This window comes from Sphingomonas sp. OV641 (genome assembly GCF_900109205.1).
In the GTDB taxonomy this organism is placed as follows: Bacteria; Pseudomonadota; Alphaproteobacteria; order Sphingomonadales; family Sphingomonadaceae; genus Sphingomonas.
Map to the genome: position 1 here is coordinate 280,486 of NZ_FNZB01000003.1, position 57,671 is coordinate 338,156.

The following is a 57,671-nucleotide window of genomic DNA, read 5'->3' on the forward strand; positions in this document are numbered from 1 at the left end:
CGCATGTACCTGATCGGCGATGTTCCGCTGAAGGCGCGGCGCCTGGTGGACGTGACCTATGAATGCCTGATGCTGGGGATTGAACAGGCGAAGCCGGGCAACACGCTGGGCGATGTGGCGCATGTGATCCAGCGCTATGCAGAATCCCATCGCTATGGCGTGGTGCGCGACTTTTGCGGGCACGGGCTGGGGCGGTTGTTCCATGATGCGCCCGAAGTGGTGCACGTCGGCCGGCCGGGGACGGGCCCCGAGCTGAAGCCGGGCATGATCTTCACCATCGAGCCGATGATTAACATCGGGCGTCCGGACGTGAAGCTGCTGGACGATGGCTGGACGGCCGTGACGCGCGACCGATCCCTGTCGGCGCAGTTCGAACATTCGATCGGCATCACCGAGGAGGGCTGCGAAGTCTTCACCTTCTCGCCGGCCGGGCTGCACAAGCCGCCTTTCGCCTGACAGTCGTTCGCGCTGAGCAACGTCGCGGCACAGCCCGCGAGTGGCGACTGGCAGGGCAGGTCCCTCGACGTCGCTCGGCACGGACGGGATGAACCTGACACCTTCGTCAGGCTAACCGCTTCGGTTTAACCACTTCCCTTCCTCACCAACCTGCGTCAGTCTCCCGCCAAAGCTCGAACAGGGGCGGGGAGAGGAATATGCGGATCGGATGGGCGCTGCTGGCGGCGCTGGCGCTCACATCGTGCAAGGCGGCGACGGATGAGCCGGCCGCAGCGGATCGTTCCGCGACCACCGGCGTCGGCAAGGTCGATGCCGCGCTGCTGACCAGCGGCGGTGACGGGCGCGACTGGGCGATGACGGGCTTCAACTATGCCGAGCAGCGTTTCTCGCCACTGACGCAGATCAACGCCGGCAATGTCGGCGAGCTTGGCCTGGCCTGGTACGCCGACATGCCGGATGCCCGAGGACAGGAAGCGACGCCGGTCGTGATCGACGGCAAGATGTTCGTGACCGGGCCGTGGTCGAAGGTCTTCGCCTTTGATGCGGCGACGGGGCAGAAGCTTTGGGAGTTCGATCCCAAGGTCAGCCGCGAAAAGGGCGTTCAGGCGTGCTGCGACGTCGTCAATCGGGGCGTCGCCGCGTGGAAGGGGCGTCTGTATGTCGGCACGATCGACGGCCGGCTGATCGCGCTGGATGCGGCCACTGGCGCGCAGGACTGGTCGGTCCAGACCACCGACAATTCGAAGCCTTATACCATCACCGGCGCGCCGCGGGTGATGAAGGGCATGGTGGTGATCGGCAATGGCGGCGCCGAGTTCGGCGTGCGCGGCTATGTCACTGCTTATGATGCGGCGACCGGCGCGAAGAAGTGGCGCTTCTACACCGTTCCCAACCCGACCGGCGCGCCCGATGGCGAGGCGAGCGACGCGGCGATGGCGAAGGTGGCGCCGACCTGGTCGAAGAACGGCCAGTGGAAGCAATCGGGCGGTGGCGGCACGGTGTGGGACTCGATCGTTTATGACGCGGAGCTCGACCAACTTTATCTGGGTGTCGGCAACGGATCGCCCTGGAACCATGGCCTGCGCAGCGAAGGGCAGGGCGACAATCTGTTCCTTTCCTCCATCGTCGCGCTGAAGCCCGACACTGGCGAATATGTCTGGCATTACCAGGAGACACCGGGCGAGACCTGGGACTTCACCGCGACCCAGCCGATCAATCTCGCCACGCTCAACATCGGTGGCCAGCAGCGCCGCGTGTTGATGCAGGCACCCAAGAACGGCTTTTTCTATGTCATCGACCGGACGAACGGTAAGCTGATCAACGCCGGCCAGTTCATCCCCGGCGTCAATTGGGCGTCGGGCTATGACATGAAGACCGGACGCCCGATCGAGAATCCGGAAGCGCGCTATTACAAGACGGGCAAGCCGTTCCTTGCCGTGCCGAGCGCGATTGCGGCGCATAACTGGCAGCCGATGAGCTTCAATCCAAAGGCGGGGCTGGCCTATATTCCGGCGCAGATCGTCGGATCGGCCTATCTCAACCCATCCTCGCCGCTCGACGGGGCCAAGCCGCTCGGCTTCAACGTCGGGCAGGATCTGGGCAACGCCATGTATCCGCGCGACGCGTCGGCGGTGAAACAGGCGATTGCCGGCGCCACCGGGCGGCTGGTCGCCTGGGATCCGGTTGCTAACAAGGCACGCTGGACGGTGGATTATCCGACGCCGTGGAACGGCGGCACGATGACGACCGCCGGCAACCTCGTGTTCCAGGGCACGGCGCTGGGCGAGTTCCGTGCCTATGCGGCGGACACGGGAAAACAGCTCTTCACCTATCCGGTTGGCACCGGGATCATGGCCGGCGCGTCCACCTTCATGATCGGCAACGAGCAATATGTCGCGGTGCTGGCCGGGCGCGGCGGGGCGCTGCCGCTATCGATCGGTTATGCCATCGGCAAGGCGCGCGACGTACCCAATGTGCCACGCCTGCTCGTTTTCAAGCTGGGCGGCAAGACGCAACTGCCCGGTTCGCAGCCGCAGGATTCGACCCCGGTGAACCTGCCCGAGAACGAGGCCACGCCGCAGCAGGTAGCGCAGGGACAGGCCTTGTTCGGCCGCTACTGCCAGGTCTGCCACGGCGCCAGCGCGGGCGGTGGCGGCGTACTGCCCAACCTGCAGCGGTCGGCAACGCTAGGAGATCCAGACACGTGGAAGGCGATCCTGATTGACGGCATGTTGAAGGACAAGGGCATGGTCAGCTTCGCCAAGGTGATGACGCCGGAACAGGCGCAGCTCGTCCGGCTCTACGTCATCGACGAGGCGCATTGGGCGCAGAAGAACCTTGGTGGCGGAACAAAGGCCGTGGCACCGGTGCCGGGCGCGCAGAATTCGCCGGTGCCGACGGGCGTTCGCTGAGAAGGCGGGGTGCTGCATAACGCGGCACCCACCCGCTCACTGCCCGTTTTTCGAGCACCCGGCAAAGCCGTACCCGAGCCGAGTCGCCACCTTGCTCTCTTGGCCCCCGGCTGGCACGTTCGATGCAAGCACCGAAGGCGGGGCGAGGGTTCAAACCAGGGGTGGGCGTTTCCGCGTGAAGAAGATCGAAGCGATCATCAAACCGTTCAAGCTCGATGAGGTGAAGGAGGCGCTGCACGAAGTAGGGGTGTCCGGCATCACCGTGACCGAAGCCAAGGGCTTTGGGCGGCAGAAGGGCCACACCGAACTGTATCGCGGCGCTGAATATGTCGTGGACTTCCTTCCCAAGGTGAAGCTTGAGGTGGTGGTCGAGGATGGCCTGGTCGATCGGGTGGTGGAAGCGATCGCTCAGGCGGCGCAGACGGGCCGCATCGGCGACGGCAAGATCTTCGTCATCCCCGTGGAGACCGCACTGCGCATTCGCACAGGTGAGCGCAACGACGACGCAATCTGATCGTCGGATCTACCCTCCCGCGAGGGACCTCATGAAAGATATCACTTTGATGAGGTTCGGAAAGGGAGGGGCGGGGGAGGGCCGCAGGGCTGCGCTCCTCCGACGACATTCCCTCCCCTAACCCCTCCCGCGAGCGGGAGGGGCGTTAGAGATCGAAGAAGGAACGAACAGAAATGGCAACGACCGCCGCAGACGTCATCAAGCGCATCAAGGACGAAGAGATCGAGTGGGTCGACCTGCGCTTCACCGATCCCAAGGGCAAGTGGCAGCACCTGACCATGGTTGCCAGCGTGATGGGCGAAGACGAGTGGACCGACGGCCTGATGTTCGACGGCTCGTCGATCGAAGGCTGGAAGGCGATCAACGAATCCGACATGATCCTGAAGCCGGATCTGGACGCCGTTTACACCGATCCGTTCTCTGCCACGCCGATGCTGATCGTGTTCTGCGACATCCTCGAGCCGTCGACCGGCGAGGGCTATGCCCGTGACCCGCGCACCACCGCGAAGCGCGCCGAGGCTTATGTCGCCTCCACCGGCATCGGCGACACCGTCTATGTCGGCCCGGAAGCCGAATTCTTCATGTTCGACAACGTGCAGTTCGACACGAACTACGCCGAATCCTACTTCAAGATCGACGATATCGAGCTGCCGACCAACACCGGTCGGGAGTATGAGGGCGGCAACCTCGCCCACCGCCCGCGCGCCAAGGGCGGCTATTTCCCCGTCGCGCCGGTCGACAGCGCAGTCGACATCCGCGGCGAGATGGTCTCGACGATGATCGAGATGGGCCTGCCGTGCGACAAGCATCACCATGAGGTGGCCGCGGCGCAGCACGAGCTCGGCCTCACCTTCGGCACGCTGACCACCACCGCCGATCGCATGCAGATCTACAAGTATGTCGTGCATCAGGTCGCGCATGCCTATGGCAAGTCGGCGACCTTCATGCCCAAGCCGATCAAGGAAGATAACGGCTCGGGCATGCACACCCACTTCTCGATCTGGGATGGCAAGAACCCGCTGTTCGCCGGCAACGGCTATGCCGGGCTCAGCGACATGTGCCTGTATTTCATCGGCGGCATCATCAAGCACGCCAAGGCGATCAACGCCTTCACCAATCCGACCACCAACAGCTACAAGCGGCTGGTGCCGGGTTACGAAGCGCCGGTGCTGCTCGCCTATTCGAGCCGCAACCGTTCGGCATCGTGCCGCATCCCGTACGGCACGGGCGCCAAGTCGAAGCGCGTCGAGGTGCGGTTCCCGGATGCGATGGCGAACCCATATCTCGCTTATGCCGCGCTGCTGATGGCCGGCCTCGATGGCATCCAGAACAAGATCCATCCAGGCGAGGCGATGGACAAGAACCTGTACGATCTGCCCCCGGCCGAGCTCGCCGAAGTGCCGACCGTAGCCGGTTCGCTCCGCGAGGCGCTGGACAGCCTGCTGGCCGATCACGACTTCCTCTTGAAGGGTGACGTGTTCACCAAGGATCAGATCGAGGCTTATGTCGAACTGAAGTGGAGCGAGGTCGCCCGTTGGGAAATGACCCCGAGCCCGGTCGAATTCGACATGTACTACAGCGCCTGAGCGCGCCGCGCCGACACGTGCTGCGGCGGCCGACGGTCCGTTGCGCCGGCCCTGTCGGCCGGCCCCGGGACGGCGAGGGCCTCGTCTGAGCGCTTGGCTTGGCAGGCGGTCGAAGGGCGGTTTTGCTGCTGTGGAATGATGAGTGGGCGCCGGCGAAATCCCGGCGCCCTTTCTTTTGGCAACCCTGTGGTGACCGCAATGCGCTCGACGGGCGGCTCGCGACGGCTAGAGTGGCGGCATGTTCAATGACACGTCGACGCCGCTCTCACTTCTCGCCACACGCCGATCAGGAAAGCCCCGCGATCTTTCGGCACCCGGGCCGGACCACGCCCAACTTGCCGAAATGTGCGCGATCGCCTGCCGCACGCCCGATCACGGGAAGCTAGCGCCCTGGCGGTTCGTGATCGTCGAGCCGGAACAGCGTGCCGATTTCGCGGCACTTCTGCTCGAGGCCTACACCGCCGAACGCCCGGAGGCGAAGCGGCTGGAACTGGAGGCGATCGAACAGTTCGCCCATCAGGCACCCGCACTGGTGGTGGCGCTGTCGTCGCCGCGGACGGATAGCCAGATCCCGCTGTGGGAGCAGGAACTGTCGGCCGGGGCCGCCTGCATGAACCTGCTGCATGCGGCCCATGCGATGGGATTCGCCGGCGGTTGGCTGACGACCTGGGCCGCCTTTAACGATCAAGTTCGCGATGCGTTTGGCGCTGCGCCTGAGCGGATCGCCGGATTCATCTTCATCGGCACGCCATCGCGACCGCTGGAGGAGCGTCCGCGGCCGGATCTCGGAACGGCCATTCAAACCTGGCGGCGGTGACGGCTTAGCTGCGGCCAGCAAACATGAAGGCGGCGGCACCGATCAGGCAGGCGAATGCGCCAGCGTGTCGCCAGCTCAACTGTTCGCCAAGAACAAGGACGGCGAAGGCGCCGAACACCAGGAGCGTGATGACCTCCTGCGCCACCTTCAACTGCCCGCCCGTCCAGCCGCTGGCATAGCCGAGCCGATTGGCCGGCACGGCGAAGCAATATTCGACCAGCGCAATGCCCCAGCTCAGCAGAATGACATTGGGCAGCGGCTTCGCCATCCCGCCTTTCAGGTGCCAGTACCAAGCGATGGTCATGAAGACGTTGGAGACGAGGAGCAGGGCGATCGTCGGCATCCAGCCGGTGTAGGCGCTGCGAGCAATTGGTGACAGCCTGTTGATCCGGACGCGTCGCCGCTGCGGGCGGGTGCGGTCATCGTGATTTGTGTGCCGGCGATTGCCGGTGCCCGCGCGCTATCTGCTTACGATAAGGCGCGGCATTCGGTAGGCGCGAAGCGGGGCCGGGAGAAGGTGGCCCGATCGCCCTTGCCGCGAAGGTCATAGCCATGGCCGGCGTAGTGAATGCCCGAGCCGACCGGCTGCCCCTCAAGTTGAACACTGATCGACGGGAGCGAGATGACAGCGGTGTTCGTGCGATTGTCGAAGCGCGCCGCGAATTCGGTGCCGTTCTCACATCGATAGCGGACGAAGATCTGGTCGGCGGTATCTGATCGGGCGGGGCGGGGGCGAAGGCCGGATTCGTGGATTCGCCAGCTGCGCTGCCGCTCAGTCGCGCCGTCGATCGGTCCGGTACGATGCAACGTTACCGGTCCCGCCATCGTGAACGGGCTTCCATCGTGCAAGGTGCCGGCAGCCGTGACAGGGAAGGTAACGTAGCGCTGGCCGGCGCCCGCATCGACCCGGCCCGGTGAACCGATCTCCGCCTCGAAGCTACGGTATTTGGCGAAGCTTTGGGCAAAAGCCTCGCGCGACATGCCCGACGCAGCTCCGTCGCGATCCCATAAATCCCAAGCTTCCTTGTACCGGCGCTCGCCGATCAACCGGAAATAGCCACGCAGCGTTGTCGCTGCAGACTTCCGATCCTCGTCGTCAGGGAGTGCCGCGCCTCGACCGGCGGGGCCGGGGGGCGGCAGCGGATCCGTTCGGACCGCGCTTCCAGCGGGTGATTGCGGCCGGGCCGGCGAGGACTGAACCGGCGCTTGCGGTGCGGACGAGCTGGTGTCGCGATGATTGCCGATCGCGTCGCGCGCGGCCTGCGCCGCATCCGCTATGTCGACCTCATCGGAAGGCTGCCGGGGCGAGCAGGCCGGACATAGCAGAACCATGGCCGCCCCGAGATGCAGCGCCTGTGCCTGATTAGGAATTGAGCGCGATGTCATCAGGATCATCGAGGTCCTCGTCATCATCGACGGTCCCGTTGTCGAACTCGTCCTGGACTTCATCCTCGGCGATGTCGTCTTCGTCCTGATCGGCGTCATCGTCCTGTTCCGCGACTTCGTCGTCGCGCATCACAAGCTCGTCTTCCTCCACATCGTCGATGTCCTCGATGTCGAGATCCGGATCGAGATCGGTGATGATGGTGCCGTCGCCCGGACCATCCCTGGTCGCTTCCAGAATCTCCGCGCGCTGGCTTTCGTCGTAGCCGTCCTCATCATAGCCGTGGTCGTCTGCGCCGTGGCTGGTCACCTGATGGCCGCCCATGATCGTTCCTCCTGATCGTGCGCTTTCGAACGGATGCACACCGCGCCCGGTTCCGGCTGATGCGCCGAACAAATGGGCGGCAAGCGGCGGCAGGTGGGGAATTTCGGCCACACTGGCGGGGTTAGCGCCGCGCGCTTATGTAGCGACCATTCCGCTATTCCATGAAGGCGTTAGTGATGCTTGATACCCCGTTGGCGAAGGTGCCGACGCTGAGCCTGGCCGATCAGGCCCACGATCCCGACCGGTTCGCCGCAGATCTGGGCGGTTCGTTTCGCCGTTTCGGTTTTGCCATCGTCGCCGACCACGGCATCCCGCAGGAGCTGATCGCGCGCGCCTGGTCTCAGACCGAGGCATTGTTCGCGCTCCCCGATGAAGAAAAGCGTGGCTATTTCATCGAAGGAGCAGGCGGCGCGCGTGGGTACACGCCGTTCAAGACCGAGATTGCGAAGGACGCCAAGCACGTCGACCTAAAGGAATTCTGGCACGTCGGGCGCGAGCTGCCGAGCGGCCATCATTACGAAAGCGAGATGCCGGCGAACGTCTGGCCGGCGCGACCCGAGGGGTTCAAGGACACGTTCATTGAACTGTTCCGCGCCTTTGACACGGCCGGCGACAAGCTCCTTTCCGCCATCGCTCGCCACCTTGGCCTGACACCGAACTGGTTCGATCCCGCGGTGAAGGACGGCAATTCGGTTCTTCGTCTGCTTCACTACCCGCCTATTCCGGCCGATGCGGAGGGCGTGCGCGCCGGTGCGCACGAGGATATCAACCTGATCACCCTGCTGCTCGGTGCCGAGGAATCGGGCCTTGAACTGCTCGATCGCGATTCGGGTACGTGGCTGGCGATCAAGCCGCCGGAAGGCGCGATGGTGGTGAATGTCGGCGACATGCTGCAACGGCTGACCAACCATGTCCTGCCGTCGACCACGCATCGTGTGGTCAATCCGCCGCCCGAGCGGCGCGGGCATTCTCGCTATTCCATGCCCTTCTTCCTGCATCCGGCGCCCGATTTCATGATCGAGACGCTGCCGCAGACGATAACGTCGGAAAACCCGAACCGCTATCCAACGCCGATCACGGCAAACGGCTACCTTCACGAGCGGCTCGTGGAAATCGGCCTGATCAAGAAGTGATCTGGAGGCGGGGCAGCGATGCCCCGCCTTTTTTGTAGGAGCATCCGCAGAGTGGTTGCTCCTGCTCGCAGCCCCGCCGATTAGCGGCTGGCAAGGAAAGTCTTCAGGTCACCCTTGGTGGCGCCATTCGCCGCCGCCGTCAGTTGCGCATCGCTGCGCGGCGCCATCATGTCACCGGCATAGGCCATGTCGGTCACCTCTACCGTGGCGCCCATCTCCGTCGCGGCGAACAGCTTCTTGGCAAAGCTGGCAGGCACGCGAATGCACCCGTGCGAGGCGGGGAAACCCGGGTTCTTGCCGGCGTGAATGGCGATGCCATCCCAGGTCAGCCGCTGCATGTAGGGCATGGGGGCGTCGTCGTAGAGATTGGACCGGTGCATCTGCTTCTTCTGCAGGATGCTGAAGATACCGACGGGCGTTTCCTTGCCTTCCTTGCCGGTCGACACGGTGGAAACCGCCACCAGCATATCGCCGCGGTACACATAAGCCTTCTGATCCGGGATGCTGATCAGGATGCTGACCGGGCCGGCCGCTGCATCATGTTCCCAGAGATATTGGCCAGGCGTGAGGCTCGCCGCAGCCTCGACGAGCGCAACGCCGGATGCGTTGCCGATTACGGAAGGCGTTGACGTTTCCGCCAAAGCCGGCATAGATGTGAAGGCTGCCAATCCTAGGGCAGCCGGCAACATCGCGCGAATCATGCGCATGGTGCGACCCCTTTCGATGTGGGGGCCCGAGATCATCGGGCCGTCGCATCATAAACGCGTTTCCTGCTATTTGGTGCCATGCGATGAACCGCGTCATATGCGCGGTAGATTGGCTGTGTTCGTCGGCGGTTTGCGGGAAACAGCAGAGATTGTTCACCTTTTTCCTGCTATAAGCGTGCCATACCGGGAACGGGGATTTCAAAATCGATGGCGAAATTGGGTGAAACGGCGCCGACGCGTCGTGGCTTGCTGAAGACTGCTGGCGCGCTGGCCGGCGCGATGATCATTCCGGATGCCGTGTCCGCCGCGATGCGCACGGCCGATGCGCGTCCGCGTGCCCTGACCCCGTCCGACATGGCGCCGGTACGCCCTGCGCCACGCATCGTGCCGAGTTCACCGCGGGTGGTGCGCCCCGAACTGATGCGTCAGGCGCTTGCAGCGCTGGAGCGCCACGGCGACAGCATCAAGCTGCGCGACCGCATCGTCATCGCCGATTTCTCCGCGCCGTCATCGCAGCGTCGTTTCCACTTCATCGATCTCATCAGCGGCAAGAGCGTGTCGAAGCTCGTGGCGCATGGCAGCGGATCGGATCCGGGGCATACCGGCTATCTCCAGCGCTTTTCCAACCTCAACGGTTCGAACGCTTCGTGCGAAGGCGCCTTCCTCGCGGACAATTATTACGTCGGCAAGCATGGCAAGTCGCAGCGGCTGATCGGCCTGGACCACACGAACAACAATGCGCTGGCGCGCGCCATTGTGGTCCACGGGGCATGGTATTCGAACGAGGACATGCTGCGCACGCATGGCCGTCTGGGCCGCAGCCAGGGCTGCTTCGCGGTCGGTGAGCGCGAACTAGCGGAGGTGTTCGACCGTCTGGGGCAGGGCCGGATGATCTACGCGGCAAAGGTGTAAGCCGAACATGTGATCTGGGCGCGGCGGATCGGCCGCGCACTAGATGTGAGGCAAGAGTGAGGGTTGCCCGCGGTAGAACGCCGTTTCGGGTCGCCTTACTTCGTTCGACTTGAGCCCGTCGAACCCATGTTCTGGGTCACTGGCCTAAAACGTTCGATGGGAGCGTACGTCGCGGTTCCCACAGAACGGCAATCGCTTCATGGTTTGGCTTGGCGGCGATCATATTCTGCCAGTTCATAGGCGATCGAGGCTTCGACCAGATCATCCCACAATTGCGCGATGGCTTGTTCCGGCAGGCCCGCAGCGGCGGCATGGGCGCGAGCATTGGCGATGACCTGCGCCTTGCGTGCCTCGTCCCGGACCTGGCCGCGTTCCGGTTTGATGCGGGCGGCGGCATCCATATAATCGAAGCGGCGGCGCAGCAGGGCAACCAATTCGCGATCAAGCGCGTCGACGCCGGCGCGTACTTCGGCCATGGTGGTGCAGTCTGGTCCGGGAAGGATCGTCATGTGGGCGCCTTGACGGGGCGGGCCGCGGCTGTCCAGCCTTGAGAATGGCGGGGGCGGTGTCCCGTTCGCGGTGTATAAGGCTTTGGGTGGCGCTTGATAGCTCCGCTCCTTGACTCAGAACCGTCACACGGCTAGGCGCGCCCCTTCGCGATCGCCCCTGCATCCCGGTGAAGCAGGAGGCCTGTCCGCCATCAGGCGGCCGGTGCGATACCGGGACCAACGTTGTTAGCAAATCGAAGGAAAGACGATGTCGAAGCGCCATAGCGCCAAGCACAAGCTCGACCGCCGTTTGGGCGAAAACATCTGGGGTCGCCCGAAGAGCCCGGTCAACAAGCGTGAGTACGGCCCCGGCCAGCACGGCCAGCGCCGCAAGGGCAAGGTGTCGGACTTCGGCATCCAGCTGCGCGCCAAGCAGAAGCTGAAGGGCTATTACGGCAACGTCACCGAGAAGCAGTTCCGCCACTGCTATGACGAGGCGGCCCGGATGAAGGGCGATACCTCGCAGAACCTGATCGGCCTGCTCGAGCGTCGCCTCGACATGATCGTGTATCGCGCAAAGTTCGCGCCGACGATCTTCGCCGCGCGCCAGCTCGTCAGCCACGGCCACGTCTACGTCAACGGCGTGAAGTGCAACATCGCGTCGCGTCGTTGTGCGGTGAACGACGAGATCACGCTGGGCAAGAAGGCGCAGGAGATGGCGCTGGTGCTCGAAGCGCAGAACCTCGCCGAGCGCGACGTGCCGGACTATGTGGTTCAGGACGGCAACACCAAGGTGACCTTCATCCGCGTGCCCACGCTGGACGAAGTGCCTTATCCGGTGAAGATGGAACCGAACCTGGTGGTCGAGTTCTACAGCCGCTGACCTGATGCTCCGGCTTCGGCCGGGGCTTCACCGCCGCAGCGAGTTAACAAGAAAGGGCGGTCCGTTCGGGCCGCCCTTTCTTTTGGTCAGAGCCCCAGTGACTTGCGCAGGAAGGCGTCCGACTTTTCCAGCATGTCGGCCCGAACCGCACTGTCCTCCAGCGAGTGGGCGACACCCTTATATTCGTGCAGGGTGACGTTCTTGCCGGCAGCCCGCAGCGCGCGCTCCATCAGCCGCGCTTCCTCGACCTCAACATTAAGATCGAGATCGCCGTGGAACATCAGAACAGGCGCACGGATCGCGGACGCGTTCTGTGCAGGCGAGCCTTCCCGAATGTGAGGACCTTCGCCGACCATCTTTAGAACCTGCGGATAGTTCGACCGATCGAAGAATTCCTGCTTCCAGGCCGCGAGATCGGTGACTGGCGCGGCAGCGATCACGGCTTTGTACAGGTCCGGGTCGACGACGCCCGATTGCAGCGCCGCATAGCCGCCATAAGACCAGCCGACGATCGCCAGCTTGCCCGGGCGTGCGATGCCGGAGGACAGGAGCCAGCGTCCGGCGTCGTTCACGTCGCCGATCGCGGTCTTCCACGATTTGAAGCCATTGTCAGCGAACCAATCCGCGCCATACCCTGCCGATCCGCGGAAGTTGGGCTGCAACACGGCGAAGCCGCGTGCCGCAAAGAACTGCGCCCACCAATCGAAGCCCCATTCGTCGCGCGAGGAAGGCCCGCCGTGCGGCATGACGATCGCGGGAAGGTTCTTGCCGTCACTGTTGACCGGCAGGGTGAGATATCCGGGGATCTTCGTGCCATCGGCCGCCGGGAACATGACCGGCTTCATCGTCGCGAGCGGCACGTCTGCCAGATCGGCCCGGACGGGCAGCACTTCGGCGAGCTTTCGGCTTTGCTTGTCGAAGAGGTAGAAGGCGCCGGGCTGAGTGTCGCCACCGGCGAACATTAGCAGCTTGCTTTCGTCCGTGCTGGCGTCGACGAAGCTCACAAGCGGCTGGTTGGGCAGCGCCTTCGCCAAGGCCTTGGACAGCGCGGATAGCTCCGTATCGAAGAATGCCGGACGTCGGAAATCCGTGGCGACGCTCGCCCCTACCACGCGGCGGTGACGGCCGATCTGGATCAGATCATCGACGTCCACCTGCGAGTTGGCGAGCACGAGATCGCGCTTCAGCGTTCCATCCAGCGCCACTTTCCAGAGCGCCTGACGGCCGTTGTAATCATCGAACCCGTAGACGACGTTGAGCTTGGGATCGACAGCATAGGGGTTGAACCCCTGAAAGCGTCCGCCGAGGAGTGCGAGCTTGGAGAGCGGCTCCCAGGTCTTTGAGCCCGGTTTGCGGTAGAAATAGCTGATCTCACTGACGGAATAGCCGGTACCTGCGGTTGGCCGCACGCCCATGATGCGGACGGTGCCAAGGCCATCGCTGATATATTCCACCGCGTCGCGTTTAGCCCGTTCTACCGGGCGACGCTGAAGCGACTTCAGGTCCACCCGCTCGACGCCCAAGCCCTCGTCATTCTTTTGAACGACGCGGTCGATTGAGCTTTCCGGCACATATTGGCGAGCGACCAGGATGTTGCCCTTGCCGTCTCCGGTCAGATCGAGAACCCGTCCGCCATCGCCATGAAAATACAAGGAGCGTTCGTTCACGCGCGCCGTGATGAGCTTGAAGTCCTTTCCATCCGCATCGATCGCGAACAGCCGGGTATATCCTTCGATCAGGTTCGAATTGCGGGTCATCACGACGGCGCGGCAGACAAGCCGCTCCGTTGTCGCCCATTGGCAGCTCACCAGCCGTTCTGGATCGCCGCTGGTCTGCATGATCGAAACGGGCATACCGCCCTTCGCCGGATCGGCGATCATCAGCGCCGCGCCCCGAGTGCCCGCCGGCACGATCATCGCGACGCGGTTGCCGTCCGGCGAAAGGCTGATCTGGCTGATGCCTTCTCGCGCGCCGAACGCTTTCGCTACACTTGCGGCATTCTGCGCATAGGCCGACATGGGCGCCGCAGCCGCCAGCAACGCCGCAATCGCGACGCGCGAAATCACTCTCTTCTTCATCTTGTCGTTTCCCCCCGCCAACGACTTTGCCGGGCGGCGCGACGATTGCAAGAGCGCACAAGACGTTGCGGGCAGGGTGCCAGCCTGTATTGGACAGCCATCCTTCCCATGAGGTTCTGCGGATGCGTTCTATTCTCCTGTGCTCCCTTGCCGCTCTCATCACCGCCACGCCGGCCCTGGCGCAACAGGCGCCGCAGATCTCCGTCGAGACGCTGAAGTCCGTTACGAAGGAGCTGTCGTCCGACGCTTATGAGGGGCGCGCGCCGACCACCGCGGGTGAAACGAAGACGATCGACTATCTGGTCAAGAGGTTCGCGGCAGCGGGGCTGAAGCCCGGCAACAAGGGCCAGTGGACCCAGGATGTGCCGATGGTGGAGATCACCGCAACGAACGTCTCGTCCTTTACCGCCACGGGCGGAAAGGCGCCGGTGACGTTCAACTACCGGACGGATATCGTGGCGGGCACTTATCGCGTGGTGCCGAAGATCGCGCTGAACAACAGCGAGCTGGTGTTCGTGGGTTACGGCATCAACGCGCCCGAAAAGGGCTGGAACGATTATGCCGGCCTGGATGTGAAGGGGAAGACGGTCGTCATCCTCGTCAACGATCCGGACTGGCAGACCAAGGAAGCAGGCGCGCAGGCCGGTTTGTTCGAGGGTCGCGCGATGACCTATTATGGCCGCTGGACCTACAAGTTCGAAGAAGCCGCGCGGCAGGGCGCAGCCGGTGCCATCATCGTTCACCAGACGGAGCCGGCCGCTTATGGCTGGTCCGTGGTCCAGTCTTCGTGGACGGGCGCGCAATATGAGCTCGCCGCGCCGAACGACCATATGGACCAGAGCCAGGTGGTCGGCTGGATTCAGTTGCCCAAGGCGAAGGAGCTGTTTGCCGCAGCCGGCAAGGATTTCGATCAGCTCGCCGCGGCGGCCAAGCAGAAGGGCTTTCGCGCCGTGCCGCTCGGCCTGAAGCTGTCCGGCAGCTTCTCCAACGAGATCAAGCGCAGCATGTCGAAGAACGTCATTGGCGTGCTGCCCGGCACCACGGCGCCGGACGAGGTGGTGCTCTATTCTGCGCATTGGGACCACCTTGGCCGCTGTGACGCGGTTGAGGGTGACGACATCTGCAACGGCGCGCTGGATAATGCGACCGGCACGGCGGCGCTGGTCGCGCTGGCAGAAGCGTATCGCGCGGCCGGGCCGACCCGCCGGTCGGTCGCGTTCCTTGCCGTGACGGCGGAGGAGAGCGGGCTGTTGGGCTCCGAATATTACGCAGCCAACCCGGTCTTTCCGCTCGGCAAGACTGTTGGCGGCGTCAACATGGATGTGCTGAACGTCATGGGTGCGGTGAAGGATTTCGAGATCACCGGCGCGGGCAAATCGGAACTGGAGGAGATGGCGAAGCCGTTGCTCGCGGCGCAGGGGCGCCGGGTGTCGCCGGAAGCGACGCCGGAAAGCGGTGGCTACTACCGCTCCGACCATTTCTCCTTCGCCAAGCTGGGCGTGCCGATGCTGTCGGCGGGCAGCGGCGAGGATCTGGTTAATGGCGGAACGGCCGCCGGGCGCGCGGCGGCGCAGGATTACGTGCGCAACCGCTATCACGGGCCGAAGGACGAATATGATCCCAACTGGAACTGGGATGGCGCGTTGCAGGATCTGACAATCTACTATCAGCTGGGCCGGCAACTCGCAGACGGCGACGCGTGGCCGAACTGGTATCCGACGGCTGAGTTCAAGGCGATCCGAGACAAATCCCGGCAGGAGGCAAAATGAGCCGCGCACCCAAGCCCGAATGGGCATCGCACAAGGCCGTCTGGATCGGTTTTCCGAGCCATCCGGATCTTTGGCAGGAGGATCTGGATCAGGCTCGCAGCGAGGTGGTGGCCTTTGCCGCAGCCGTCCATGCGGACGGCAAAGGCGAGCAGGTGCTGCTGGTGGCGGCGGATGAAGAGGCCGCTGAGGAAGCTCGCCGGCTTGCGCCGTTCGCCGAGGTGGTGGTTGAGCTGTTCGGTGACATCTGGCTGCGCGACACGGCGCCGATCATCGACCCGGACGGCGTTGCGCATGATTTCGATTTCAACGGTTGGGGCGGGAAGTACGACCTGCCGGGCGATGACGATATCGGCCAGCGGCTAGCGGCGGATCGTGGCCACACGTTGAAAAGGCACGATTGGGTGCTGGAGGGCGGGGCGATCGACGGGGATGGCACCGGCCTTGTCGTGACCACCGAGCAGTGCCTGCTGAACCCCAACCGCAACCCTGACCTGTCGCGCGACGAAATCGAGGCGCGTTTGCAGGCCGATCTCGGCTTCGATCGGGTGCTGTGGCTGGGTGACGGCCTGCTCAACGATCATACCGACGGACATGTCGACAACCTCGCCCGCTTCGTAGGCGAGGGGCGGCTCGCGCTACCGACCGGCGGGGAGAATGATCCCAACTGGCAGGTCTACCAGCAGGCAGCGGAGCAGGCGCGTGCCTTTGGTGTGGAAGTGGTAACGGTGCCGTCGCCCGGCCGCGTGCTGCGTGACGGCGAGATCGTGCCGGCGAGCTATATGAACTTCTACATCGGCAATGCGGCCGTGGTCGTGCCGATCTATGGCTCCGAGCAGGACGAAGCGGCGGTTGAAGCCATTCAGGCGATCTTCCCGGACCGGGAGGTCGCTGGCCTGCGCGCCGATGCGATCCTGACAGGCGGCGGCAGTTTTCACTGTATCTCGCAGCAAATTCCGGCCTGACCTGGCCGTTCCGCGGATCACCCCTGGCCTGATCAGGGGTGATCCACGGAGAATTTCAGCCAAATACGCGCGCGAAGATCGTGTCGACGTGCTTGTAGTGATAGCCAAGGTCGAATTCGGCATCGATCGCCTCAGGCGATAGCGCTGCGGTGACATCGGCGTCAGCCTTCAGCAGTTCGTTCAACGACAATGCGCCGTCCGACTCCCAGACCTTCATCGCGTTGCGCTGAACCAGGCGATAGGCGTCCTCGCGGCTGACCCCGGCCTGGGTCAGCGCCAGCAGCACGCGCTGCGAATGGATCAGGCCGCCCATGCGATCCATGTTCTTCTGCATCCGCTCGGGATAGACGAGCAGCTTGTCGATCACGCCGGTGAGGCGCGCCAGGGCGAAATCGAGCGTGATGGTGGCGTCGGGCGCGATGTAGCGCTCGACCGACGAATGGCTGATGTCCCGCTCGTGCCAGAGCGCGACGTTTTCCAGCGCCGGCGTCACATAGCCGCGGACCATGCGCGCGAGGCCGGTCAGATTCTCCGTCAGCACGGGATTGCGCTTGTGCGGCATGGCGGACGAGCCCTTTTGCCCGGGCGAGAAATATTCCTCGGCCTCCAGCACTTCGGTACGCTGGAGATGGCGCACTTCCACCGCCAGTCGCTCGATCGAGCTCGCCACAACGCCCAGTGTCGCAAAGAACATCGCGTGGCGATCGCGCGGGATCACCTGCGTCGAGACGGGCTCGACCGCGAGGCCCAGCTTGGCCGCGACATGCTCCTCCACCCGCGGGTCGACGTTGGCGAACGTGCCGACCGCACCGGAAATGGCGCAGGTGGCGACTTCGGCGCGGGCGGCGACCAAGCGGGTGCGGCAACGGCTGAACTCGGCATAAGCCTCCGCCAGCTTCAGCCCGAAGGTCACCGGCTCGGCATGGATGCCGTGGCTGCGGCCGATCGTCGGCGTCAGCTTGTGCTCCTCGGCGCGGCGGCGCAGCACGGCGAGCAGCGCATCGAGATCAGCGATGAGGATATCGGACGCGCGCGCGAGCTGCACGGCAAGGCAGGTGTCGAGCACATCCGAACTGGTCATACCCTGGTGCATGAAGCGTGCCTGATCGCCGACCTGCTCGGCCACCCATGTGAGGAAGGCGATCACGTCATGCTTGGTGACGGCCTCAATCGCGTCGATCGCGGCGACGTCGATGGTGGGTTCGGTGCGCCACCAGGCCCAGAGCGCGTCCGCCGCTTCCTTCGGGACAACGCCAAGCTCGGCGAGCGCCTCGGTGGCGTGAGCCTCGATCTCGAACCAAATCTTGAAACGCGACTCGGGCGTCCAGATCGCCGTCATCTCTGGGCGGGAATAGCGCGGAACCATGTGAACATCCTTGGTCGTGCGGCGACAACGGCTCGCCGTGAGTCGCCGAGGGAAGCGGTTGCGCGCGGGTAGCAGGCATGCGTCAAGGCTTCAAATCGCAGGTTCGGAACCCGATATGATAATTGTCGGTTGATAGAGCGAAGAACATGTCGTGCGAATCGTGCCGGAAGGTATGAATTGGCGTGGCATCATAATAGATCTGTAAGGAGAGTGATGATGCTGAAGCAGCTTTTCATGGCCAGTGCCATGGTTGTTGCTGGCCCTGTGCTTGCGCAGGATGGTGGAACGACAAAGCCGACCGCGCCGTCCTCGGCGCCCGGTCCGGCGAGCGTGCCGCAAGAACCTGCGGCGGCTGAGCCAGCGCAGGCGGCTGCGACAACAACCGACCAAGTTTCCTCCATCGTCAACGCCGAGTTCGCGTCCTATGACAAGGATGGCAACGGCACGCTGGAAAAGGCGGAGTTTGCCGCCTGGATGGACGCGCTGAAGGCGAAGGCACCGGATGGCGGTGATAAGCCGGGCGATGCGAGCTGGAACGAGGCAGCGTTCGCGAAGGCGGATACGGACAAGTCCACCACGCTCACGCGGGCTGAACTTACCGGGTTTCTGGGCGCATCGGTGAAGTCTAGCGCAGGCTGATCCTTTTTCGATATGTCACTACGCAAGGGCCGCCGGACCGATCCGGCGGCCTTTTCCATCGAAACCAGTTCGGGGAATGTTTACGCGCGGGTTCTAGAGGGACGGCATGACCCCGGTTTTTCTCACGATCGACACCGAGATCGCGTGGCGACATCACGCCGCGGGGCTTGATCCGGCTGTCGTGGAAGCGCGCTCCATAGAGCCCGCCGGGGTTGGCCTCGCGTGGCAGCTCGACCTGCTTGCCCGCCATGGATTGAAGGCGACCTTCTTCGTCGATCCCATGCCAGCGCGCATCTACGGCCTGGATCCGTTCCGACGGATCGTGGAAGCTGTTTTGGCAGCGGGACAGGAGGTGCAGCTGCATTTGCATCCGAACTGGGCAAAGGCCCGGCTCGCCGATCGGCAGGCTCATGCCTCATTCGAACTGAGCGACTATTCCGCCGACGCCCAGCGCGAATTGTTGAGTGAAGCAGCCAGCCTGTTGATGGCGGCGGGTGCGCCGCGCCCCATCGCCTTTCGCAGCGGCAGCTACGCAGCCAATGACGATACCCTGGTGGCGCTTGGCTCGTTGGGCATCATCTACGACAGCAGCCACAATGGCGCGCATCATCCCTGGCCAAGCTCAATCGGCTTGCCGGCCGAGCTTATCTCTCCGGTTCGGCATTGCAGCGTTATCGAGGTGCCGGTCACGACGATCGAAGACACGCCGGGCGTGTGGCGGAACTTCCAGATCTGTGCCCTGTCGAACGCGGAAATGACGGCGGCGATCGACCATGCGATCGACGAAGGCCATGCTGCCACGACGATCGTCAGCCACAGTTTCGAGCTTGCTGACCGCGCCGGCGTGAAGGCGAACGATGTTCATGTGAGCCGCTTTCGCGCCATGTGCAGCCTGCTCGAAGCCCGGCGCCATGCGGCGCCCACAACGCATTTCACCGATCAGGTGCCGCTGGCGCTCAATGCCGCAGACAAGCCGCTGGCGGCCAGTCGCTGGCGGCGGGGGCGGCGGCAGGTGGAGCAGGCCTGGTCCAACCTGGTGAGCGAGCGGCGCGCATGAGCAATGCCGCCCTGCGGCTGCAGATCGGCGCGCGCACGATTGCCACCATTCCGCGTCGGCTGCGGCGGATCGGACTATCGCTCGATCAAGCGCTGGCCGGACTGCGGCCGGCGCTGCCGCCATTGGCAAGCGCCGAGCATGGTTATCTGCTCACCTCCCTGCCGGAAACGCTTTCTCCGGATTGGCAGGGGCTGACGTTCGAGCGGCAGCGCTATACGCGTTATTATGTCGATCTGGCGGCTGGGGAGGTGGCGTGGCGCGCTGGACTGTCCGGGCAGACCCGCTCGACCCTGAAGCGCAAGGCGAAGAAGCTGGCCGCGGCCAACGGCGGCACACTGGACATACGCCGCTTCCGCACGGTTGACGAATTATCGGCATTCCATCCAGTGGCAAGGGCATTGGCGGAAAAGACCTATCAGGAGCGGCTGATGGGGGCGGGGTTGCCGGGCGATGCGGCGTCGATCCAGCGGATGGAAGCGCTGGCCGCTGAGGACCGGATTCGCGCGTGGCTGCTCTTCGTCAACGATGTGGCTGCCGCTTACCTCTGGTGCAGCGCGGACGGAAAAACGCTGCGCTACGACTATGTCGGTCACGATCCGAGCTTCGCAGCGCTCTCTCCGGGAAGCGTATTGATGGAGGCGGCGCTGAGCGATCTCTTCCACGACCGTTTCGCCCGCTTCGATTTCACCGAGGGCGAAGGGCAGCACAAGCGGCTGATGGCAAGCGCGGGGATCGCCTGTCGCGATCTGCTGTTGCTGCGGCCCACGCTGGCGAACAGGGGGGCGCTGACCCTGGTGCGCGGGTTCGACGCCGGGATCATGGTTGCCAAAAGGGCCGCGGCGATGCCGGCGTTGCGGCGGATCGCCGATCAGGTGCGGCGGGCCTGACTGGCGCCGCAGGAATCCCCGGACGCGCGATGCGCCGCTCGGTACCGACAAGAAGGCGACAGGGGCGCTGCGAAGGAGCTAAGCAACGTCCATGCACCTTGCCGCCCCAGCGATCATCGTAGCCGTTCGCTCCCATGGCGAGCATGGCGCGGTGGTTCGTGCCTTAACCCCGAATGACGGGGTTCGGGCGGGATATGTGCGTGGTGGCCGATCGCGCGGGCTGCGCCCCGTGCTTCAGCCGGCAAACACGATACAGGGCGAGTGGCGCGCGCGGACCGACGATCAGCTGCCGGCGCTGACCGTGGAACTGGTCCACAGCCGGGCGCCACTGCACGCAGAGCCGCTGCCGGCAGCGGCGCTGGAATGGCTGGCGAGCCTGACCGCCGCCGCGCTGCCCGAGGCACAGCCCTATCCGCAACTATATGATGCCCTGGCCGGCATGCTGGACGCCGTCGAGGCAGCGCCCGCCGCGCGGGGCTGGGCGGGGGCGATGGCACGATACGAGCTGTTGTTGCTGGCTGAGCTCGGCTTCGGCCTCGACCTTCACCGCTGCGTGGTGACGGGATCGGCGGCGGATATCGCCTTTGTCAGCCCCAAGAGCGGTGCCGGGGTGAGCCGTGCCGCCGCTGTCGGTTATGAAGAACGGTTGTTTCCGTTGCCGGCATTTCTGCATTCAGGGGGCGAGCCGGACTGGCCGGACGTGTTTGCCGCCCTCGCGATCACCGGCCATTTCCTGACGCGCGATCTGCTGACGGAGCGACGCGCCGGCGCGTTGTCTGCACGTGACCGGCTGATCGACCGGTTGAAGAGAGCAGTTGCGTGACCAGTGCGGGGCCGGCAAGGCTCCGCCGCGAAGCTGCCACACCGGAACCGCGCCAGTGCGCGGCGACGGGGTGGTGATCGACAAGTTCAGCCTCGAACGGTGACCATGGCGCACACTTCCCTTATCGCAATACTGCCGGGTGACGGCATCGGCCCCGAAGTAACCAACCAAGCACGGCGCGTGCTGGAGGCGCTGGAGTTGAACGTCGCGTTCGAGGAAGCGCCGGTCGGCGGCGCTGCTTACCACCAGACGGGCAATCCGCTGCCCGCCGCGACGCTTGACCTTGCACGGCGCGCCGATGCGATCCTCTTCGGATCGGTCGGCGATCCGACCTGCGACGCGCTGGACCGGCACCTGCGCCCGGAACAGGCCATTCTGGGGCTGCGCAAGGAGCTGACCCTGTTCGCCAACCTGCGTCCCGCCAAGCTGTTCGCAGGGCTGGAGGACGCCTCCGCGCTTCGGCCGGAGGTGGCATGCACCATCGACCTGTTGATCGTGCGCGAACTGAACGGCGATGTGTATTTCGGCGAAAAGGGCATGCGGACGACCGACGCGGGGCTGCGCCAGGGCTATGACCTGATGAGCTATGACGAGGGCGAGGTCCGTCGCATCGCGATCGCCGGCTTCGAGGCCGCGCAGCGACGCCGGGGCAAATTGTGCTCGGTGGACAAGGCCAATGTCCTCGAAACCTCGCAGCTGTGGCGTGACGTGGTGATCGAGGTGTCGCAGCGTTATCCCGACGTGGTGCTGAGCCACATGTATGTCGACAACGCCGCCATGCAGCTGGTGCGCGATCCCGGCCAGTTCGACGTGATCGTCACCGGCAACCTGTTCGGCGACATCCTGTCGGATCAGGCCTCCATGTGCGTGGGGTCGATCGGCCTGCTGCCGTCGGCCTCGCTGGATGAGGCTGGCAAGGGGCTGTACGAGCCGATCCACGGCTCGGCACCGGACATTGCGGGGCAGGGCAAGGCGAACCCCTGTGCGGCGATCCTTTCCGCCGCGCTGATGCTTCGCCACTCGTTGGGCCAGGCCGAGGCGGCCGAACGGATCGAGCAGGCGGTGGCGCGCGCGCTGGCGGCTGGCCACCGGACCGCGGACCTCGGCGGGCAGTGCTCCACCGAGGCGATGGGAGACGCGGTGCTGGCGGCCTTGTGAGCACGCCTCTCGAGCTTGCCATCATTATTCCGACGTTCAACGAACATGCTCATGTGCCACTGCTGGTGGCGAAGCTCGAGCAGGCGCTGACCGGGACGAGATGGGAGGTCATCTTCGTCGACGATAACAGCCCGGACGGCACGGCCGATGCGGTGCGCGAGATCGCCCGTGTCGATTCCCGTGTCCGGGTGATCCAGCGGATCGGGCGGCGCGGGCTTGCCACCGCCTGTATCGAGGGGATGTGCGCCACCGCCGCGCCCGTTGCCGCAGTGATCGACGGTGATCTTCAGCATGACGAGACAATCCTGCCGGCGATGCTGGACGCGCTGCGCCGGGATGCCGCGCTCGATGTCGTGGTCGGCTCGCGGTTCGTGGCCGGTGGCGGCACGGGGGAATGGGACGGAGACCGCGTCGCGAAATCGGCGTTGGCGACGCGATTGTCGCAGAAGGTGCTGAACGTCGGCCTGACCGATCCGATGAGCGGGTTCTTCATGATTCGAACCAATCTGGTTCGGGCACTGGCGCCGCAGCTTTCCGGCATTGGGTTCAAGATCCTGCTCGACATCATGGCGGCCGCCGACCGTCCCTTGCGCTTTCTCGAACTGCCTTACGTGTTCCGCTGTCGGGAGCAGGGGGAGTCGAAGCTCGATCATGTGGTCGCGCTCGAATATCTGATCGCCATTTATGACCGGAAGTTCGGCAATGTCGTGCCGGTGCGCTTCGCGATGTTCTCCGCCATTGGCGTGATCGGCGTTCTGATCCACATGACCGTCTTGACGATGTTGCACATCGGCCTCGGAGCGGCGTTTCTCGGCGGGCAGATCGTGGGCACGCTTGCGGCGATGACCTTCAACTTCTTCCTGAACAATGCGCTGACCTATCGCGACCGGCGGCTGCGCGGGTGGCGCGCGCTGCTCGATGGATGGGTATCCTTTTGCCTGGTCTGTTCAGTGGGTGCGATCGCCAATGTCGGCGTGGCGGGATTCCTGTATGATTTCCACTTCGGCGCCTGGGCAGGATCAGCGCTGGCGGGCGTGCTGGTGGGGGCGGTGTGGAATTACGCTTTGTCCTCGCGCTTCACCTGGGGGCGCTATTGAAGCGGTTCACACCCAGGTGTCGAACCACATCCAGCGCCTGAACGCAGCGGCGTCCGCCAGCGCGCCGGCGGACAGGACCGGCAGGAAGTAGATGGCCAGCGCCAGGGCCAGCGCCACCACGAACAGGTCGATATCGCGAACTCGTGCGCGCCAGCGATCCAGCATCAGCGCGAGCGGGATGACGATGAAGATGCTGGACGGATAGTAATAATAATAGAAGCCAAGTGACTTGGGGATCACGGCCCATATGCCAAGGCTGCCGGTCCAGAGTGAGGCGGCCGCAAACAAGCGCGGCGATCCACCGCGGACCCAGCCGATCCAGCAGCCAACCACTGCCACCAGCCCGCCCCACATGATTGCCGGATTGCCCAAGAGCAGGATGCCGCGCAGCGCCCCATCGACCGGCTCATAGAGATACCAGATCGGCCGGATCAGCAGCGGCCATGTCCACCAGTTCGACTGATAGGCATGCACGGGGAGCACCTGCGTCTGCCGTTCGAACATCTCGAGTTGAAAGGGGATCAATCGCGCGAGCGTCAGCGGTTCTACGCTGTAGAAGAAGGCCGGTGCAAAGGTGGCGAAATAGGTCAGCATCGACACGGTCCCAAGCACCAGGAGCGCCGGCCAGAGCGGGAGGCCGGGGAAGCGGCGTGGATCCTCGCGCTTGAACAGGAGAAAGGCGACGGCGGCAAAGGCCACATAGGGCGCGGCCAGCCATTTGCAGCCGACGGCAAGGCCGAGCAGCGCCGATGCAAGCACCCAGCGCCACCAGCCTCCGACGCGCAGGGTCCACCCAACGAAGGCGATCGCGCCGGCCAGAAAGGCAAGCATGAACCCATCCAACATCGCGATGCGTGCCTGGACATAGAGCGTGAAGCCAAGCAGCGTGAGTGCCGCCGTGACCAGGCTGGGCCGCACTCGCCCGGTGATCAGCCAGGCGGTGGCGAACATGGACACGACCGTCACGCTGCCGGCAAGCGTGGACATGAAGCGCCATCCGACGGGTGTGTCCCCGAAGATGGAGATGCCCAGCGCGATCAGGATCTTGCCGAGCAAGGGATGTTCGATGTTGGCGGGGCCCGACAGGGCGATCAGGGCACGGGCCGCCGGCACATAATGGATTTCGTCAAAGACGAGAACATGCGGAACCGACAGCCGGACCAGGAACAATGCCTCGGCCAGAAGGAAGAGAAGCACGGCGAGCGGCAGCGGACGGCGCAGCATGGGAAGCGTGCTTAGCGGTGCGTGCCTGCCGGCGATAGCTGGCGCATCTGCGAAGTCACGCGCGCTTGCACGACCGGGCAGTTCCGCCGCTGTTGGGGATAGCAGCCTGGCCGTGGCGCGGAGTGAGGCAGCAGCGTCGCACGGGCAAAGTGTCGGCCGGCCGTTGCACGTTGCGGCGGACAGCCTTGAAAGCCGGCGACGATTGGCCGAAAGCGGGCGGCATGAAACGCCGTACCGGACAGGACCGCTCCATCACCGACACGTGGCGCCCCGCCACACGCATGATCCGCGGCGGGACCGCGCGCAGCGAATATGGGGAGACATCCGAAGCGATCTTCCTCACGTCCGGCTACAGCTATGACTGCGCGGGCGATGCCGCCGCCCGCTTCGCCGGCGAGCAGGAGGGAATGACCTATTCCCGGCTCCAGAACCCGACAGTGGAGATGCTGGAGCATCGCATCGCCATATTGGAGGGCGCCGAGGCGTGCCGCACCATGGCGAGCGGCATGGCTGCCATGACGGCGGTGCTGCTGAGCCAGCTCCAGGCAGGTGATCATGTGGTCGCCGGCCGCGCAGCCTTTGGGTCATGCCGCTGGCTGGTGGACACCCTGCTCCCCAAGTTCGGCATCACCAGCACCGTTGTCGACGCGCGCGATCCGCAGCAATTCGAAGATGCCATCCGACCGGAAACAAAGGTGTTCTTCTTCGAGACACCGGCCAACCCGACGATGGATGTGGTGGACCTGAAGGCCGTGTGCGGCATTGCGCGTGACCACGGCATCACCAGCGTGGTCGACAATGCCTTCGCCACCCCGGCGTTGCAGCGGCCGATGGAATTCGGTGCTGACGTCACCGCTTATTCCGCCACCAAGATGATGGATGGGCAAGGCCGCGTGCTGGCTGGCGCCGTGTGCGGCACCAAGGATTTCATCGACAATACGCTGCTGCCGTTCACGCGGAATACCGGGCCGACATTGTCGCCGTTCAATGCGTGGGTCGTATTGAAGGGGTTGGAAACGCTGGATCTTCGCATTCAGCGCCAGTCGGAAAATGCGCTAAAGGTCGCGACCTTCCTGGAAGGGAGGGTGCCGAAGGTGTTGTACCCGGGACTGCCCAGCCATCCACAGCACAATCTGGCCATGAGCCAGATGGACGCGGCCGGCCCGATCTTCGCCATGGTGCTGGATGGCGGGCGCAAGCAGGCGCACGGACTGCTCGATGCGCTGGAGCTGATCGATATTTCGAACAACATCGGCGACTCCCGATCTTTGATGACTCATCCTGCCTCCACCACCCACAATTCGGTTGCGCCGGACAAGCGCGAGGAAATGGGCGTGACCGAAGGCATGCTTCGCCTGAACGTCGGGCTTGAGGACCCGCAGGATCTGATTGAGGATCTTGACCGGGCATTGAGGCAGGTCGGTTTGTGAAGGCGTTCTTCCCCTCGTCAGAAACGACGCGGGGGGTCACCGTGCGCGTGTCCGTCAGCTACTTGCCCGAACAGTCCGAGCCGACGCGGGGGCGCTGGTTCTGGGCCTATCACATCCGGCTGGAGAATGACGGGGATCAGGCCGTTCAGTTGCTGACCCGGCACTGGATTATCACCGACGGCCGCGGCGCGCGCCATTCGGTGGAAGGCGAGGGCGTCGTGGGCGAGCAACCGTTGATCGCGCCCGGCGCCAGCTATGATTATGTGTCAGGCTGCCCGCTGGCGACGCCGTCGGGATCCATGCAGGGCAGCTATCGCATGATCGGCGAGGACGGATCTTTGTTCGACGTTGCCATTCCGAAGTTCACGCTGATCGCGCCCGCCGTTGCGGGGTAATTCGCCGCTGCCGCTTGCGGGCGGGATGCGGGGAAGGCATGTCGCGCGCATGGTGATAAGCCTTCGACCCGAGATTGTTTGCCTGACGCCGCACCAGGGCGTGGCGCGGTGAAGCGTACGCACCTTCCGCTGAACGGCCTGCGCGTGCTGGATGCCGCCGCGCGCCATCTGTCGTTCACCCGCGCGGCCGACGAACTGGCGGTGACGCCGGCGGCAGTGGGCCAGCAGATCCGCGCGCTGGAAGATACGCTGGGGGTGGTGTTGTTTCGGCGCACGACCAAGGGGCTGGAGCTGACCCCCGAAGGCGAGGCCGGTCTCTCAGCGCTGCGCCATGGCTTTCTCCAGTTCGAGGAAGCCGTGCGGGCGATGCAGGCTGGCCAGTCCTCCAAATCGCTGACCATCGCCGCGCCGCGCGATCTGACGGAGAAGTGGCTGCTTCCGCGTCTGGCCGAAATCGCCCGTGCGGATGGCGACCTGCGTTTCGTGCTGGTCGCTGCCGATGCACCGCCCGACTTTACGGAGGCCAACCTCGACCTGGCTGTGACCTGGGGCGACGGGCCCGGCGTTCACGAGGGCGAGGCGATCGAGAGCGAGGGCATGGTGACGATCGAGCGCGCTGGCGGCGGGGCGGAGGCGGTTATCGCCTGGCCCGGCAGCGGCAGCGAGGACGGCGGCGCGCTGATCCGGGTGGGCGATGCCGGGCTGGCGCTTGATGCCGCCGCGCAAGGCCTGGGCCGGGCGACCGTGCCCGAACTGCTCGCGGCACGCGACCTTGCCGAGGGCCGCGTGACGGCCGTGGGGGAGCCGCGGCCGTCTCGGCTCGGCTATTGGCTGGTCGCGCCGCTGCCGCAATGGCGCCAGCAGAAGGTGCAGGCGCTGGTCGAGGCACTCGCCGGTTGACCCGGGCGTGAGGGCCGAACCCTTTTCGAGCGATCGCCTGACCATGCGGATGCCGACGCTCGCCGATGCGCCGGCGCTGCACGAAGCATATTGCGATCCGGAGGTGATGCGCTTCTGGTCGAGCCCGCCGCACGGATCGATGCAGGAGACGATTGCCTATGTGACGCCCCACGCCAACGATCAATGGCGCCAGTGGGTGATCGTGGACAAGACGAACGGCAGGGCGATCGGCACGCTGGCCGCGGGCGAGCGGCGCCGCGGCGTGATGGAGATCGGCTATCTCCTTTCCGCTGCTGCTTCCGGGCGAGGTCTTGGTCGCGAGGCGGTCAGCGCGCTGATCGATCAGCTGTTTGCCGAGGGGGCCCGGCGGGTTTTCGCCGACACCGATCCCGAAAACGCACGGTCAATCGCGCTGCTGCTGCGCCTGGGCTTTCAGCGCGAGGCCCTGCTGCGCGCGGAATGGGAGACCCATCTGGGCGTGCGGGACAGCGTGATCTGGGGCTTGCTGCGGGACGAATGGCAGTCTTCTTCTTCGCGGCGGATAGCAACGCGGGGGTGATCCGGCCGGCGCGATCGGCGTAAGGAAGGCGCGTGACCGACGATCCGATACCTGCCCGCACCCGCCGACCCTGGACCCCGAGGCGCGTGCGCGCACTGCTTCGCTCGAGCGGACCGACATCAATCCTGTTCCGTCGGCGTATCGCGGTGATCACGGGCGCGGTGGTGATCGGCGTGGTGGCCGTTTTGTTCGCCAAGGCATCCGACGAAATGGGGCTGGTGTTCGAGCGCTTCGTGCGGCGCTGGCCCTGGGCACCGCTTGTCACGACGCCGCTGGGGTTCATGGCATTGGTGTGGATCACGCGCCGCTGGGCACCTCTGGCTCGAGGATCCGGCATTCCGCAGGTGATGGCGGCGCGCAACGATCCGGCAGGGGCCGCACGCGGGCTGATCGCTGTGCGCACGGTGCTCGCCAAGGCGCTGCTGACCATGGGCGCCGTGCTGTGCGGGGCCAGCGTGGGGCGTGAGGGGCCGACGGTGCAGCTTGCGGCGGCTGTGATGAACCTCAGCCATCGCCTGACGCGGGTGGCGTTGCGCAGCACGGTGGTGATCGCGGGCGGCGCGGCGGGTGTTGCGGCGGCGTTCAACACGCCGCTCGCGGGCGTGCTGTTCGCCATCGAGGAGCTGGCCGCCCGCTACGAGCAGCGCATGACGCTGATGGTGCTGTCCTCCATCGTGATCGCCGGCATGGTGGCACAGAGCCTCGCGGGCGATTACGTCTATTTCGGCGTGATCGGAGCGCATATGCCAATCGCAAGCGCGCTGGTGGTAGTGCCCATCGCGGGCGTGGGCGGCGGACTGGCGGGCGGATTGTTCGCGCGCGCGATGCTTGCCCTGGCGGACGGGCGCCACCGGGTGACCCGCTGGAGCAAGGCACGACCGGTGGTGTTCGCCGGGCTGTGCGGTCTGGTAGTCGCCGGGCTTGGTGTAGCGACCGGGCTGACCTGGGGCACCGGTTATGGCGCAGCGCGGGCGATGATCACCGGAGCCGATGCCCCTTTGTGGTTCGGCCCCGCGAAGTTCCTAGCGACACTAGCCACCGCAGTCGCAGGGCTGCCCGGTGGCATCTTCGCGCCGAGCCTCGCGGTCGGAGCGGGATTCGGAAATCTCCTGCATGCGCTGTTCCCAGGCGACTCGGTGCAGGCCGTAGTGATCCTGGGCATGGTGGCCTATTTCACCGGCGTGGTTCGCGCGCCGCTGACCGCCGTGATCATTCTGTCCGAAACGACAGCGAGCCGTGGCCTGATGCTGCCGATGTTCGCGGCGGCGTTCCTGGCTGACGGGGCGAGCCGGGCAGTGTGCCGCGAGAAGCTGTACCATGGCCTGTCGCGGACATTCGTCGCGAGCAAGCCCGAGCGTTCAGCGACGAGCGTGGAGCGGCAACCGGCAGAAACCTCAGGCCGCTAGCTGGTCCCGCGCGGGGCTTGCGATGGCAGATCGCGATTTTGCCCGGTCGCTCATCATCCCCGCCGCCCTTTCGGTGGCAAGGCGCGTTTCAGCGGAGAGCTTCTTCACCTCCTGCGCGACGACGGCGAAACCGCGACCTGCGTCTCCCGCGCGTGCCGCCTCGATCGCAGCATTGAGCGCCAGGAGGTTCGTCTGCGAGGCGATGTTGTTGATGGTGGAAACGATCGCCGCCATCTGCTCGAGCGTGACCTGTAGCTCGACGCCGCGCGCTTCGAGCTCGCAGCGGATGCGTTCGCAATCGGCCAGCCGCGACATCACTTCCTGTTCGAGGCTCATCTCCCGCGTGATGTCGCTCGCGATCTTGACGATCTTGCGCGGGCGACCGTCGGCGTCGAGGATCGGATTGTAAGTAGCCTGGATCCATACCTCGCGCCCGGCACGATCGCGGCGCCTATACCGGCCCGCGTCGAACTCACCGCGGCCGAGACGCTCCCAGAACTGACGATAGTCGGACGACTGCACCAGTTCGGCGTCGCAGAGCATATTGTGGTGTCGCCCGACGAGATCGGCCGCGCGATAGCCGAAGATGGCGAGGAAATTGTCGTTGGCGGTAAGGATGGTGCCGTTGAGCGCGAATTCGATCGTCGCCTGACTGCGGTCAATCGCGTCAATCTTGCCGTTGGTCTCTGCGGTGCGCAGCTTGGCCTCGGTCACATCCGCGGCGATTTTCAGCACACGCCGCGGACGGCCTTCACCATCGAAGACCGGATTGTAGGTGGCCTGAAGCCACACCTCGCGCTCGTTCTTGCCGCGGCGCTTGTATTCGCCGGTGTCGAACTCGCCCCGGCCCAGCTTGGCCCAGAATGCTTTGTAGGATGGGGAGGCGGAATAATCGTCGGCGCAGAATATGCGGTGATGCTGGCCAACGATCTCGTGCAGGGCGTAGCCGGTCGCCGACAGGAACAGATCATTGGCCCAGATGATCGTGCCGTCCAGTTCGAATTCAATCACCGCTTGCGACCGGCACACGGCTTGCCAGGCGGATTGGCTGTCATTGCTACTGATGATCTTCGACAGCTCAGACACCGTTACTTCCCCGATCCACCTGCAAATTATGTAGTGCAATGGTAAAGGACTGGTGTTCCGACGCGCCTGATCAAGATCAATGCTCGGCTACGTGCAACAGCAATGATGCAAGTTACGTAGAAATAGAACGCGATATGACTTCAGTGTTGCTGCCAACAAAAAGCCCCGCCGGATTGCGCCGGCGGGGCTGATTGCATCAGGCTGATCCGAAAGATCAGTCGTTCAAATACTCGCCAGCGGCCTCGTCGCTGCCGTCGCCCGAGGGAACGACGGTGGCGAGCGGGTCGCTGCCGGTGCCGACGTCCTCACGCGGGCTGCGAGCGTTCTCTGCCGCGCGCAGCTCGTCCGCGCTCGACGGAGCGACCAGCATCGCATCGGCCAGCTTCTTCTGCTGGGCACGAAGCGCCGCGTCGCGCGAGGAGGCTGCCACGCGCAGGCGGTTCATGCCGGCGCCGGTGCCCGCCGGGATGAGCCGGCCGACGATGACGTTCTCCTTGAGGCCCATCAGCGTGTCCTGCTTACCCTGAACCGCCGCCTCGGTGAGGACGCGGGTGGTCTCCTGGAACGACGCGGCCGAGATGAACGACCGGGTCTGCAGCGACGCCTTGGTGATGCCCAGCAGGATGGGCTTGCCCTGCGCCGGAGCCTCGTTCTTGCCGAGCTTGGCGTTGACCTCGTCCATCTCCGCACGGTCCACCTGCTCGCCAGGTAGCAGGGTGGTGTCGCCGGCCTCGGTGATCTCGACCTTCTGCAGCATCTGACGAACGATCGTCTCGATGTGCTTGTCGTTGATCTTCACGCCCTGCAGTCGATAGACCTCCTGGATTTCCGACACGAGATATTCCGCCAGCGGCTCGATGCCGAGCACCTCGAGAATGTCGTGCGGATCCGGGCTGCCGCCGATCAGGTTGTCGCCACGTTTGACGTAGTCGCCTTCCTGAACGTCGATCACCTTGGACTTCGGGATGAGGTATTCCACCACCTCGCCGCCGTCCTCGGGCTGGATGCCGATCTTGCGCTTCGCCTTATAGTCCTTGCCGAACACCACGCGGCCAGAGACCTTGGCGATGATCGCATTTTCCTTCGGCTTGCGGGCCTCGAACAGCTCGGCAACGCGCGGCAGACCACCGGTAATGTCGCGGGTCTTGGCGGACTCGCGAGCGACACGGGCGACCACGTCACCGGCATAGACAGTGGCATTGTCGTCGACCGAGAGCACCGCACCCGGCGCCAGCATGTAGCGGGCAGCCTCACCCGAGCCCTCGTCGAGCAGGGTGATGCGGGGACGCAGATCCTCCTTGGTGCGCGCCGCTGCACGATATTCGGTGACGACGCGCTGGGCGATGCCCGTCGCTTCGTCGACCTGCTCGGTCAGCGTCTTGCCCTCGATGAGGTCCTGATACTTCACGGTGCCGCCGGTTTCCGTGATCACCGGCATGGTGAACGGATCCCACTCAGCAATGCGATCGCCAGCGCTGATGATGTGCCCATCGTCGCACAGCACGTTCGCGCCGTACGGGATCTTGTGCACCGCCAGCTCGCGGCCGTCCATGTCGACGATCGCGACTTCGCCCGAGCGGCTGAGCACCACGCGGCGACCACGCTGGTCGACGATGATGCGCAGATCGCGATACTCGACGGTGCCGTCGACCGGCGCCTCAAGGTTCGACTGCTCGTTGAGCTGCGCCGCGCCGCCGATGTGGAAGGTACGCATCGTCAGCTGCGTGCCCGGCTCACCGATCGACTGTGCCGCGATGACACCGACGGCTTCGCCGATGTTCACCGGGGTACCGCGGGCGAGATCACGCCCGTAGCACTTGCCGCAGACGCCGATCTTGCTTTCGCAGACCAGCGGCGAGCGGATCTTGACCGCCTGAGTGCCAACCGCCTCGATCTTCGCCACCATCGGCTCATCGAGCAGGGTGCCGTGCGGGATCACGATCTCGCCCGACTTGCTGTCGATGATGTCCTCGGCCGTGGTGCGACCCAGAATACGCTCGCCAAGCGACGCGATAACCGAGCCGCCCTGAACGATCGCCTTCATCTCCAGCGCGCGCTCGGTGCCGCAATCGTCCTCGACGATGACGCAATCCTGCGACACGTCGACGAGACGGCGGGTGAGGTAACCCGAGTTCGCGGTCTTCAACGCCGTATCCGCAAGGCCCTTGCGGGCGCCGTGCGTGGAGTTGAAGTATTCAAGGACGGTCAGGCCTTCCTTGAAGTTCGAGATGATCGGCGTCTCGATGATCTCGCCCGACGGCTTGGCCATCAGGCCGCGCATACCGGCGAGCTGCTTGATCTGCGCCTGCGAACCACGCGCACCGGAGTGTGCCATCATGTAGATCGAGTTGATCGGCTTCTCACGGCCGGTCTCCTCGTCGATGCGAACGGCCTTGATCTCGTTCATCATCGAGTTCGCCACCTGATCACCGCAACGGCTCCAGGCGTCGATCACCTTGTTGTACTTCTCCTGCTGCGTGATCAGGCCGTCCTGATACTGCTGCTCGAAGTCCTTCACCTGCTCGCGCGTTTCGTCGACCAGCTTGGTCTTGTCCGGCGCAATGATCATGTCGTCCTTGCCGAAGGAGATGCCGGCGCGGAACGCGTGACGGAAGCCCAGCGCCATGATGGCGTCGGCGAACAGCACCGTCTCCTTCTGACCGGTATGACGATAGACCTCGTCGATGACGTCGGTGACGTCCTTCTTGGTCAGCAGGCGGTTGACGGTTTCGAACGGTACCTTGTGGCTCTTCGGCAGGCACTCGCCGAGCAGCATGCGGCCTGGGGTGGTTTCGTAGCGCTTCAGATACTCGTTACCGTCCTCGTCCGTCTGCGGAACGCGGCTGATGATCTTGGTGTGCAGCGTCACCGCCTGTGCATTCAGCGCCTGGTGCACCTCCTGCATGTCGGCCAGCAGCATGCCTTCGCCAGGCTCGTTCTGCTTCTCCATCGAGAGATAGTAGAGACCGAGCACCATGTCCTGCGACGGCACGATGATCGGCTTGCCGTTGGCGGGCGACAGGATGTTGTTGGTCGACATCATCAGGACGCGCGCTTCCAGCTGTGCCTCAAGGCTCAGCGGGACGTGCACGGCCATCTGGTCACCGTCGAAGTCGGCGTTGAAGGCCGAGCAGACCAGCGGGTGGAGCTGGATCGCCTTGCCTTCGATCAGCACCGGCTCGAACGCCTGAATGCCGAGGCGGTGAAGCGTCGGCGCGCGGTTCAGCAGAACCGGGTGCTCGCGGATCACCTCGTCCAGGATGTCCCAGACTTCCTTGCGCTCCTTCTCGACCCACTTCTTCGCCTGCTTCAGGGTCATGGACAGACCCTTGGCGTCGAGGCGGGCGTAGATGAACGGCTTGAACAGCTCGAGCGCCATCTTCTTGGGCAGGCCGCACTGGTGCAGCTTAAGCTCCGGACCGGTCACGATGACCGAGCGGCCGGAATAGTCGACGCGCTTGCCGAGCAGGTTCTGACGGAAGCGGCCCTGCTTGCCCTTCAGCATGTCGGACAGCGACTTCAGCGGACGCTTGTTGGCGCCCGTGATCGTGCGGCCGCGGCGGCCGTTGTCGAACAGCGCGTCGACCGCTTCCTGCAGCATGCGCTTTTCGTTGCGGACGATGATGTCCGGCGCACGCAGCTCCATGAGGCGCTTGAGGCGATTGTTGCGGTTGATCACGCGGCGATAAAGATCGTTCAGATCCGACGTCGCGAAGCGGCCGCCGTCCAGCGGCACCAGCGGGCGCAGCTCGGGCGGGATGACCGGCACGACCTCGAGGATCATCCACTCCGGACGGTTGCCCGATTCCAGGAAGCTTTCGACGACCTTGAGGCGCTTAATGATCTTCTTGGGCTTCAGCTCCGACTTGGTCGTCGCAAGCTCTTCAAGCAGCGCGACCTTCTCGCCCTCGAGATCGAGGCTTTCGAGCATGATGCGAACGGCTTCCGCGCCGATGCCGGCCGAGAAGGCGTCCTCGCCATATTCGTCCTGCGCCTCGAGCAGCTCATCCTCGGTGAGCAGCTGATACTTTTCGAGCGGGGTGAGGCCCGGCTCGATCACGATGTACGCCTCGAAGTACAGCACGCGCTCGAGCTGCTTGAGCTGCATGTCGAGCAGCAGGCCGATGCGCGACGGCAGCGACTTCAGAAACCAGATGTGCGCAACCGGGGCGGCGAGCTCGATATGGCCCATGCGCTCGCGGCGGACCTTCGAGACGGTAACCTCGACGCCGCACTTCTCGCAGACGATGCCCTTGTACTTCATGCGCTTGTACTTGCCGCACAGGCATTCGTAATCCTTGATCGGACCGAAGATGCGCGCGCAGAACAGGCCGTCACGCTCGGGCTTGAACGTGCGATAGTTGATCGTCTCGGGCTTCTTGATCTCGCCGAACGACCACGAACGGATGCGGTCAGGCGACGCGATGCCGATCTGGATCTGGTCGAAGGTCTCCGGCTTGGCGACCGGGTTCGCGAAATTGGTCAGTTCGTTCATTTTCCAGCCTCTTTCTCCCTCTCCCCGCAGGCGGGGAGAGGGCAGGGGAGAGGGGGAGTCAGGGGCGCCGCTCTAGACTGCCCCTCTCCCCGACCCTCTCCCCACAAATGGGGAGAGGGAGATTGCTTGTGCTTACTCCGCCGCCTCGGCGAGGTCGCCATCGTCGGCTTCCTCGTGGCTCTTCAGCTCGACGTTGAGACCCAGCGAGCGCATTTCCTTGACGAGCACGTTGAAGCTCTCCGGAATGCCGGCCTCGAACGTGTCGTCGCCCTTGACGATCGCCTCATAGACCTTGGTGCGGCCGACCACGTCGTCGGACTTCACCGTCAGCATTTCCTGGAGCGTGTACGCAGCACCGTAAGCCTGCAGCGCCCAGACCTCCATTTCACCGAAGCGCTGGCCGCCGAACTGCGCCTTACCGCCCAGCGGCTGCTGGGTGACGAGGCTGTACGGCCCGATCGAACGCGCGTGGATCTTGTCGTCCACAAGGTGGTGCAGCTTGAGCATGTAGATGATGCCCACCGTCACCTTGCGATCGAACTGATCGCCGGTGCGCCCGTCGAACAGATCCGACTGACCCGACGGATCGAGACCCGCCAGCTCCAGCATGTTGGCGACGTCCTGCTCCACCGCGCCGTCGAACACCGGGGTGCCCATCGGAATGCCAGGCTTCAGGTTGTTCGCCAGCTCAATGATGCCGGTGGCGTCGCGCGCCTCGATCTCGTCGGCATAATGCTCGCCGTAGATCGTCTTGAGGCGATCCTTGACCGCTTCGGGCATTGCGCCCGCGGCGGCATCCGGATTGGCCTCGCGCCACTCCTCAAGCTGCTGCGCCACCTGCTGGCCCAGGCCGCGGGCGGCCCAGCCGAGGTGAGTCTCGAAGATCTGCCCGACGTTCATGCGCGACGGCACGCCCAGCGGGTTCAGCACGAGATCGACCGGCGTTCCGTCGGCGAGGAACGGCATGTCCTCCACCGGCAGGATGCGGCTGATGACGCCCTTGTTGCCGTGGCGGCCGGCCATCTTGTCACCCGGCTGCAGCTTGCGCTTCACCGCGACGAAGACCTTGACCATCTTGAGCACGCCCGGCGGCAGCTCGTCGCCCCGCTCCAGCTTCTCGCGACGGTCCTCGAACTTCTCCTTGATGAGCTTCGCGGCCTCGTCATACTGCGCCTTGACCGCTTCCAGATCCGACTGGACCTGATCGTCGGCGACGGCGAACTTCCACCATTCATGGCGGTCGACGCTGTCGAGCGCATCCTGGTCGATCACGGCACCCTTCTTGGGGCCGCCCTTCGGCACCGCCGTGGCGGTCTGACCGATCAGCATTTCGCGAAGGCGGCTCCAGGTCGCCCGATTGAGGATCGTGCGCTCGTCGTCCGAGTCCTTCTTCAGGCGCTCGATCTCTTCGCGCTCGATCGCCATCGCGCGCTCGTCCTTGTCGATGCCGTGACGATTGAAGACGCGCACGTCCACGATCGTGCCGGCAACGCCCGGCGGCAGGCGCAGCGAGGTGTCGCGCACGTCGCTGGCCTTTTCACCGAAGATGGCGCGCAGCAGCTTCTCTTCCGGCGTCATCGGGCTTTCACCCTTGGGCGTGATCTTGCCCACCAGGATGTCGCCCGGCTCGACCTCGGCACCCACGTACACGATGCCCGCCTCGTCGAGGTTGCGCAGGGCTTCCTCACCGACGTTGGGGATGTCGCGCGTGATGTCCTCCGGCCCGAGCTTGGTGTCGCGGGCCATCACCTCGAACTCGTCGATGTGGATCGACGTGAACACGTCGTCCTTCACGATCCGCTCGGAGATGAGGATCGAGTCCTCGTAGTTGTAGCCGTTCCACGGCATGAACGCGACGAGCGCGTTGCGGCCGAGCGCCAGCTCGCCGAACTCCGTCGACGGACCGTCGGCGAGGATGTCACCGGCGTTGACCACGTCGCCCACCTTCACCAGCGGACGCTGGTTGATGCAGGTCGACTGGTTCGAACGTTGGAACTTCATCAGCGTGTAGATGTCGACGCCAGACTTGCCCGCATCGACCTGACCGGTCGCGCGGATCACGATGCGGCTTGCATCGACCTGGTCGACGATGCCGGCGCGGCGGGCCGAGATGGCGGCGCCGGAGTCGCGCGCGACCGTCTCTTCCATGCCGGTGCCGACGAAGGGCGCTTCCGCCTTCACCAGCGGCACGGCCTGACGCTGCATGTTCGAGCCCATCAGCGCGCGGTTCGCGTCGTCGTTCTCCAGGAACGGAATCAGCGAGGCGGCGACAGACACGAGCTGCTTGGGCGACACGTCCATCAGCGTGATCGTCTCGGGCAGCGCCATCAGGAACTCGCCCGCCTGACGCGCCGAGATCAGCTCCTCAGTGAACCGGCCGTCTCCGTCGAGCTCGGCGTTCGCCTGCGCGACGGTGTGCTTCTGCTCCTCCATGGCGGAGAGGTACACGACCTCGCCCGTCACCTTGCCGTCCACCACGCGGCGGTACGGCGTCTCGATGAAGCCATACTTGTTGACCCGCGCGAAGGTCGACAGCGAGTTGATCAGACCGATGTTCGGGCCTTCCGGCGTCTCGATCGGGCAGATACGGCCATAGTGGGTCGGGTGAACGTCACGGACTTCGAAGCCGGCGCGTTCACGGGTCAGACCGCCCGGCCCGAGCGCCGAAACGCGGCGCTTGTGCGTCACTTCGGAGAGCGGGTTGGTCTGATCCATGAACTGCGACAGCTGCGACGAACCGAAGAACTCGCGCACCGCGGCCACCGCCGGCTTCGCGTTGATCAGGTCGTTCGGCATGACGGTGGACACGTCCACCGAGCTCATGCGCTCCTTCACCGCGCGCTCCATGCGGAGTAGGCCGACGCGATACTGGTTCTCGAGCAGCTCGCCCACCGAGCGGACGCGACGGTTGCCGAGATTGTCGATGTCGTCGATCTCGCCCTTGCCGTCCTTCAGGTCGACCAGGGTCTTCACGACCGCAAGGATGTCTTCGGTGCGCAGCGTCGTCACCGTGTCCTCGGCATCGAGGTCGAGACGCATGTTGAGCTTGACGCGACCGACGGCCGAGAGGTCGTAGCGATCCGGATCGAAGAACAGACCGGCGAACAGCGACTCCGCCGTCTCCAGCGTCGGCGGCTCGCCGGGGCGCATCACGCGATAGATGTCGGACAGTGCCTGCTCGCGCTCTTCGGCCTTGTCGGCCTTGAGCGTGTTGCGGATCCACGGACCGGTGGTGACATGGTCAATGTCGAGCAGCTCGATACGGTCGATGCCCGCACGATCCAGCTTCTCGAGGTTGTCCGGGCCGATCTCGTCACCAGCCTCGACGTAAATCTCGCCGGTGCCCTCGTTGATGAGGTCGTAAGCCGAATAGCGGCCGTAGATTTCCTCGGTCGGAATGAGCAGGTCGGTGAGGCCGTCCTTGGCCGCCTTGTTGGCGGCGCGCGGGGTCACCTTGGTGCCCGCGGGGAACACCACTTCGCCCGAATTGGCGTCAATCAGATCGAAAGTGGGCTTCACGCCGCGCCAATTCTCGGCCGCGAACGGAATGCGCCAGCCACCTTCGCCACGCACATAGGTGACGCGGTTGTAGAAGTGGTTGAGGATTTCCTCGCTGTTGAGGCCAAGCGCGTAGAGCAGCGCCGTGACCGGCAGCTTGCGCTTGCGGTCGATACGGACGTTGACGATGTCCTTGGCATCGAACTCGAAGTCGAGCCACGAGCCACGGTACGGGATCACGCGGGCGGCGAAGAGATACTTGCCCGACGCGTGCGTCTTGCCGCGATCGTGATCGAACAGCACGCCCGGCGAACGGTGCATCTGGCTGACGATCACGCGCTCGGTGCCGTTGATGAAGAACGTGCCGTTCTCCGTCATCAGCGGCATGTCGCCCATGTAGACGTCCTGCTCCTTAATATCGAGCACCGAGCGGGTTTCCGTATCGGGATCCACCTCGAACACGATCAGGCGCAGCGTGACGCGCATCGGCGCGGCATAGGTGATGCCACGCTGGCGGCACTCCTCAACGTCGAACTTGGGCGGTTCGAGCTCGTAGTTCACGAAGTCCAGCTCCGCCGTGCCGGCGAAGTCGCGGATCGGGAACACGCTGCGCAGCGTCTTCTCGAGACCCGAAACATAGCCGATCGACGGATCGGACCGCAGGAACTGTTCGTAGCTTTCGCGCTGCACCTCGATGAGGTTCGGCATCTGCACCACTTCGTGGATGTTGCCGAAGACCTTGCGGATACGGCGCTTTGCGGTGCCGCCTTCGATCGCCTTGGTTGCCATGTAGCTGTCTGCCTTGGTCTAATTCGTCCGGGCGCAGGACAAGACGCCAAAAGGCCGCTCGTTCTGTATCGAGGATACAAACGGCAGCCTTGAAGCGTCTTATGAAACCACTGACTTCCATCCGTTCGACACGGTGCGCGAGGCCATGTCATTTCCCGAAGCTGTGGTGATCGGCCGGATATAGGCCCGGTGTTGGAGATCGTCAACCAGCGGGGCAATGCCGATGCTGTTGATTGTCGAGCCGCAAGGCGCGTATCGCCGCCATCTTGTCCGTCTTTCCGGCAAGGGCAGGGATCCATGACCGCGATCTTCTCGACTGGCGAGAGACGTGTGCGAAAGGATCTTTGCCTGGCGCGGGGATGACGAGGGTGATTGGAAGAGGGGCGCGCACATGAAGAGACTGTTGCTGCTTGCCGGCGCCACGCTGGCGCTTACGCCTGTCATGGCGCAGCAGACGCCGCCGGCGACCGGCGATGTTCCGGCGAGCTTCGCCTATCCCGTCGACGCACGCGACTATGTGCGCCGCGAGGTGATGATCCCGATGCGCGACGGGACCAAGCTGTTCACCGTGATCATCATTCCCAAGGGCGCAACCAATGCGCCGATCCTGCTGACGCGCACGCCCTACAATGCGGCGGGCCGGGCCAACCGGGTGGCGAACAGCCCGAACATGGCGTCCTTGCTGCCGCAGGGTGACGAGCCGTTCGTGCGCGCTGGGTACATCCGCGTATTTCAGGACATCCGCGGCAAATATGGCTCCGAAGGCGATTACGTCGTGACTCGACCGGTGATCGGCCCGCTCAACCAGACCAAGGTCGATCACGTCACCGACGCCTATGACACGATCGACTGGCTGGTGAACAAGGCGAACCTGCCGGAAACGAACGGCCGCGTGGGAATGCTGGGCTCTTCCTATGAGGGGTTCACCGTCGTCATGGCGCTCTTGAACCCGCACCCCGCGCTGAAGGTGGCTGCGCCGGAGAGCCCGATGATCGACGGCTGGATGGGAGACGACTGGTTCCATTACGGCGCGTTCCGGCTGGCGAACATCGCGTGGCTGGGCAAGCAGACCGGCTTCAAGGGCGCGGGATCGGAGCGTGTTTCCGGCATCTATGACGATTACGAGCAGTTCCGCCGGGTCGGGTCTGCGGGCGCATGGGCGACGCAGTCCGGCTATGCCGACCTGCCTTACTGGCAGCGGATGGTGGCGCACCCGGCCTATGACGGCTTCTGGCAGGGGCAGGCGCTCGATAAGCTGATTGCGGCCAATCCCTCCAACGTGCCGACCATGTGGGAACAGGGGCTGTTCGATCAGGAGGATATGTACGGCGCCATCACCACCTGGGAGGCGCTGAAGGCGAAAGGGAAGGCGGGGAACAACTTCCTGGTGATGGGGCCATGGCGGCACAGCCAGGCGAATTACGACGGCTCCTCCCTGGGCGACTTCAAGTGGAACGGCGATACGGCTACCGAGTGGCGAGAGGATTATCTCTTTCCGTTCTTCGACCAATATCTGCGTGACGGGAAGCCGGCCTTCACCCCGCCGCAGGCGCTGATCTACAACACCGGGGACAACCGCTGGGATAAGCTGTCGCAATGGCCGCTGGCCTGTGACACCGGTTGTGCGGCCCCCATGACCCCGATCTATCTGGGTGAGAACGGCGCCCTGGGATTTCAGAAGGGGCAGGCGGGTGGTGATAGCTATGTCTCCGATCCGGACAAGCCGGTGCCGCACCTGCCGCGCCCGGTGAATTTCGGTGACGGGCGCTGGGGCGCGTGGCTGGTGTCCGACCAGCGATCGGTGGATGGCCGCACCGATGTGATGACGTACGAGACCGCTCCGCTGACCCAGGCAGTACGGGTGTCGGGCGCGCCGATGGCGGACATATTCGCCAAGACGACCGGCACCGACGGCGACTTCGTGGTGAAGGTGATTGACGTCTATCCGGACGATTACCCGAACGAGCCGAAGAAGGGCGGATATCAGCTGCCGATCAGCCTCGACATCTTCCGTGGCCGTTATCGCGACAGCTTCGACAAGCCGACGCCGATCCCGGCGGGGAAGGTGCAGCGCTATCGCTTCCGCCTGCCGACGGTGAACCATGTGTTCAAGCCGGGCCACCGGATCATGGTTCAGGTCCAGTCGTCGCTGTTCCCGCTCTATGATCGCAATCCGCAGAAATATGTGCCGAACATCTTCCTGGCGAAGAAGGAGGATTATCAGAAGGCGACCGTGACGCTGTCGCGCGGCGGCGCGCAGGCAAGCGCAGTGTGGCTGCCGGTGGTGGGTGACGCGCGGACAGCGCCGCGCCCGTAATTGGTTGTCCGGCGTTCAGGTTCGCACGAGTAGCGCAATGAGCATGGCAGGGGTGATGAAGATGCGGTGGGCAGCCGGAGCGGCGGCGCTTTGCGTGGCCGGGGTGGCAAGCGCGCAGGTGCCGCCAACGACGATACCGGACGTGGGCAATTTCAGCCTGCCCGAAACGCCGCCGCGTGCCCAGCCGATCCCGCTGCCCCCTCCGACACCAACGCCGACCCCGACCCCGACCGCTGCGGTGCCGCTGGTGGTGCCGCCACCTCCGCCGCGCGCAGAGGCGCCGCGCCCGCGTGCGACTCCGACCGCCACGCCGGCACCGACGGCGACGCGCGCGCCGGCTCCCGTGCCCCGCGCCACTGCCGCGCCTGGGGTTACGCCGACCCGCGCCGTAGAGCCGGCCCCTGTTCCTTCGCCCTTGCCAGAGGCGTTACCGGCAGAGGGTGTTACGCCTGAACCGGCGCCAGTCGCCGAGGCGGCGCCCGCCGTGATCCTGCCCGAGCCGGCGCCTTCCAATGAGCGACTGAATTGGCTTTGGGGGGTGCTGATCGGCGCGATCCTGCTGGTGGGGGCGGCGCTCTTTGCGTGGCGGCGTCGATCGGCACGACCGGAGGCGCTGCCTGCGCCCGACGAGCCGTTCGACGCGGCGCCGGTAGATCCGGCCGCGGAAGAAGAGTTGGTGGTCGAACAGTCGCCGGCGGAGCCGCGACCTGCTGAGCCGGTGCCGCCCATGGCTGCCGTGCCAGCTGCCGCAGCGCCGCGGTTCCTGGATGTGTCGGACAAGGTGCCGCCCGCGCGGCTCGAGCTTGAGGCGCCGGTGGTGCGCCGCGCGGGCATCAACATGATCACGGCAACGGCTGACCTTACAGTCGAGGTGCGCAACGCGTCGGACGTGCCGGCACGCGGCGTGACGCTGGACGTGCGGCTTGCCAGCGCGCAGCCCAATCAGGATGCGGCCATCGCGGCGATGTTCGCAGGGCCAGTGCCGCGGCCGGCTGCGCCGCCGTTCGACCTGGCACCCGGCGAAAGCCGTCGCGTGCGAACGCTGGTGACGATGGCGCGCGAGTCGATCACCGTGCTTCAGGCGGGCGGGCGGCCGATGTTCGTGCCCGTGGTGGCGATCCGTGCGCTTCACGCTGGCGGGCAGACGGTGTCGGTTCACGCGCTGGGCATCGAGCGGCCGGGACAGGCGAAGCTGGGGCCGTTCTGGCTCGATCAGCCGGGCCGGATGTTCGATGCTGTCGGCGTACGCCCGCACAGCGGGCAATGGTGAGCAGGCATCAGTTCTGCGCCGTCAGCGCGGTGTCCACAAGGTGATGTTGGCGACGCGGGCGCCGGGTCGGTAGCGCTGCATGGCCCGTGCCAGCGGGGGATGGCGGGCGATCCAGGTCGGCCCGGGAACCTCGTCCACCAGGACGATATCGGGGCGATACCGGATGATATCGGCCGCAAGCAGCGCGGCGTCGGCCCGTTCGGCTTGTTCATATGCGCGTCGTGCGGCGGGGGAGAGCGCCGGGCTCTCCAGTTGCTGCCATGCATTGCCCGTCGCCCATTGGTTCCCCCGCGTGCCGACCCATGTGCCGTCGACCCAGCGGGTGAGCGGATGTCCGAGCGAGAAATCGAACGAGACGCCGATCAGCTTCGGATGGGATGGCCCGAGCCGCTGCACCGCATCGCGCAGGGCGGTCGGCTGCGGCACGCGGGCGTAGCTGTAGGTCGCGAACAGCGCGAGGGTGGCGGCGCAGAGCGCACCAAAGGCGCGCGCCTTGCCGGGCCGCGCCAGTTCCAGCGTGATTGCGAGGAGCGCTGACGCGACCGCGGGATAGCCGTGGTTGAGATAGCCCTTGCCCTGCACCAGTCCGGCGAGAGCGAAGCCGGCGGCGGCGAGTAGCGCGACAATCGCGGGTTCGGACGGGCGGGCCCGTGCGAGCCAGAAGGTGAGTACTGCCGCGGTCGCGGGGATCGTTACCATCGTGCCGGTGAGGAGATGATGCCAGCTGTCGCGCCCCGGCAGGTACACCAGTCGGAGCAGCGGCAGCATGTGGGTGAAATACTCAGGAAAGGCGAGCAGCACGAGGAGGAGGTAGCCGGCGCAGACCAGCGCCAGGGTGATCCATTCGGGCGCGCGTGCCGCATCAAGGCTGCGCCGCCGGAGCGCCGACCAGAGCGCGGGCAGAGCAAGCGCGAGGATGAGGTGAGGCTTGATGACGACCATGATCCCCCCCGCGATGCCGGCCGAGCGGGCGTCGGCGGCGCGGACCGGCAGGGCCAACGATCGGCTGACGATCACCGCGAGCATGGGGAGGCCCGCGAGAAGGGCGATGTGTTCGCGCTGCGCGAACAGGTCTGCGGGCAGGATGAGGAGGATGAAGGCGCATGCGGCGCTGACCAGCGTGGCCCGGGCGGGCAGCGGTGGCAGGATGCGGCGGGCGTGGCGCACGGAAAGGAGCGCCAGCACGGCCACCATCGCAACCGTCAGCGCTTCCGGGCGGAGACCGAGCGCCTGCGCGAGCGCGACCGCCGGCACGTAGAGCAGGACCGAGGCGGGCGGGTTCACCTCCTCGATATCGCGATACAGCCGGGCGCCATCGAGCAGTCGCTCGGCGATGGTGATGAGCCAGGAAACGTCGCAGTTCAGCGCGGAAAGTGATTGCTGGATCAGCGCGGCGGCGGCGACGAACGCGATCGCCAGCCATGGCCGCAGCGGCATTCGGCGCGGCGCGGAGAAGGAGAGGGTGCCGGTGATCACTCGCGCGGCACTATCGCCCCAGTGGTTGCGGCGGGGTTACTGCCGCGGCGGCACAGGGAAGAGGTGGAGCGGACAAGAAAAAGGCGGCACCCGCGAAGGCGCCGCCCTTTCTTTCAAGTCGGCCATCAGGGGAACGAGTCCCGCGACATCGGCCGGCCTTGTGCGAGGCGCGCTGCCAGGCAGCGCGCGCCCGCACAGCGGCTTACTTGAGCTCGACGGTCGCGCCGGCTTCCTCGAGCTGCTTCTTGACCTTCTCGGCCTCGTCCTTCGAAACGCCTTCCTTGATCGGCTTCGGCGCGCCCTCGACGAGGGTCTTCGCTTCGGTCAGGCCAAGGCCGGTGATCGCGCGGACTTCCTTGATGACGTTGATCTTCTTGCCACCGTCGCCGGTGAGGATCACGTCGAACTCGGTCTTCTCTTCAGCGGCCGGAGCAGCTGCGCCGCCACCAGCTGCCGGAGCTGCTGCAACCGCTGCTGCGGCCGAGACGCCCCACTTCTCTTCGAGGAGCTTCGAGAGCTCAGCCGCCTCGAGGACGGTCAGTTCGGACAGCTGGTCAACCAGCGCGTTCAGGTCTGCCATGATAGTCTTCCTTTAAATCGATCGAATGAAACGATGCTGCCTGAAGGATCAGGCGGCTTCCTTTTCCGAGTAAGCTGCAAGCACGCGCGCGATCTGCGCGGCGGGCGCCTGGGTGATGGTCGCCAGCTTCGTGGCCGGAGCCACGATGAGACCGACGATCTTCGCCCGGAGCTCGTCCAGCGACGGCATCGTCGCAAGCGCCTGAACGCCTGCCACGTCGAGCTTGGTCGCACCCATTCCGCCGCCGACGATCTCGAACTTGTCGGTCGTCTTGGCGAATTCCACGGCTACCTTGGCAGCCGCAACGGGATCGACCGAAGTCGCGAGACCGACCGGGCCGGTGAACATGTCACCAAGCTCGTTATAGTCGGTGCCGTCGAGCGCGATCTTGGCAAGCTTGTTCTTCGAGACCTTGTAGACGGCGCCGGCCTCGCGCATCTTCGTCCTCAGCTGCGTCGACTGGGCGACGGTGAGGCCGAGGTTGCGGGTGACGACCACCACGCCGACCTCGGAGAAGGTCTGCTTGAGTTCGGCGACGGCTGCGGCCTTTTGAGCACGATCCATGCCATTCTCCACACTTTGACCGCACCCCGAAGGCTGCGGCCGGTTACGATCCACCTGCGGCAGACGCCGCAGATAGTTGTCCAAGGGCACCCCACCAAAGTATGACTTTGATGGGACCCGAGCGATGGGGAATGGGAAGCGTCGCATGGCCAGGCCATGCGGCAGACCGGAGCACGCGGACGCGCTGCGGTGAAATCCTGTCCCCGTCTCGGCGGGGCATTAAGGGCGCGAACACCCACCCGCTGTCTCGGACGGCGCCGCACACCAGAGGGGTACGGCAAGCGGCGCCCTTTAGCGGAATGACGCGCCACGTCAAGTGTCTTCAAAATGGCATGAAACCGCAATCGATTCGTCGCGGCCGTGCCATGCGGCCGTCACTCGCCCCCGCCAGAGGCGCTTCAAAGCCTTTGATAATTGGGGGAACCATGACCGACTCGCGCTTCACCTATGACGATGGCGACATCGACACCAACAATGCCGCCAACCCGCATCTGAACGAACTGATCGCCCAGCGTTATTCGCGCCGGCAAACGCTGCGTGGCGGGTTGACCGCGATGACGACGGCGGTGTTCGGCGGCGTGCTGCTGGCGGGCTGCGACGATGACGACGACCTTCTGCAGCGCGAGAGCGTCTCGGTGTCGACCGGCCAGTCGGCCACGGCGACCGCCGGTAAGACGGTGACGCTGCAGGGCACCGCAAGCTCCACCGCGCGCACCGTGGGCTGGACGCAGGTGAGCGGCCCGACCGTGACGCTGACCAACGCCAACACCGCCACCGCCAGCTTCACGGCGCCCGCCGTGAGCGCGGCGACGCCGCTCGTCTTCCGCTTCACCGGCGCGACCGGCATCGGCGACACGGCAACGGCCGACACCACCGTCACCGTATCCCCGGCAACGCTGGACTTCACCGCGGTGGCGAAGAACCGCAACGACCTGGTCACCGTGCCGGCCGGCTATGCCGTGACGGTGCTGTATCGCCTGGGCGATCCCATCAATGCCAACACTCCCGCTTATGCCAATGACGGTTCGGACACGAACTTCGGCGCGCGGGCGGGCGACCATCACGATGGCATGAGCTTCTTCGGCCTGGCTGCCAGTGGCGCGACGCGCGACGCGTCCAGCAGCACGCGCGGCGTGCTGGTGCTGAACCACGAGAATATCACCGAAAGCTACCTGCACTCGCGCGGGCCGACGAACACGGGCGGCGTGCGCCCGGAGGCGGAAGCGATCAAGGAAATCGAAGCGCACGGCGTTTCGGTGATCGAAGTAACGCGCGGCGCTTCCGCGTGGAGCTATGTCCAGGCGTCGGCGCTCAACCGCCGCATCACCCCGAACACGCCCATGGCGTTCAGCGGCCCGGCAAAGGGCAATGTGCTGCTGCGCACCGTCTATTCCACCGACGCCACCAAGGGCCGGGGCACCATCAACAATTGCGCCAACGGGACGATGCCCTGGGGCACCTATGCAACGGCGGAAGAAAATTGGGCCGGATATTTCCGGCGCGATCGCGGCGACGCGGCCGTCCGCGTCACCGCCGGCCAGGCCAAGCAGAACACCAGCCTGGCCCGCTACGGCATCTCCGAAGGCCGCGCCGGCAATTACGGCTGGACCACGGTGACCCCGGCGGATTCGTCCAACACGCTGTTCCGCAAGTGGAACATTACCGCCACCGCCGGTGCGGCATCGGACGGCACGCAGGACTTCCGCAACGAAGCGTTCCAATACGGCTGGATCGTCGAGATCGACCCCTATGACCCCGCCTCCACGCCGCGCAAGCGCACCGCGCTTGGCCGCATGAACCACGAAGGCGTCGGCCCGGGCCGCATGATCGCGGGCGTGAAGCCGGCCTTCTACATGGGTGACGACGCGCAGGGCGAGTATATCTACAAGTTCGTTTCCGCGACGGCATGGACGGCGGCCGATGCGAATGCCGCCGACCGCCTGGCGATCGGTGACAAATATCTCGACACGGGCACGCTCTATGTCGCGAAGCTGAATGCCGACGGCACTGGCCAGTGGCTGCCGCTGGTGTTCGGCACCGGTCCGCTGACCAGCGCCAACGCCACCTATCCGTTCGCCGACCAGTCCGACGTGCTGGTCAACACCCGCCTGGCGGCGGATCTGGTGGGCGCGACCAAGATGGACCGTCCGGAATGGACCGCGGTGAACCCGGCGAATGGCGAGATGTATTGCACGCTCACCAACAATTCGTCGCGCACCCCCGCCACCGTCGATGCGGCCAATCCGCGCGCCTATGTCGATCCGCGCACCGATGGCCGCTCGACCACCGGCAACGCCAACGGACATGTCATTCGCTTCCGCGAAAATGGCGACACGACCGAGGCGACGGCGTTCACCTGGGACGTTTATGCCTTTGGCTCGGGCAGCGATCTGGACAAGGACAACATCAACCTGTCGGGCCTCGACGACACCAATGACTTCTCATCGCCGGACGGGCTGTGGTTCAGCCTGCCGTCGAATGTCGCGGGACAGGTCAATCCGGTGATGTGGCTGCAGACCGACGACGGTGCGTACACCGACGTCACCAACTGCATGATGCTCGCTGCCATTCCCGGCAAGGTCGGCGACGGTGGCACCAAGACGATCACCAACACCACGCCGGCTGGCACCAGCACGGCCACGACGCGCGTCGGCAAGGCGCCCGGCGCGACGCTGAAGCGCTTCCTGGTCGGCCCGAAGGAGTGCGAGATCACCGGCATCACCTCCACGCCGGACGGCAAGGCGCTGTTCGTCAACATCCAGCACCCGGGTGAGGGCGGCGGACCGGACAACATCACGTCGAGCTGGCCGGCCTCGCAGACCGGAACGCCGACGACGCCAAGCCGCCCGCGCTCGGCGACGATCGTGATCACCCGCACCGACGGCGGCCTGGTCGGGATCTGAAAGGTCCAGCTCAGCTAACAATGGATCCCTCTCCCCAGCGAGAGGGACCCTTTTTGTTGGGCGCGGCACCTGCCGGATCGTCATCCCGGACTTGATCCGGGATCCATCGTGCGGCGCACGCTGTGGCTGGTTGGCGCGCGCAGCACTCGCGGCTGGTTGGATCCCGGATCGAGTCCGGGATGACGATGGTGTCCGGGGGAGGGCGTTGGTGCCGCTACCGATCCGTGCGGATCGCCCCGGCCTCACGCACTGCCGCCAGCGTCGGCCAGCCGTTGACGGCCATCAGCAGGTCCGCCTCCGCCAGAATGCACTTCAGGACATGGGCGCAGCCCTGCGCGCCGCCGAGCGCCAGGCCGTAGCTGTAGGGGCGGCCGATGCCGACCATGTCAGCGCCGAGCGCGATCGCCTTCACCACATCGGTGCCGGAGCGGATGCCGCTGTCGAAGAATAACGGCACGCGGCCGGCCACCGCCTCAGCCACCGCCGGCAGCATATCGATCGCCGCAATGCCGCCATTCGCCTGCCGCCCGCCATGGTTGGAGACGTAGATGCCGTCCGCGCCGCCGTCGATCGCGCGGCGCGCGTCTTCGGGGTGGCAGATGCCCTTGAGGACGATCGGCAGGCGGGTGATCGACTTCAGCCAGGGGAGGTCGTCCCAGGTCAGCACCTTGCCGAACGTGGCGCCCCAGGTGCCGATGGCGGTGCGAAGGTCCTCCTCGGGCGCCTTGCCGCCCAGCATGGCGCGGAAGCGGGGATCGATGAAATAGTTCTGCAGCACGTGGCCGCGCAGCTGCGGAAAGTTGGACGGGTTGAGGTCGCGCGGGCGCCAGCCGGTGACCCAGGTGTCGAGCGTGACGATGATCGCCTTATACCCCGCCTTTTCCGCGCGCGAGACGAGGCTTTCGGCCAGGTCCTTGTCGCGGGGCGTGTAGAGCTGGAAGAAGGCGGGCGTGTCGCCGCAGGCGGCGTGGACGTCCTCGAGCGGATCGTTGGAGAGGGTGGAGGCGGTGAGCGGGACGCCGGTGGCGGCGGAGCCCTGCGCGGCGGCGAGGTCGCCGTGCTGGTCCTGTGTCATCATGCCGGTGACGCCGATCGGCGCCATGAATACGGGCGATGGCAGCGACAGACCGAAGATCGAGGTGGAAAGGTCGCGATGCGTGGTGTCGACCATCATCCGCGGCACCATGCCCCAATGGCGGAAGGCGCGGGCGTTCTCGTCCTGCGTGAACTCGTCGCCGCAGCCGCCCTGGACATAGGTGAGGACATGCGGCGGAAGCGCGGCCTGCGCACGCTTCTCCAGCGTCGCGAAATCGACGGGCAGGGTGGGGACGATGCCGGAAAGGCCGGCGCCGTAGATCTGGGTCTGGAGGTCGCCGTAATGCGGCATGGGGTTCGCTCTCCTGCTTTTGCTGGCAGTGTCGCGGGGGAGAGGCGTCCTGTCCACCTTCGTTGAGAAGCGTAATCATGTCCCGGCCGATCGTCATCCCGGACTTGATCCGGGATCCAAGTCTCCCCGGGCGCTGTCACCTGTCGCTCTAGCGACAGCGTTCGCGGCACCATGGATCCCGGATCAAGTCCGGGATGACGGCGAGGCTTGAAGAAAGGACAGTCTGCCTCATCTCACCCGATCAGGCGTTCGTAGAGCTTGATGTAATCGTCCGCCATCCGCTCCACGCTGAAGCGTTCCGCCACCCGCTTCCGGCAGGCGGAGCGGTCTATGTCGCCGATGCGGGCGATGGCTTCCACCGCTTCCTCCACCGTATCGACGAGGAAGCCGGTGACGCCGTGTTCGATCAGCTCGGGCATGGAGCCGCGGTTGAAGGCGATCACCGGCGTGCCGCAGGCCATTGCCTCCACCACCGAAAGGCCGAAGGGTTCGTCAAAGCCGATGAGGTGGAGGAGCGCGCGGGCCTCGCCGAGCGCCCGGGTTCGCGTGTCGCCACCGACCACGCCGCGGAAGATCACGCGGTCATTGTCGATGTGCGGGGCCACGTCCCGTTCGTGATAACCCTGGTCCTGCACCAGGCCGGCCATGATGAGGCGCTTGCCGGCCTGTTGCGCAGCGGCGATGGCCGCGTGTGGGCCTTTATCGGGGTGGATCCGGCCGAAGAAGAGCAGGTCGTCGCTGCCCTGCGCATCGAACGGGAAATCGCCCAGTGGAATGCCGTGATGGATCGTCGCGGCGTAGCTGAGCGATGGGTGGCGATCGGCGTCGCTGATCGAGACGTAATGCACGTGGTCGTCGTAGCGCTGGTACACCGGCACGATCCGTTCGGACGAGAAGCCGTGGATCGTTGTCAGCATCGGCGTGTCGATCAGGCGTGACCAGGCGAGCGGCATGAAATCGGCCTGGTTGTGGATGAGGTCAAAGTCGTCGGCGCGTTCCATGCAGTGCGCGATGTGCATCGCCTCCCAGACCTTGGCATCCAGGTGCGGCGGTTCGGAATAGCCGCGCGGGGCGACGCCCTCCAGCCTGCCGGCGGTGTGCGAGTTCCGGGTGGCAAAGAGCGTGACGTCGACACCGCGCGCGATCAGCGCCTCGGTCAGCAGGCTCGTCACCAATTCCCACGGGCCATAGCCGGTCGGGGGCGTCGACCAGGAAATCGACGACAGCATGGCGATACGCATCAGGCGAGTAGCTCCACGACATAGGCCTCATCGGCATCGATCGTGCCGTCGAACATGTCTCGCGTTCCGGTCGCGACGATGATCCGGCCGGGGCGAGTGGCGCCAGGCAGCGTTACCTCGCGCGGCTCGCTGCCGAGATTGAGGACGACGAGCAGCCGCTCGTCGCCGTGCTGGCGCTCGTAGGCGAGGATATCGGGCGCGGCCTCGCGCAGTGTCATGCGGCCCAACGAGAGGGCGGGGCTGGCGCGGCGCGCGGCGAGAAGGCGGCGGTAGAGCCGCAGCATCGAGGCCGGGTCTTCCTCCTGCGCGGCGACGTTGCGGGTGCGCCAATCGGGGTGAAGCGGCAACCACGGTTCGACGGTGGAGAAGCCGGCATTGGAGGACGCATCCCACGCCATTGGCGTGCGCGACCGATCACGGCCAAGGCCCATGCCGGGCTGACGCAGATCCTGCGGATCGCGGATGCGGTGGGGCGGGATGTCGACGGTGCCGATGCCGATCTCGTCGCCCTGGTAGAGCGTCGGCGTGCCGCGCAGGGTGAGGAGCAACATGGCGGCGACGCGGGCTTGGCGCTCGCCAATGCGCGCGGCGATGCGCGCGGCATCATGGCTGCCGATCACCCAATTCGGCCAGCCGTGGTCGGGAATGGCGGCATCATAGCCAGCGATCAGCGCGGCGAGCGTGTCGCGATCCCATGGATTCTCGATCAGTTCGAAGTTGAAGGGGAGGTGGACGCCGGGCTCCGCCTCCGTCCCGTACCAGCGCATCAGGCGATCGCGGGGTAGGAAGATCTCGCCGACCAGTGCGGTGTCGCCATAGCTGTCGGCAAGCTGGCGAAACTGCCGCGTGAAGGCATGCGCCTCGGGCTGGTCGGTGGAATGGTGCTGGAGGACCCGGAGCTTTTCGGCGAGCCCCTCGCGCCAGTCAGGGTTGGCCGGGTTGTCGGGCAGCCCCTCGGCCTTCACGATGTGCCAGAGGACGTCGATGCGAAATCCGTCCACGCCGCGGTCCAACCAGAAGCGCATCACGTCGGTCATCGCCTGCGCGACAGCGGGGTTGCGCCAGTTGAGGTCGGCCTGTTCCTTCAGGAAGGTGTGGAGATAATATTGGCCGGTCACCGGATCGAGCTCCCACGCCGGGCCGCCCATGTCGCTGATCCAGTTGTTGGGCAGGCCGCCGCCGGGCGCGGGATCGCGCCAGATGTACCAATCGCGCTTCGGATTGTCGCGCGATGAGCGGCTTTCCACAAACCACGGGTGCTCCGTGGAGGAATGGTTGGGGACGAAATCGAGCAGCAGCCTGAGGCCGCGGGCGTGGACCGCGGCGAGCAGGCGATCAAAGGCAGCGAGATCGCCGAACATCGGCTCGACCCCGGTGTAATCGGCGACGTCATAGCCGAAATCGGCCATCGGGGAGGGGAAGATCGGGGAGAGCCAGATGGCGTCCACGCCGAGGCTGGCGACATGATCCAGGCGGGCAGCGATGCCGGCGAGATCGCCGATGCCGTCGCCGTTCGAGTCCGCGAAGGACCGCGGATAGATCTGATAGATGACGCCGCGCTTCCACCAGGGTGCGGCGAGGGTAGCCTCGCTCATGAGGATCGTAACGCCGGGGGAATGATTGGGTTCACGCGCGGTTCGTTCTAGAGGCTAGCCGCGCCTTCCCCGAAGCCATGCTCGCAACCAACTACCGTCGATGAAGGCGCTCGTCTTTGGTGGTGGGCTAACCACACGCTTCAAGCAGGTCGCGAACATCTGAACGTCTAGGAAGTAATTAGGATAGGCCGAACGAAGGTCGGAAAGCTTGTCGACCGCGACCAGCACAGAATTAAGCTGATTGCCGTATTCTGCGTCGTCCAAAGCGCTCGATGAGGCGCTAAGTGAAACCCCTCGGACCTTCACCTGCTGGTTGGCAGCGTCGAACTGGATCAAGTAGAAGGGCGCGCGAGTGCTGACAGTTTCGCTGATTTTCACCGCTTGCCTATACTTCTCCAAGGTCGCCAGCGCGTTCAAACCTCTCTCAAGCGCAAGGATTTCCTCGCGACGTTCAATGTCGGATGCAGGAGTCCCCGGAACCAACGTCGCCCGCTCTGCTGAGGCAATTTCTGCCGCCATGAGAGCAAAGAAGCGAAGCCAGTCTACGTCACCTGCACCGCTCTTAAGGTCCTCACCCCTGACCATGCCAACCGCTTCTACAGCGGTCGCCCAGGCGTGCTGTAGTCTCGTGCGAAGTTGCACTTCGACAAACATCGGGCTCCGGTTCCAGGCTTCATACTGTTCCTGGCCCTGGTAGCGAAAAATCAGATGGTGGCTGCGATATCCACTGTCCTTGGGCGCAGATATATAATCGTTCTCCGCCCGGAAAATGTGAGCGGCTTCGCTACGGTAAAGAGCCAACAGGCGGTCAACCGCCGTCTGATTTGGCATGATCGCGCGGCAGCCGGCAATGTCTTGCATCTGATAAAGTGTATGCGGTGTTCGGCGAAGCTTCGCCCGAAGCGAACTCATACGTTTGAGCCGTGCGGCGGTAAGCGCATCTCCGCCCGCCCGCCGTGCCTTACCGATCAGTTCAGCGCGCATCGCTCGCATGGGAACAATATGGCTGGCTCGCCAAGTGTGAGCCACTCTAAACGCATTGAGAACTTCGTCGCTGACGGAATCATGATGCTCTTTCAGCACTTTTCCCGCGTTCGCGACTTGGCTTTTTGAGAATTCAGGCGGCTCCCAATCTGGCATGTCATCCCGCGCTAATGATTTGCGTTCATGTCGAGGATGTGAACATCTGCCACTTCCTTGGAGTGTTGGGTACGCAGAATGGAACGCAAGCAACAAAAAAGGCCGGGGTTGCCCCCGGCCTTTTCCGTTACGCAAACTAAGACTTGTCGATCAGGCCGAGGCGACTTCCGCCACGTCGATCTTGATGCCCGCACCCATGGTGCTGGAGATCGCGACCTTGCGGACGTACTTGCCCTTGGCGCCGGCCGGCTTGGCCTTGACCACCGCATCGACCAGCGCGTCGAAGTTCGCGCGCAGGTCTTCGGCCGGGAAGCTCGCCTTGCCGATGCCGGAGTGGATGATACCGGCCTTTTCGACGCGATATTCGACCTGACCGCCCTTGGCAGCCTTCACCGCCTCGGCGACGTTCATCGTCACGGTGCCGAGCTTCGGGTTCGGCATCAGCCCCTTGGGACCCAGCACCTTACCGAGACGGCCGACGATGCCCATCATGTCCGGGGTCGCGATGCAGCGATCGAAGTCGATCTTGCCGCCCTGGATGGTTTCCATCAGGTCTTCCGCACCGACGACGTCGGCACCGGCAGCAAGCGCCTCTTCGGCCTTCGCGCCGCGGGCGAACACGCCAACGCGCACGGTCTTGCCGGTGCCCTTGGGCAGCGTGACAACGCCGCGGACCATCTGGTCAGCGTGACGCGGATCAACGCCGAGGTTCAGCGCGACTTCGATCGTCTCGTCGAACTTGGAGGTCGCACCCGACTTGGCGAGCTGGATCGCCTCGTCAACGCCGTGCAGCTTCTCGCGGTCGACCGTGATCGCCTTCTGCTTCTTCGTGAGCTTCGCCATGTTCTTAGCCCTCCACAACCTGGAGGCCCATCGCGCGAGCGGAGCCTTCGATGATCTTCGTTGCTGCGTCGATGTCGTTCGCGTTCAGGTCCTTCATCTTGGCCTGAGCGATTTCCGCGAGCTGCGAGCGCTTGATGGTTCCCGCGCTGGTCTTGCCCGGCTCCTTCGAGCCCGACTTCAGGTTCAGCGCCTTCTTGATGAGGAAGGTCGCCGGCGGCGTCTTCGTCTCGAAGCTGAACGAGCGGTCGGCGTAAACGGTGATGACGGTGGGGAGGGGCGAGCCCTTTTCCATGTCAGCCGTCTGCGCGTTGAACGCCTTGCAGAATTCCATGATGTTCACGCCGCGTTGACCCAGCGCCGGGCCGATCGGCGGCGACGGGTTTGCAGCGCCGGCAGGCACCTGCAGCTTGATATAGCCTGTGATTTTCTTCGCCATGTCACTCTCTTTAAGTTTAGCGGTCGTCGCGGGCGCGTTGCCGCACCCTCCCGCAAGCGTTCCAGTGATACCGGAAGCGGGCGCGCATAGCGGATGCGGGGCAGGAAAGCTAGGGGGTTGTTGGGTTCACGCGAAGACGCGGCGGCGGCAAGGGCTTTTGGCGCGCCATTCTCCCGTTCGCGCGGAGCTTGTCGAAGTGCGTGTCGCAGGCGCTGGGGCTGCCTGGCACGTCCTTCGACAGGCTCAGGACGAACGGGGGCGAGGGAGGACTCAGCCGATGAGGCTTACGTCATCGCCATGAGGCTGGCGTTGCCGCCCGCCGCGGTGGTGTTGATCGAGGTGGAAACCTCCTCGACCAGCCATTCGAGACGGTAATCGCCGGCCTGGGTGAGGACGATCGGGCCATCCAGTGCGGCGATCCGTTGTTGCAGGTCGCGGACGCGCGCGGCATCGCCCTCGATCAGGGCGCCGGCATAGGGGCCCTCGCTCGCCCAGTCGGCACTCCAATGGATGCGGGCGGCGACCGGCGCGGGCAGATCGGTGCGCAACCCGGCGTCCACCACCAGATCGTTGCCCGTCGCGAGGCCGGCGGTGAGCTGCGCCATCAGCCCCTCGCGCGTTTCCGGCAGCAGCAGGATGCGGCCGCGCGGGTGGAGGGCGTAGAGGTTGCGCTCACCAACCGGGCCGTCGAGTTCGGTTTCGAGACCGAGCGGAGAGGCGGCGGCGATATCCCGAACGCGCGCGGCAGTGGCTTCATCCCCGCCGTTCCCGAGCCAGAGCGCAAGATCACGGGCGGCGGCATCGGCAGTGATCGAGGTGCCTGCGGGCGCCTCGATCGCACCGCGCACCAGACGGCCGAGATAGAGCGGACCGCCCGCCTTTGGTCCGGTGCCCGACAGCCCGCGCCCGCCGAACGGCTGCACGCCGACGACCGCGCCGATGATGTTGCGGTTGATGTAAAGATTGCCCGCCTTCACCCGCGCGGTGACATGGGCGATCGTCTCGTCCAGCCGGGTGTGGAGACCGAAGGTGAGCCCGTAGCCGGTGGCGTTGATCCGGTCGATCAGCGCGTCCAGCCCGCTGCGCTTGTAGCGGATCACGTGAAGGACGGGGCCGAACACCTCTCGCTCAAGCTCAGCGATGTCGGACAGCTCGATGATGGTCGGCGCGACGAACGTGCCCTGGGCGGTCTCATCGGAGAGCGCGAGCGAGTCCACCTTGTGGCCACGATCACGCATCGCGGCGATGTGGCGGGTGATGTTCTCCTGCGCCTCGGCGGTGATGACGGGACCGATGTCGACCGCCAGCCGATCGGTGCGACCGATGCGCAGCTCCTGCAGCGCACCGCGCAGCATGGTGAGGATGCGGTCGGCGACTTCCTCCTGCAGGCAAAGAACCCGCAAGGCCGAGCAGCGCTGACCGGCGCTGTCGAACGCGGAGGCGATGACATCCGCCACCACCTGTTCGGCGAGTGCGGAGCTGTCGACGATCATCGCATTCTGGCCGCCGGTTTCCGCGATCAGCGGGATGGGCGTGCCCTCGGGCGAGAGGCGGGTGGCGAGTTCGCGCTGGATGAGGCGGGCGACCTCCGTTGAGCCGGTGAACATCACCGCCGCCGTCTCGGGCGCGGCTACCAGCGCCGCGCCGATCGACCCGTCGCCTGGGACGAGTTGAAGCACATCGGAGGGGACACCCGCCTCGTGAAGGATGGCAACGCCCTGCGCGGCGATCAGCGGGGTTTCCTCGGCGGGCTTGGCCAGTACGGTATTTCCGGCGACCAGCGCGGCGGCGACCTGGCCGGTGAAGATCGCCAGCGGGAAGTTCCACGGACTGATGCACGTCACGGCGCCGAGCGGCCGGTGCGCGGGGCCAAAGCTGCGGCGGGCCTGATCGGCGTAATAGCGCAGAAAGTCGATCGCCTCACGCACTTCGCCGATGGCGTTGGGGACGGACTTGCCGGCCTCGCGCACGGTGAGGCCGATCAGCTCGGCCATGCGGGCCTGCATCGCGTCCGCCGCCCGGTCGAGCATCGCAGCGCGCTCGGCCGCGGGCACGGCGGCCCAGGCGGGAGCGGCGGCGGCAGCCGTGCGTGCGGCGGCGCTGGCCTGCTCGGGCGTTACCTCGACCACCGTACCGACGATGTCGCGGTGATCGGCAGGGTTCAGCACGGGGCGGGGGGTGCCCTGACCATCGGCGGAGGCGGCGCGCCATTTGTCGTGCGCGCCGGCCTGCATCGTCTCGGCCAGTCCGGCGAGCGTGCGCTCGTCGGCGAGGTCGATCCCATCGGAATTGCGCCGGCGGGGGTAGAGATCGGCCGGCAAAGCGATGCCGGCGTGCTTCTGACCCGGCGTATCGGTAGCACGAACAACCGCCACCGGATCGGCGACGAGGTCGGTGATCGAGACCTCGGGATCGGCGATGCGGTTCACGAACGACGAATTGGCGCCGTTCTCCAGCAGGCGGCGGACGAGATAGGCGAGCAGCGTCTCGTGCGTGCCGACGGGCGCGTAGATGCGGCAGGGGCGGTTCAGCTTGTCCGGGCCGACCACCTCGTCATACAGCGGCTCGCCCATGCCGTGGAGGCACTGGAACTCATAGTCGCCGATCGTGAATTCGGGGCCAGCCATGGCGTGAACGGTCGCCAGCGTCTGGGCATTGTGCGTGGCGAACTGCGGAAACACCGCAT

At 65.2% G+C, this 57,671-nt stretch carries 45 protein-coding genes (2 of these 45 only partly in view); 24 read left to right on the plus strand and 21 right to left on the minus strand.

Features of this window, described 5'->3' with window-relative positions; translation table 11 throughout:
- From map to BMX36_RS15325, 5 genes are all read left to right on the plus strand, one after another.
- Positions 1 to 456 carry the 3' portion of a type I methionyl aminopeptidase gene (map, locus tag BMX36_RS15305; RefSeq protein ID WP_093066779.1) on the plus strand. It extends 372 nt beyond the left edge of the window, so only the last 456 of its 828 coding nucleotides appear in the window; its start codon lies beyond the left edge, outside the window; the stop codon is at positions 454 to 456.
- A gap of 197 nt (positions 457 to 653) precedes the next feature.
- The gene (locus tag BMX36_RS15310; protein WP_093066781.1) at positions 654 to 2,867 is read left to right on the plus strand and encodes a PQQ-dependent dehydrogenase, methanol/ethanol family; all 2,214 of its coding nucleotides are present in this window, start codon (positions 654 to 656) and stop codon (positions 2,865 to 2,867) included.
- 175 nt (positions 2,868 to 3,042) lie between these two features.
- Positions 3,043 to 3,381: a P-II family nitrogen regulator gene (locus BMX36_RS15315; RefSeq protein ID WP_066777324.1), complete on the plus strand. Its 339-nt coding sequence runs from the start codon at positions 3,043 to 3,045 to the stop codon at positions 3,379 to 3,381.
- Positions 3,382 to 3,554: 173 nt separating this feature from the next.
- On the plus strand, positions 3,555 to 4,967 hold the full coding sequence (gene glnA, locus BMX36_RS15320; protein ID WP_066782062.1) for a type I glutamate--ammonia ligase: 1,413 nt from the start codon (positions 3,555 to 3,557) through the stop codon (positions 4,965 to 4,967).
- Between the two features lie 238 nt (positions 4,968 to 5,205).
- The gene (locus BMX36_RS15325; RefSeq protein ID WP_093066783.1) at positions 5,206 to 5,784 is read left to right on the plus strand and encodes a nitroreductase family protein; all 579 of its coding nucleotides are present in this window, start codon (positions 5,206 to 5,208) and stop codon (positions 5,782 to 5,784) included.
- Positions 5,785 to 5,788: 4 nt separating this feature from the next.
- On the opposite strand, the gene BMX36_RS15330 is transcribed toward BMX36_RS15325, so the two are convergent.
- The 3 genes from BMX36_RS15330 to BMX36_RS15340 form a co-directional block, all read right to left on the minus strand.
- Entirely contained in the window at positions 5,789 to 6,127 is a 339-nt protein-coding gene (locus tag BMX36_RS15330; RefSeq protein WP_066782060.1) for a DMT family protein, read from the minus strand.
- Positions 6,128 to 6,252: 125 nt separating this feature from the next.
- Entirely contained in the window at positions 6,253 to 7,179 is a 927-nt protein-coding gene (locus BMX36_RS15335; protein ID WP_218142181.1) for an MliC family protein, read from the minus strand.
- Positions 7,148 to 7,492 (minus strand): DNA primase, encoded by a 345-nt coding sequence (locus BMX36_RS15340; RefSeq protein WP_093067023.1) that lies wholly within the window; start codon positions 7,490 to 7,492, stop codon positions 7,148 to 7,150. The genes BMX36_RS15335 and BMX36_RS15340 overlap by 32 nt, the downstream gene beginning before the upstream one ends.
- Positions 7,493 to 7,668: 176 nt before the next feature.
- On the opposite strand from BMX36_RS15340, the gene BMX36_RS15345 reads away from it, so the two are divergent.
- On the plus strand, positions 7,669 to 8,625 hold the full coding sequence (locus tag BMX36_RS15345) for an isopenicillin N synthase family dioxygenase (RefSeq protein WP_093066787.1): 957 nt from the start codon (positions 7,669 to 7,671) through the stop codon (positions 8,623 to 8,625).
- Positions 8,626 to 8,705: 80 nt separating this feature from the next.
- On the opposite strand, the gene BMX36_RS15350 is transcribed toward BMX36_RS15345, so the two are convergent.
- Positions 8,706 to 9,332: a L,D-transpeptidase family protein gene (locus BMX36_RS15350; RefSeq protein WP_371262911.1), complete on the minus strand. Its 627-nt coding sequence runs from the start codon at positions 9,330 to 9,332 to the stop codon at positions 8,706 to 8,708.
- 207 nt (positions 9,333 to 9,539) lie between these two features.
- Between BMX36_RS15350 and BMX36_RS15355 the strand changes: the two genes are divergently transcribed.
- Positions 9,540 to 10,244 carry a murein L,D-transpeptidase catalytic domain family protein gene (locus tag BMX36_RS15355; protein WP_177179171.1) on the plus strand — a complete coding sequence of 235 codons (705 nt, stop codon included), beginning with the start codon at positions 9,540 to 9,542 and terminating at the stop codon, positions 10,242 to 10,244.
- 197 nt (positions 10,245 to 10,441) lie between these two features.
- Here BMX36_RS15355 and BMX36_RS15360 read toward each other — a convergent pair whose 3' ends face one another.
- On the minus strand, positions 10,442 to 10,753 hold the full coding sequence (locus tag BMX36_RS15360; protein ID WP_093066789.1) for a chorismate mutase: 312 nt from the start codon (positions 10,751 to 10,753) through the stop codon (positions 10,442 to 10,444).
- A 247-nt stretch (positions 10,754 to 11,000) separates the two neighbouring features.
- Between BMX36_RS15360 and rpsD the strand changes: the two genes are divergently transcribed.
- Positions 11,001 to 11,615 carry a 30S ribosomal protein S4 gene (gene rpsD / locus BMX36_RS15365; protein WP_093066791.1) on the plus strand — a complete coding sequence of 205 codons (615 nt, stop codon included), beginning with the start codon at positions 11,001 to 11,003 and terminating at the stop codon, positions 11,613 to 11,615.
- An 86-nt stretch (positions 11,616 to 11,701) separates the two neighbouring features.
- Here the strand turns inward: rpsD and BMX36_RS15370 are convergent, their stop codons facing one another.
- Positions 11,702 to 13,693 (minus strand): alpha/beta hydrolase family protein, encoded by a 1,992-nt coding sequence (locus BMX36_RS15370; RefSeq protein ID WP_177179172.1) that lies wholly within the window; start codon positions 13,691 to 13,693, stop codon positions 11,702 to 11,704.
- 122 nt (positions 13,694 to 13,815) lie between these two features.
- Here BMX36_RS15370 and BMX36_RS15375 point away from each other — a divergent pair, with 122 nt between their 5' ends.
- On the plus strand, positions 13,816 to 15,462 hold the full coding sequence (locus BMX36_RS15375) for a M28 family metallopeptidase (protein ID WP_093066793.1): 1,647 nt from the start codon (positions 13,816 to 13,818) through the stop codon (positions 15,460 to 15,462).
- Positions 15,459 to 16,424 carry an agmatine deiminase family protein gene (locus BMX36_RS15380; RefSeq protein WP_093066795.1) on the plus strand — a complete coding sequence of 322 codons (966 nt, stop codon included), beginning with the start codon at positions 15,459 to 15,461 and terminating at the stop codon, positions 16,422 to 16,424. Before BMX36_RS15375 ends, BMX36_RS15380 begins: the two co-directional genes overlap by 4 nt.
- A 55-nt stretch (positions 16,425 to 16,479) precedes the next feature.
- Here the strand turns inward: BMX36_RS15380 and purB are convergent, their stop codons facing one another.
- Positions 16,480 to 17,790, minus strand: coding sequence for an adenylosuccinate lyase (purB, locus tag BMX36_RS15385; RefSeq protein ID WP_066782051.1), 1,311 nt, complete (start codon positions 17,788 to 17,790; stop codon positions 16,480 to 16,482).
- Positions 17,791 to 18,006: 216 nt separating this feature from the next.
- Here purB and BMX36_RS15390 point away from each other — a divergent pair, with 216 nt between their 5' ends.
- The 6 genes from BMX36_RS15390 to BMX36_RS15415 all read left to right on the plus strand — a co-directional run bounded on the left by BMX36_RS15390 (position 18,007) and on the right by BMX36_RS15415 (position 23,451).
- Entirely contained in the window at positions 18,007 to 18,429 is a 423-nt protein-coding gene (locus tag BMX36_RS15390) for an EF-hand domain-containing protein (RefSeq protein WP_093067029.1), read from the plus strand.
- Between the two features lie 106 nt (positions 18,430 to 18,535).
- Positions 18,536 to 19,486: a polysaccharide deacetylase family protein gene (locus BMX36_RS15395; protein ID WP_093066797.1), complete on the plus strand. Its 951-nt coding sequence runs from the start codon at positions 18,536 to 18,538 to the stop codon at positions 19,484 to 19,486.
- Positions 19,483 to 20,373: a GNAT family N-acetyltransferase gene (locus BMX36_RS15400; RefSeq protein WP_177179173.1), complete on the plus strand. Its 891-nt coding sequence runs from the start codon at positions 19,483 to 19,485 to the stop codon at positions 20,371 to 20,373. Before BMX36_RS15395 ends, BMX36_RS15400 begins: the two co-directional genes overlap by 4 nt.
- Positions 20,374 to 20,464: 91 nt before the next feature.
- Entirely contained in the window at positions 20,465 to 21,196 is a 732-nt protein-coding gene (gene recO, locus BMX36_RS15405) for a DNA repair protein RecO (RefSeq protein ID WP_066782048.1), read from the plus strand.
- A gap of 105 nt (positions 21,197 to 21,301) precedes the next feature.
- Complete coding sequence (gene leuB / locus BMX36_RS15410; protein WP_093066799.1) at positions 21,302 to 22,354, plus strand: 3-isopropylmalate dehydrogenase; 1,053 nt, start codon at positions 21,302 to 21,304, stop codon at positions 22,352 to 22,354.
- Positions 22,351 to 23,451 carry a glycosyltransferase family 2 protein gene (locus tag BMX36_RS15415; protein ID WP_093066801.1) on the plus strand — a complete coding sequence of 367 codons (1,101 nt, stop codon included), beginning with the start codon at positions 22,351 to 22,353 and terminating at the stop codon, positions 23,449 to 23,451. The genes leuB and BMX36_RS15415 overlap by 4 nt, the downstream gene beginning before the upstream one ends.
- 6 nt (positions 23,452 to 23,457) lie before the next feature.
- Here the strand turns inward: BMX36_RS15415 and BMX36_RS15420 are convergent, their stop codons facing one another.
- Entirely contained in the window at positions 23,458 to 24,675 is a 1,218-nt protein-coding gene (locus BMX36_RS15420; RefSeq protein ID WP_093066803.1) for a glycosyltransferase family 39 protein, read from the minus strand.
- A gap of 221 nt (positions 24,676 to 24,896) precedes the next feature.
- Between BMX36_RS15420 and BMX36_RS15425 the strand changes: the two genes are divergently transcribed.
- From BMX36_RS15425 to BMX36_RS15445, 5 genes are all read left to right on the plus strand, one after another.
- Entirely contained in the window at positions 24,897 to 26,105 is a 1,209-nt protein-coding gene (locus tag BMX36_RS15425; protein ID WP_093067033.1) for a trans-sulfuration enzyme family protein, read from the plus strand.
- Positions 26,102 to 26,500 (plus strand): Co2+/Mg2+ efflux protein ApaG, encoded by a 399-nt coding sequence (gene apaG, locus BMX36_RS15430; RefSeq protein ID WP_093066805.1) that lies wholly within the window; start codon positions 26,102 to 26,104, stop codon positions 26,498 to 26,500. Before BMX36_RS15425 ends, apaG begins: the two co-directional genes overlap by 4 nt.
- 108 nt (positions 26,501 to 26,608) lie before the next feature.
- Positions 26,609 to 27,400, plus strand: a complete 792-nt coding sequence (locus tag BMX36_RS15435) for a LysR family transcriptional regulator (protein WP_066782043.1) — start codon at positions 26,609 to 26,611, stop codon at positions 27,398 to 27,400.
- A 7-nt stretch (positions 27,401 to 27,407) separates the two neighbouring features.
- A complete protein-coding gene (locus tag BMX36_RS15440; protein WP_231731958.1) occupies positions 27,408 to 27,959 on the plus strand; it encodes a GNAT family N-acetyltransferase in 552 nt (183 codons plus the stop codon).
- 32 nt (positions 27,960 to 27,991) lie between these two features.
- Entirely contained in the window at positions 27,992 to 29,365 is a 1,374-nt protein-coding gene (locus BMX36_RS15445; RefSeq protein WP_256210839.1) for a chloride channel protein, read from the plus strand.
- Here BMX36_RS15445 and BMX36_RS22385 read toward each other — a convergent pair.
- From BMX36_RS22385 to rpoB, 3 genes are all read right to left on the minus strand, one after another.
- Positions 29,354 to 30,451: a methyl-accepting chemotaxis protein gene (locus tag BMX36_RS22385; RefSeq protein ID WP_143058583.1), complete on the minus strand. Its 1,098-nt coding sequence runs from the start codon at positions 30,449 to 30,451 to the stop codon at positions 29,354 to 29,356. The genes BMX36_RS15445 and BMX36_RS22385 overlap by 12 nt on opposite strands.
- Before the next feature lie 214 nt (positions 30,452 to 30,665).
- Positions 30,666 to 34,946, minus strand: a complete 4,281-nt coding sequence (gene rpoC, locus BMX36_RS15455; RefSeq protein ID WP_093066809.1) for a DNA-directed RNA polymerase subunit beta' — start codon at positions 34,944 to 34,946, stop codon at positions 30,666 to 30,668.
- Positions 34,947 to 35,078: 132 nt separating this feature from the next.
- Entirely contained in the window at positions 35,079 to 39,233 is a 4,155-nt protein-coding gene (gene rpoB, locus BMX36_RS15460) for a DNA-directed RNA polymerase subunit beta (RefSeq protein ID WP_093066811.1), read from the minus strand.
- A 391-nt stretch (positions 39,234 to 39,624) separates the two neighbouring features.
- Here rpoB and BMX36_RS15465 point away from each other — a divergent pair, with 391 nt between their 5' ends.
- Positions 39,625 to 41,550, plus strand: a complete 1,926-nt coding sequence (locus BMX36_RS15465) for a CocE/NonD family hydrolase (RefSeq protein WP_093067037.1) — start codon at positions 39,625 to 39,627, stop codon at positions 41,548 to 41,550.
- A gap of 55 nt (positions 41,551 to 41,605) precedes the next feature.
- A complete protein-coding gene (locus tag BMX36_RS21350) occupies positions 41,606 to 42,820 on the plus strand; it encodes a hypothetical protein (RefSeq protein ID WP_143058584.1) in 1,215 nt (404 codons plus the stop codon).
- A 21-nt stretch (positions 42,821 to 42,841) separates the two neighbouring features.
- Here the strand turns inward: BMX36_RS21350 and BMX36_RS15480 are convergent, their stop codons facing one another.
- The 3 genes from BMX36_RS15480 to rplJ all read right to left on the minus strand — a co-directional run bounded on the left by BMX36_RS15480 (position 42,842) and on the right by rplJ (position 45,440).
- On the minus strand, positions 42,842 to 44,296 hold the full coding sequence (locus BMX36_RS15480; protein ID WP_177179174.1) for a hypothetical protein: 1,455 nt from the start codon (positions 44,294 to 44,296) through the stop codon (positions 42,842 to 42,844).
- Between the two features lie 202 nt (positions 44,297 to 44,498).
- On the minus strand, positions 44,499 to 44,876 hold the full coding sequence (gene rplL, locus BMX36_RS15485) for a 50S ribosomal protein L7/L12 (protein WP_066781235.1): 378 nt from the start codon (positions 44,874 to 44,876) through the stop codon (positions 44,499 to 44,501).
- A 48-nt stretch (positions 44,877 to 44,924) separates the two neighbouring features.
- Positions 44,925 to 45,440, minus strand: coding sequence for a 50S ribosomal protein L10 (rplJ, locus tag BMX36_RS15490; protein WP_066781252.1), 516 nt, complete (start codon positions 45,438 to 45,440; stop codon positions 44,925 to 44,927).
- Positions 45,441 to 45,865: 425 nt separating this feature from the next.
- On the opposite strand from rplJ, the gene BMX36_RS15495 reads away from it, so the two are divergent.
- Positions 45,866 to 48,343 (plus strand): PhoX family protein, encoded by a 2,478-nt coding sequence (locus BMX36_RS15495; protein ID WP_093066819.1) that lies wholly within the window; start codon positions 45,866 to 45,868, stop codon positions 48,341 to 48,343.
- A 214-nt stretch (positions 48,344 to 48,557) separates the two neighbouring features.
- Here the strand turns inward: BMX36_RS15495 and BMX36_RS15500 are convergent, their stop codons facing one another.
- The 7 genes from BMX36_RS15500 to putA form a co-directional block, all read right to left on the minus strand.
- A complete protein-coding gene (locus BMX36_RS15500) occupies positions 48,558 to 49,730 on the minus strand; it encodes an alpha-hydroxy-acid oxidizing protein (protein WP_093066821.1) in 1,173 nt (390 codons plus the stop codon).
- Positions 49,731 to 49,963: 233 nt separating this feature from the next.
- A complete protein-coding gene (locus BMX36_RS15505) occupies positions 49,964 to 50,971 on the minus strand; it encodes a glycosyltransferase family 4 protein (RefSeq protein ID WP_093066823.1) in 1,008 nt (335 codons plus the stop codon).
- A complete protein-coding gene (locus tag BMX36_RS15510) occupies positions 50,971 to 52,566 on the minus strand; it encodes an alpha-amylase family glycosyl hydrolase (RefSeq protein ID WP_093066825.1) in 1,596 nt (531 codons plus the stop codon). The genes BMX36_RS15505 and BMX36_RS15510 overlap by 1 nt, the downstream gene beginning before the upstream one ends.
- A gap of 54 nt (positions 52,567 to 52,620) precedes the next feature.
- Positions 52,621 to 53,706, minus strand: coding sequence for a RelA/SpoT domain-containing protein (locus BMX36_RS15515; RefSeq protein ID WP_093066827.1), 1,086 nt, complete (start codon positions 53,704 to 53,706; stop codon positions 52,621 to 52,623).
- A gap of 150 nt (positions 53,707 to 53,856) precedes the next feature.
- On the minus strand, positions 53,857 to 54,549 hold the full coding sequence (rplA, locus tag BMX36_RS15520; RefSeq protein ID WP_066781248.1) for a 50S ribosomal protein L1: 693 nt from the start codon (positions 54,547 to 54,549) through the stop codon (positions 53,857 to 53,859).
- Positions 54,550 to 54,553: 4 nt separating this feature from the next.
- Positions 54,554 to 54,985 carry a 50S ribosomal protein L11 gene (rplK, locus tag BMX36_RS15525; protein WP_046406429.1) on the minus strand — a complete coding sequence of 144 codons (432 nt, stop codon included), beginning with the start codon at positions 54,983 to 54,985 and terminating at the stop codon, positions 54,554 to 54,556.
- A 284-nt stretch (positions 54,986 to 55,269) separates the two neighbouring features.
- On the minus strand, positions 55,270 to 57,671 hold the 3' portion of the coding sequence (putA, locus tag BMX36_RS15530; RefSeq protein WP_093066829.1) for a trifunctional transcriptional regulator/proline dehydrogenase/L-glutamate gamma-semialdehyde dehydrogenase. The gene runs 1,210 nt beyond the window's last position; only the last 2,402 of its 3,612 coding nucleotides appear in the window; the start codon falls outside the window, past its right edge — the gene reads right to left on this strand; it ends in the stop codon at positions 55,270 to 55,272.

Excerpts from the sequence above, each read along its gene's own strand:
- leuB (WP_093066799.1), top strand. The coding sequence starts at position 21,302 with ATGGCGCACACTTCCCTTATCGCAATACTGCCGGGTGACGGCATCGGC.
- purB (WP_066782051.1), bottom strand. The coding sequence starts at position 17,790 with ATGGTTCCGCGCTATTCCCGCCCAGAGATGACGGCGATCTGGACGCCC.
- BMX36_RS15355 (WP_177179171.1), top strand. The coding sequence starts at position 9,540 with ATGGCGAAATTGGGTGAAACGGCGCCGACGCGTCGTGGCTTGCTGAAG.
- BMX36_RS15340 (WP_093067023.1), bottom strand. The coding sequence starts at position 7,492 with ATGGGCGGCCATCAGGTGACCAGCCACGGCGCAGACGACCACGGCTAT.
- rpoC (WP_093066809.1), bottom strand. The coding sequence starts at position 34,946 with ATGAACGAACTGACCAATTTCGCGAACCCGGTCGCCAAGCCGGAGACC.
- BMX36_RS15465 (WP_093067037.1), top strand. The coding sequence starts at position 39,625 with ATGAAGAGACTGTTGCTGCTTGCCGGCGCCACGCTGGCGCTTACGCCT.
- BMX36_RS15380 (WP_093066795.1), top strand. The coding sequence starts at position 15,459 with ATGAGCCGCGCACCCAAGCCCGAATGGGCATCGCACAAGGCCGTCTGG.
- rplK (WP_046406429.1), bottom strand. The coding sequence starts at position 54,985 with ATGGCGAAGAAAATCACAGGCTATATCAAGCTGCAGGTGCCTGCCGGC.
- BMX36_RS15500 (WP_093066821.1), bottom strand. The coding sequence starts at position 49,730 with ATGCCGCATTACGGCGACCTCCAGACCCAGATCTACGGCGCCGGCCTT.
- glnA (WP_066782062.1), top strand. The coding sequence starts at position 3,555 with ATGGCAACGACCGCCGCAGACGTCATCAAGCGCATCAAGGACGAAGAG.
- BMX36_RS15310 (WP_093066781.1), top strand. The coding sequence starts at position 654 with ATGCGGATCGGATGGGCGCTGCTGGCGGCGCTGGCGCTCACATCGTGC.
- BMX36_RS15395 (WP_093066797.1), top strand. The coding sequence starts at position 18,536 with ATGACCCCGGTTTTTCTCACGATCGACACCGAGATCGCGTGGCGACAT.
- BMX36_RS15370 (WP_177179172.1), bottom strand. The coding sequence starts at position 13,693 with ATGAAGAAGAGAGTGATTTCGCGCGTCGCGATTGCGGCGTTGCTGGCG.
- rplJ (WP_066781252.1), bottom strand. The coding sequence starts at position 45,440 with ATGGATCGTGCTCAAAAGGCCGCAGCCGTCGCCGAACTCAAGCAGACC.
- BMX36_RS15335 (WP_218142181.1), bottom strand. The coding sequence starts at position 7,179 with ATGATCCTGATGACATCGCGCTCAATTCCTAATCAGGCACAGGCGCTG.
- BMX36_RS15350 (WP_371262911.1), bottom strand. The coding sequence starts at position 9,332 with ATGCGCATGATTCGCGCGATGTTGCCGGCTGCCCTAGGATTGGCAGCC.
- BMX36_RS15495 (WP_093066819.1), top strand. The coding sequence starts at position 45,866 with ATGACCGACTCGCGCTTCACCTATGACGATGGCGACATCGACACCAAC.
- BMX36_RS21350 (WP_143058584.1), top strand. The coding sequence starts at position 41,606 with ATGAAGATGCGGTGGGCAGCCGGAGCGGCGGCGCTTTGCGTGGCCGGG.
- BMX36_RS15330 (WP_066782060.1), bottom strand. The coding sequence starts at position 6,127 with ATGCCGACGATCGCCCTGCTCCTCGTCTCCAACGTCTTCATGACCATC.
- rpsD (WP_093066791.1), top strand. The coding sequence starts at position 11,001 with ATGTCGAAGCGCCATAGCGCCAAGCACAAGCTCGACCGCCGTTTGGGC.
- rpoB (WP_093066811.1), bottom strand. The coding sequence starts at position 39,233 with ATGGCAACCAAGGCGATCGAAGGCGGCACCGCAAAGCGCCGTATCCGC.
- recO (WP_066782048.1), top strand. The coding sequence starts at position 20,465 with ATGCACCTTGCCGCCCCAGCGATCATCGTAGCCGTTCGCTCCCATGGC.
- BMX36_RS15345 (WP_093066787.1), top strand. The coding sequence starts at position 7,669 with ATGCTTGATACCCCGTTGGCGAAGGTGCCGACGCTGAGCCTGGCCGAT.
- rplL (WP_066781235.1), bottom strand. The coding sequence starts at position 44,876 with ATGGCAGACCTGAACGCGCTGGTTGACCAGCTGTCCGAACTGACCGTC.
- BMX36_RS15510 (WP_093066825.1), bottom strand. The coding sequence starts at position 52,566 with ATGAGCGAGGCTACCCTCGCCGCACCCTGGTGGAAGCGCGGCGTCATC.
- BMX36_RS15515 (WP_093066827.1), bottom strand. The coding sequence starts at position 53,706 with ATGCCAGATTGGGAGCCGCCTGAATTCTCAAAAAGCCAAGTCGCGAAC.
- BMX36_RS15425 (WP_093067033.1), top strand. The coding sequence starts at position 24,897 with ATGAAACGCCGTACCGGACAGGACCGCTCCATCACCGACACGTGGCGC.
- rplA (WP_066781248.1), bottom strand. The coding sequence starts at position 54,549 with ATGGCGAAGCTCACGAAGAAGCAGAAGGCGATCACGGTCGACCGCGAG.
- BMX36_RS15375 (WP_093066793.1), top strand. The coding sequence starts at position 13,816 with ATGCGTTCTATTCTCCTGTGCTCCCTTGCCGCTCTCATCACCGCCACG.
- BMX36_RS15505 (WP_093066823.1), bottom strand. The coding sequence starts at position 50,971 with ATGCGTATCGCCATGCTGTCGTCGATTTCCTGGTCGACGCCCCCGACC.
- BMX36_RS15390 (WP_093067029.1), top strand. The coding sequence starts at position 18,007 with ATGCTGAAGCAGCTTTTCATGGCCAGTGCCATGGTTGTTGCTGGCCCT.
- BMX36_RS15400 (WP_177179173.1), top strand. The coding sequence starts at position 19,483 with ATGAGCAATGCCGCCCTGCGGCTGCAGATCGGCGCGCGCACGATTGCC.
- BMX36_RS15325 (WP_093066783.1), top strand. The coding sequence starts at position 5,206 with ATGTTCAATGACACGTCGACGCCGCTCTCACTTCTCGCCACACGCCGA.
- BMX36_RS15360 (WP_093066789.1), bottom strand. The coding sequence starts at position 10,753 with ATGACGATCCTTCCCGGACCAGACTGCACCACCATGGCCGAAGTACGC.
- BMX36_RS15420 (WP_093066803.1), bottom strand. The coding sequence starts at position 24,675 with ATGCTGCGCCGTCCGCTGCCGCTCGCCGTGCTTCTCTTCCTTCTGGCC.